The 55,923-nt window shown below is 71.0% G+C and carries 51 protein-coding genes, 4 tRNA genes and 2 pseudogenes (1 of these 57 only partly in view); 32 read left to right on the forward strand and 25 right to left on the reverse strand.

Annotated features, from left to right (window positions below; translation table 11 throughout):
- The first annotated feature begins 90 nt into the window (after positions 1-90).
- From J5X75_RS19340 to J5X75_RS19355, 4 genes are all read left to right on the forward strand, one after another.
- Positions 91-1,761 carry an EAL domain-containing protein gene (locus J5X75_RS19340; RefSeq protein WP_208468805.1) on the forward strand — a complete coding sequence of 557 codons (1,671 nt, stop codon included), beginning with the start codon at positions 91-93 and terminating at the stop codon, positions 1,759-1,761.
- An 18-nt stretch (positions 1,762-1,779) separates the two neighbouring features.
- The gene (locus J5X75_RS19345) at positions 1,780-2,169 is read left to right on the forward strand and encodes a cupin domain-containing protein (RefSeq protein ID WP_208468806.1); all 390 of its coding nucleotides are present in this window, start codon (positions 1,780-1,782) and stop codon (positions 2,167-2,169) included.
- A 206-nt stretch (positions 2,170-2,375) separates the two neighbouring features.
- Entirely contained in the window at positions 2,376-2,855 is a 480-nt protein-coding gene (locus J5X75_RS19350; RefSeq protein ID WP_208468807.1) for a MarR family winged helix-turn-helix transcriptional regulator, read from the forward strand.
- A 55-nt stretch (positions 2,856-2,910) separates the two neighbouring features.
- Positions 2,911-3,996 carry an S-(hydroxymethyl)mycothiol dehydrogenase gene (locus J5X75_RS19355; protein ID WP_208468808.1) on the forward strand — a complete coding sequence of 362 codons (1,086 nt, stop codon included), beginning with the start codon at positions 2,911-2,913 and terminating at the stop codon, positions 3,994-3,996.
- On the opposite strand, the gene J5X75_RS19360 is transcribed toward J5X75_RS19355, so the two are convergent.
- Together J5X75_RS19360 and J5X75_RS19365 are read right to left on the reverse strand one after the other, a co-directional pair.
- Positions 3,993-5,369, reverse strand: coding sequence for an MGH1-like glycoside hydrolase domain-containing protein (locus J5X75_RS19360; RefSeq protein WP_238488531.1), 1,377 nt, complete (start codon positions 5,367-5,369; stop codon positions 3,993-3,995). The genes J5X75_RS19355 and J5X75_RS19360 overlap by 4 nt on opposite strands.
- 111 nt (positions 5,370-5,480) lie before the next feature.
- Positions 5,481-6,548 carry a DNA polymerase ligase N-terminal domain-containing protein gene (locus tag J5X75_RS19365; RefSeq protein WP_208468810.1) on the reverse strand — a complete coding sequence of 356 codons (1,068 nt, stop codon included), beginning with the start codon at positions 6,546-6,548 and terminating at the stop codon, positions 5,481-5,483.
- Between the two features lie 360 nt (positions 6,549-6,908).
- Here J5X75_RS19365 and J5X75_RS19370 point away from each other — a divergent pair, with 360 nt between their 5' ends.
- From J5X75_RS19370 to J5X75_RS19380, 3 genes and pseudogenes are all read left to right on the forward strand, one after another.
- Positions 6,909-8,015, forward strand: coding sequence for an FAD-dependent monooxygenase (locus J5X75_RS19370; protein WP_208468811.1), 1,107 nt, complete (start codon positions 6,909-6,911; stop codon positions 8,013-8,015).
- 134 nt (positions 8,016-8,149) lie between these two features.
- Positions 8,150-9,904 carry an aa3-type cytochrome oxidase subunit I gene (gene ctaD, locus J5X75_RS19375; protein WP_208468812.1) on the forward strand — a complete coding sequence of 585 codons (1,755 nt, stop codon included), beginning with the start codon at positions 8,150-8,152 and terminating at the stop codon, positions 9,902-9,904.
- Between the two features lie 154 nt (positions 9,905-10,058).
- Positions 10,059-11,267, forward strand: a pseudogene (locus J5X75_RS19380) (MFS transporter); the annotation flags it as partial.
- Between the two features lie 1,685 nt (positions 11,268-12,952).
- On the opposite strand, the gene J5X75_RS19385 reads toward J5X75_RS19380, so the two are convergent.
- Genes J5X75_RS19385 through J5X75_RS19395 form a run of 3 tightly spaced genes read right to left on the reverse strand, consistent with a single transcriptional unit; the run spans position 12,953 to position 15,316 of the window.
- The gene (locus J5X75_RS19385; RefSeq protein ID WP_208468814.1) at positions 12,953-13,453 is read right to left on the reverse strand and encodes a GNAT family N-acetyltransferase; all 501 of its coding nucleotides are present in this window, start codon (positions 13,451-13,453) and stop codon (positions 12,953-12,955) included.
- A complete protein-coding gene (locus J5X75_RS19390; RefSeq protein ID WP_208468815.1) occupies positions 13,443-14,021 on the reverse strand; it encodes a nicotinamidase in 579 nt (192 codons plus the stop codon). The genes J5X75_RS19385 and J5X75_RS19390 overlap by 11 nt, the downstream gene beginning before the upstream one ends.
- Before the next feature lie 8 nt (positions 14,022-14,029).
- Complete coding sequence (locus J5X75_RS19395; protein ID WP_208468816.1) at positions 14,030-15,316, reverse strand: nicotinate phosphoribosyltransferase; 1,287 nt, start codon at positions 15,314-15,316, stop codon at positions 14,030-14,032.
- Positions 15,317-15,436: 120 nt separating this feature from the next.
- On the opposite strand from J5X75_RS19395, the gene clpS reads away from it, so the two are divergent.
- The 5 genes and pseudogenes from clpS (at position 15,437) to J5X75_RS19420 (ending at position 18,161) form a co-directional block, all read left to right on the forward strand.
- A complete protein-coding gene (clpS, locus tag J5X75_RS19400) occupies positions 15,437-15,727 on the forward strand; it encodes an ATP-dependent Clp protease adapter ClpS (RefSeq protein WP_208468986.1) in 291 nt (96 codons plus the stop codon).
- Positions 15,728-15,763: 36 nt separating this feature from the next.
- Positions 15,764-16,264 carry a DUF2017 domain-containing protein gene (locus J5X75_RS19405; protein WP_208468817.1) on the forward strand — a complete coding sequence of 167 codons (501 nt, stop codon included), beginning with the start codon at positions 15,764-15,766 and terminating at the stop codon, positions 16,262-16,264.
- Positions 16,265-16,316: 52 nt separating this feature from the next.
- A pseudogene (locus tag J5X75_RS19410) lies at positions 16,317-16,813 on the forward strand (M67 family metallopeptidase).
- A gap of 51 nt (positions 16,814-16,864) precedes the next feature.
- Positions 16,865-17,179 (forward strand): MoaD family protein, encoded by a 315-nt coding sequence (locus J5X75_RS19415; protein ID WP_208468818.1) that lies wholly within the window; start codon positions 16,865-16,867, stop codon positions 17,177-17,179.
- Between the two features lie 16 nt (positions 17,180-17,195).
- A complete protein-coding gene (locus tag J5X75_RS19420) occupies positions 17,196-18,161 on the forward strand; it encodes a PLP-dependent cysteine synthase family protein (RefSeq protein ID WP_208468819.1) in 966 nt (321 codons plus the stop codon).
- A gap of 4 nt (positions 18,162-18,165) precedes the next feature.
- Here J5X75_RS19420 and J5X75_RS19425 read toward each other — a convergent pair whose 3' ends face one another.
- Positions 18,166-18,537 (reverse strand): hypothetical protein, encoded by a 372-nt coding sequence (locus J5X75_RS19425; protein WP_208468820.1) that lies wholly within the window; start codon positions 18,535-18,537, stop codon positions 18,166-18,168.
- A gap of 249 nt (positions 18,538-18,786) precedes the next feature.
- On the opposite strand from J5X75_RS19425, the gene J5X75_RS19430 reads away from it, so the two are divergent.
- From J5X75_RS19430 to rdgB, 4 genes are read left to right on the forward strand one after another with little or no spacing between them, the layout of a single operon-like run.
- Positions 18,787-19,533, forward strand: a complete 747-nt coding sequence (locus J5X75_RS19430; RefSeq protein WP_208468821.1) for an MBL fold metallo-hydrolase — start codon at positions 18,787-18,789, stop codon at positions 19,531-19,533.
- A gap of 49 nt (positions 19,534-19,582) precedes the next feature.
- Entirely contained in the window at positions 19,583-20,812 is a 1,230-nt protein-coding gene (locus tag J5X75_RS19435; RefSeq protein WP_208468822.1) for a glycosyltransferase, read from the forward strand.
- Positions 20,813-20,822: 10 nt separating this feature from the next.
- The gene (rph, locus tag J5X75_RS19440; protein WP_204297272.1) at positions 20,823-21,551 is read left to right on the forward strand and encodes a ribonuclease PH; all 729 of its coding nucleotides are present in this window, start codon (positions 20,823-20,825) and stop codon (positions 21,549-21,551) included.
- Positions 21,548-22,162, forward strand: coding sequence for an RdgB/HAM1 family non-canonical purine NTP pyrophosphatase (gene rdgB, locus J5X75_RS19445; RefSeq protein WP_208468823.1), 615 nt, complete (start codon positions 21,548-21,550; stop codon positions 22,160-22,162). Before rph ends, rdgB begins: the two co-directional genes overlap by 4 nt.
- Here rdgB and J5X75_RS19450 read toward each other — a convergent pair whose 3' ends face one another.
- The gene (locus J5X75_RS19450) at positions 22,163-23,407 is read right to left on the reverse strand and encodes an alpha/beta fold hydrolase (RefSeq protein WP_307798161.1); all 1,245 of its coding nucleotides are present in this window, start codon (positions 23,405-23,407) and stop codon (positions 22,163-22,165) included.
- Positions 23,408-23,567: 160 nt separating this feature from the next.
- Here J5X75_RS19450 and J5X75_RS19455 point away from each other — a divergent pair, with 160 nt between their 5' ends.
- Positions 23,568-24,815, forward strand: a complete 1,248-nt coding sequence (locus J5X75_RS19455; RefSeq protein ID WP_208468824.1) for an ATP-binding protein — start codon at positions 23,568-23,570, stop codon at positions 24,813-24,815.
- On the opposite strand, the gene hutH is transcribed toward J5X75_RS19455, so the two are convergent.
- The 7 genes from hutH to J5X75_RS19490 all read right to left on the reverse strand — a co-directional run bounded on the left by hutH (position 24,808) and on the right by J5X75_RS19490 (position 32,738).
- Entirely contained in the window at positions 24,808-26,343 is a 1,536-nt protein-coding gene (gene hutH, locus J5X75_RS19460) for a histidine ammonia-lyase (protein WP_208468825.1), read from the reverse strand. The two genes, J5X75_RS19455 and hutH, sit on opposite strands and share 8 nt — an antisense overlap.
- Positions 26,340-27,488 (reverse strand): imidazolonepropionase, encoded by a 1,149-nt coding sequence (gene hutI / locus J5X75_RS19465; RefSeq protein WP_208468826.1) that lies wholly within the window; start codon positions 27,486-27,488, stop codon positions 26,340-26,342. Before hutI ends, hutH begins: the two co-directional genes overlap by 4 nt.
- A complete protein-coding gene (locus J5X75_RS19470) occupies positions 27,485-28,762 on the reverse strand; it encodes a formimidoylglutamate deiminase (protein WP_208468827.1) in 1,278 nt (425 codons plus the stop codon). The genes hutI and J5X75_RS19470 overlap by 4 nt, the downstream gene beginning before the upstream one ends.
- On the reverse strand, positions 28,759-29,913 hold the full coding sequence (locus tag J5X75_RS19475) for an allantoate amidohydrolase (protein ID WP_208468828.1): 1,155 nt from the start codon (positions 29,911-29,913) through the stop codon (positions 28,759-28,761). The genes J5X75_RS19470 and J5X75_RS19475 overlap by 4 nt, the downstream gene beginning before the upstream one ends.
- A complete protein-coding gene (gene hutU / locus J5X75_RS19480; protein ID WP_208468829.1) occupies positions 29,910-31,541 on the reverse strand; it encodes a urocanate hydratase in 1,632 nt (543 codons plus the stop codon). The genes J5X75_RS19475 and hutU overlap by 4 nt, the downstream gene beginning before the upstream one ends.
- A gap of 14 nt (positions 31,542-31,555) precedes the next feature.
- Positions 31,556-32,398: a MurR/RpiR family transcriptional regulator gene (locus J5X75_RS19485; RefSeq protein ID WP_208468830.1), complete on the reverse strand. Its 843-nt coding sequence runs from the start codon at positions 32,396-32,398 to the stop codon at positions 31,556-31,558.
- Positions 32,399-32,522: 124 nt separating this feature from the next.
- The gene (locus J5X75_RS19490; protein ID WP_208468831.1) at positions 32,523-32,738 is read right to left on the reverse strand and encodes a TM2 domain-containing protein; all 216 of its coding nucleotides are present in this window, start codon (positions 32,736-32,738) and stop codon (positions 32,523-32,525) included.
- A 130-nt stretch (positions 32,739-32,868) separates the two neighbouring features.
- On the opposite strand from J5X75_RS19490, the gene J5X75_RS19495 reads away from it, so the two are divergent.
- A complete protein-coding gene (locus tag J5X75_RS19495; RefSeq protein WP_208468832.1) occupies positions 32,869-33,690 on the forward strand; it encodes an MOSC domain-containing protein in 822 nt (273 codons plus the stop codon).
- A 43-nt stretch (positions 33,691-33,733) separates the two neighbouring features.
- Positions 33,734-34,660, forward strand: a complete 927-nt coding sequence (locus J5X75_RS19500) for an expansin EXLX1 family cellulose-binding protein (RefSeq protein ID WP_307798162.1) — start codon at positions 33,734-33,736, stop codon at positions 34,658-34,660.
- Between the two features lie 55 nt (positions 34,661-34,715).
- Here J5X75_RS19500 and J5X75_RS19505 read toward each other — a convergent pair.
- The 4 genes from J5X75_RS19505 to J5X75_RS19520 all read right to left on the reverse strand — a co-directional run bounded on the left by J5X75_RS19505 (position 34,716) and on the right by J5X75_RS19520 (position 36,717).
- Positions 34,716-34,799: transfer RNA gene (locus J5X75_RS19505), tRNA-Leu, on the reverse strand.
- Between the two features lie 12 nt (positions 34,800-34,811).
- On the reverse strand, positions 34,812-35,588 hold the full coding sequence (locus tag J5X75_RS19510; RefSeq protein ID WP_208468833.1) for an HNH endonuclease signature motif containing protein: 777 nt from the start codon (positions 35,586-35,588) through the stop codon (positions 34,812-34,814).
- Positions 35,589-35,798: 210 nt separating this feature from the next.
- Complete coding sequence (gene bcp, locus J5X75_RS19515; RefSeq protein ID WP_208468834.1) at positions 35,799-36,275, reverse strand: thioredoxin-dependent thiol peroxidase; 477 nt, start codon at positions 36,273-36,275, stop codon at positions 35,799-35,801.
- Between the two features lie 19 nt (positions 36,276-36,294).
- Complete coding sequence (locus J5X75_RS19520; protein WP_208468835.1) at positions 36,295-36,717, reverse strand: S-adenosylmethionine decarboxylase; 423 nt, start codon at positions 36,715-36,717, stop codon at positions 36,295-36,297.
- 235 nt (positions 36,718-36,952) lie between these two features.
- Between J5X75_RS19520 and J5X75_RS19525 the strand changes: the two genes are divergently transcribed.
- Positions 36,953-37,324, forward strand: coding sequence for an Asp23/Gls24 family envelope stress response protein (locus tag J5X75_RS19525; RefSeq protein WP_208468836.1), 372 nt, complete (start codon positions 36,953-36,955; stop codon positions 37,322-37,324).
- Here J5X75_RS19525 and J5X75_RS19530 read toward each other — a convergent pair whose 3' ends face one another.
- From J5X75_RS19530 to J5X75_RS19545, 4 genes are all read right to left on the reverse strand, one after another.
- A complete protein-coding gene (locus J5X75_RS19530) occupies positions 37,325-38,293 on the reverse strand; it encodes a hypothetical protein (protein ID WP_208468837.1) in 969 nt (322 codons plus the stop codon).
- Positions 38,290-39,030, reverse strand: coding sequence for a DsbA family protein (locus J5X75_RS19535; RefSeq protein ID WP_208468838.1), 741 nt, complete (start codon positions 39,028-39,030; stop codon positions 38,290-38,292). The genes J5X75_RS19530 and J5X75_RS19535 overlap by 4 nt, the downstream gene beginning before the upstream one ends.
- Complete coding sequence (locus J5X75_RS19540; protein WP_208468839.1) at positions 39,027-39,518, reverse strand: MauE/DoxX family redox-associated membrane protein; 492 nt, start codon at positions 39,516-39,518, stop codon at positions 39,027-39,029. The genes J5X75_RS19535 and J5X75_RS19540 overlap by 4 nt, the downstream gene beginning before the upstream one ends.
- A 79-nt stretch (positions 39,519-39,597) precedes the next feature.
- Positions 39,598-40,146: a sigma-70 family RNA polymerase sigma factor gene (locus J5X75_RS19545; RefSeq protein ID WP_208468840.1), complete on the reverse strand. Its 549-nt coding sequence runs from the start codon at positions 40,144-40,146 to the stop codon at positions 39,598-39,600.
- Positions 40,147-40,202: 56 nt separating this feature from the next.
- Here J5X75_RS19545 and J5X75_RS19550 point away from each other — a divergent pair, with 56 nt between their 5' ends.
- From J5X75_RS19550 to J5X75_RS19585, 8 genes are all read left to right on the forward strand, one after another.
- On the forward strand, positions 40,203-41,867 hold the full coding sequence (locus J5X75_RS19550; RefSeq protein ID WP_208468841.1) for a copper resistance CopC/CopD family protein: 1,665 nt from the start codon (positions 40,203-40,205) through the stop codon (positions 41,865-41,867).
- Positions 41,868-42,008: 141 nt separating this feature from the next.
- Positions 42,009-44,819, forward strand: coding sequence for a hypothetical protein (locus J5X75_RS19555; protein WP_208468842.1), 2,811 nt, complete (start codon positions 42,009-42,011; stop codon positions 44,817-44,819).
- Between the two features lie 85 nt (positions 44,820-44,904).
- Positions 44,905-45,969: a winged helix DNA-binding domain-containing protein gene (locus J5X75_RS19560; protein WP_208468843.1), complete on the forward strand. Its 1,065-nt coding sequence runs from the start codon at positions 44,905-44,907 to the stop codon at positions 45,967-45,969.
- Positions 45,970-46,165: 196 nt separating this feature from the next.
- Complete coding sequence (gene orn / locus J5X75_RS19565; RefSeq protein ID WP_208468844.1) at positions 46,166-46,756, forward strand: oligoribonuclease; 591 nt, start codon at positions 46,166-46,168, stop codon at positions 46,754-46,756.
- Between the two features lie 73 nt (positions 46,757-46,829).
- Positions 46,830-46,905, forward strand: a tRNA-His gene (locus tag J5X75_RS19570).
- A gap of 358 nt (positions 46,906-47,263) precedes the next feature.
- Positions 47,264-48,172 carry a hypothetical protein gene (locus J5X75_RS19575; RefSeq protein ID WP_238488534.1) on the forward strand — a complete coding sequence of 303 codons (909 nt, stop codon included), beginning with the start codon at positions 47,264-47,266 and terminating at the stop codon, positions 48,170-48,172.
- A 448-nt stretch (positions 48,173-48,620) separates the two neighbouring features.
- Entirely contained in the window at positions 48,621-49,139 is a 519-nt protein-coding gene (locus tag J5X75_RS19580) for a SigE family RNA polymerase sigma factor (RefSeq protein WP_274383588.1), read from the forward strand.
- Complete coding sequence (locus J5X75_RS19585; RefSeq protein WP_208468847.1) at positions 49,132-49,917, forward strand: hypothetical protein; 786 nt, start codon at positions 49,132-49,134, stop codon at positions 49,915-49,917. The genes J5X75_RS19580 and J5X75_RS19585 overlap by 8 nt, the downstream gene beginning before the upstream one ends.
- A 60-nt stretch (positions 49,918-49,977) precedes the next feature.
- Here J5X75_RS19585 and J5X75_RS19590 read toward each other — a convergent pair whose 3' ends face one another.
- Positions 49,978-51,228 (reverse strand): L,D-transpeptidase, encoded by a 1,251-nt coding sequence (locus tag J5X75_RS19590; RefSeq protein WP_208468848.1) that lies wholly within the window; start codon positions 51,226-51,228, stop codon positions 49,978-49,980.
- Between the two features lie 144 nt (positions 51,229-51,372).
- Complete coding sequence (locus J5X75_RS19595) at positions 51,373-52,596, reverse strand: L,D-transpeptidase (protein ID WP_208468849.1); 1,224 nt, start codon at positions 52,594-52,596, stop codon at positions 51,373-51,375.
- 138 nt (positions 52,597-52,734) lie between these two features.
- Between J5X75_RS19595 and J5X75_RS19600 the strand changes: the two genes are divergently transcribed.
- The 4 genes from J5X75_RS19600 (at position 52,735) to J5X75_RS19615 (ending at position 54,959) form a co-directional block, all read left to right on the forward strand.
- A tRNA-Lys gene (locus J5X75_RS19600) sits at positions 52,735-52,807 on the forward strand.
- Positions 52,808-53,056: 249 nt separating this feature from the next.
- Complete coding sequence (locus J5X75_RS19605) at positions 53,057-54,046, forward strand: polysaccharide deacetylase family protein (RefSeq protein ID WP_208468850.1); 990 nt, start codon at positions 53,057-53,059, stop codon at positions 54,044-54,046.
- A 62-nt stretch (positions 54,047-54,108) separates the two neighbouring features.
- Positions 54,109-54,181 (forward strand) — tRNA-Lys (locus tag J5X75_RS19610).
- Positions 54,182-54,326: 145 nt separating this feature from the next.
- Entirely contained in the window at positions 54,327-54,959 is a 633-nt protein-coding gene (locus J5X75_RS19615) for an NADPH-dependent FMN reductase (protein ID WP_208468851.1), read from the forward strand.
- Here J5X75_RS19615 and J5X75_RS19620 read toward each other — a convergent pair.
- Positions 54,952-55,923, reverse strand: partial view of a sulfatase family protein gene (locus J5X75_RS19620; RefSeq protein ID WP_238488536.1) — the 3' portion only. Its footprint extends 570 nt past the window's final position; 972 of the gene's 1,542 nt are visible here — the last part of the coding sequence; the start codon falls outside the window, past its right edge; its stop codon occupies positions 54,952-54,954. The two genes, J5X75_RS19615 and J5X75_RS19620, sit on opposite strands and share 8 nt — an antisense overlap.

The following is a 55,923-nucleotide window of genomic DNA, read 5'->3' on the forward strand; positions in this document are numbered from 1 at the left end:
ACTGTTACTACGGCCCGGTGACAGGTCGTAATAGGTGAGGGTCTTGGTGGCTGCGGGAACAGCCGTGCACAAGGGGGGAGGTGGCGGCATATGACGGTGCCCGAAGAACGGGAGCTCTGGACTCCCGCGCCGCCGCACACCCTGCCGGAGCCACGGCAGCCCGCCGACGACCGGGCCGCGTGGTTCACGTACACCGCCGCCGGTGACCAGATCGTCTGGTCCGCGGCGCTCTCCGCGATGGTCGGCCGCGCCCCCAACGAGACCGGGATGACCCGGCAGATCCTCGCCCGCCACGTCCACCGCGACGACCACGCCAAGGCTCTGGGCGCCATCACCGAAGCCTGGACCAGCCAGAACACCGTGCTCATCACGGTCCGGCTGATGCGTGCCGACGGCGGCTGGTTCGACGTCGACTGCACCCTCGAACCGATGGCCGGGCCGGACGGCACGGTGCGCGGCATCCGCGGCACGATCCGCGACGTCTCGGCCCGCGAGCGGGCCCGCCGCGAGTCGGCCCGCCTCACCCGGCGCGGCGAGACCGTCCAGGCCTCGCTCGTCGAGCCGGATCCGGCCACCGGCCTGCTCACCCGGGCGCGGTTCGCCGACGAGGTCGACCGCGCTCTGCGCGGAGCCGGGGGCGCGCTCCTGGTGCTCCGGGTCCAGGCCGGAGAAACCGACGGGGTACGACCGGAGCACAACGCCGATCTTCTGCACCGCACCGCCCGGCTGCTCGAGGACCAGGTCCGCCCGGAGCACCTGCTCGGACGGGTCGGCCCCAACGAGATCGCCGTGCTGTTCGCCCGGACCACCTGGCGGGCCGCCCGTGAGCAGGCCCGGGTGCTGATCGAGGCGCTGCGCGAGCAGGCGTGCGTCTGGGGTGGCCTGGTCCGGTTCGAGCAGGACGCCGAGGCCGGCAGCCACGGCCTGCTGATCGATGCCGAACAGGCCTGGCGGCAGTCCCGGGAGGCGGACCGCCCGCTGACCCTGGTGGCACACCCGGTCCCGGTCCGCGACCGGCAGGGCTCCTACCGCTCCCGGGTCGCCGACGCGCTCGGCACCGACCGGTTCACCCTCTACGCGCAGCCGATCCTGGAGTTGCAGACCAACCGGGTGACCCGGCACGAGCTGCTGCTACGGGTGATCGACGAGAGCGACGGCCCGCAGTCGCCGATCCAGGTGCTGGACGCCGCCGAGCGGCTCGACGCGGTCTTCGACATCGACCTCTGGGTGGTGGAGCGGGCCATGCGGCTCGCCGCCGAGCAGCCCGGCCTGTGCCTGCAGGTCAACCTGTCCGGCCGGTCGGTCGGCGATCCGCGGCTGACCAACGAGGTGGAGAAGCTGCTGGACCGCTACCGGGTGGATCCGGCGCAGCTCACCTTCGAGATCACCGAGACGGCGCTGATCGGCAACCTGAGCGAGGCCCGCCGGTTCGCCGACCGGGTCCGCGACCTGGGCTGCGGTCTGGCGCTGGACGACTTCGGCTCCGGCTACGCCTCGTTCCGCTACCTGCGGCTCTTCCCGATCGACCTGGTCAAGATCGACGGGGAGTACGTGGTCGACCTGGTCGACAACCCGCAGGATCAGGTGCTGGTCCGGGCGCTGGTGCAGGTCTGCCAGGCGTACGGCATCCACACCGTCGCCGAGTTCGTGCAGGACGAGGCCACCCTGCGGATGCTGCGGGAGCTCGGCGTGGACTACGTGCAGGGCTATCTCATCGGCCGTCCGGCGCCGGTTCAGCCGGGCCGATTGCGGAGGGCCTGACCCGGGTAACGTCCGGACATGGAGCACTTCACGATTGCCACTGTCGCTGAGCAGAGCCCCGATTTCCGCCGTGTGCTCTGGACCGGGAAGCACACCCAGCTCGTGATCATGACGGTCCCGCCGGGCGGCGAGATCGGCGAGGAGATCCACGAGGTGGACCAGATCCTGACCTTCGTGAGCGGGATCGGCAAGGCCGTCGTCGGCGGCCAGACCCGCAAGGTCGAGCAGGGGGACCTGGTGGTCGTGCCCGCCGGCAAGAAGCACAACTTCCTCAATGAGGGGCCGAACCCGCTGGTCCTCTACACGGTCTACGGCCCGCCGGAGCACGCCGACGGCGCGGTGCACAAGACCAAGGAGGAGGCCGACGCGGCCGAGGAGGCGGGCAAGGACGAGCCGCCCACCGAATAGAAGGACCCTTAGGCACACGGCGCCGGAACCGGCCGAGGCCCCCCAGCCAGCCGGTTCCGGCGCCGTGTCGGGGTGAAAGTCCCCGGACAGCGTACCCGGCCAGGTTCACGTAAGTCGATCGAATCCAGGGCTGATCCGTTACGCCATCTGTGGATCTCGGCTGTCCGGCCACTACCGCGGCCGTCGATCGCCACTAACCTGCCAGCATGGAAGAGCCTCGCTGGTTGACCGATGAGCAGCAGCAAGCCTGGCGGCAGGTGATCGAAGTGCTCATCCGGGTGCCGGCGGCGCTCGAAGCCCAGCTCCAGCGGGACGCCGGCCTGACCCACATGGGCTACCTCGTCCTGATGACCCTCTCCGAGCGGTCCGACCGCCGCCTGTCGATGAGCCGGCTGGCGAAACGGGCCAGCGCCTCGCTGTCCCGGCTCTCCCACGTGGTGGCCCGGCTGGAGGAGAAGGGCTGGGTCCGGCGGGAACGCGACGCCGCGGACGGCCGGGTCCAGATCGCCGTGCTCACCGAAGCCGGCTGGGAGAAGGTGGTGGAGACGGCGCCCGGGCACGCGGAGGCCGTACAGCAACTGATCTTCGACCGGATCACCCCGGCGCAGGCCCGCCAGCTCGCCAAGGTCGCCGAGGCGCTGCTGGAGACGCCACTGGAGGTTCGTTCCCGTCCCGTTTCCCGGTGAGATCTGCGAGGCTGTCCTGATCGGACCAGCCACCGGTGAAGGGTCGTGGACGAGCATGAGTCAGCGGGTGCGGGGCGTGATCGCCCGGGAGAAGGGCAAGCCGGTCGAGGTGGCCACCATCGTGGTGCCCGACCCAGGGCCGGGCGAGGCGGTGGTGCGCATCCAGGCCTGCGGGGTCTGCCACACCGACCTGCACTATCGCGAGGGCGGGATCAACGACGAGTTCCCGTTCCTCCTCGGCCACGAGGCGGCCGGGGTGGTCGAGGCGGTCGGCGCCGGGGTCACCGACGTGGCGCCGGGCGACTTCGTGGTGCTCAACTGGCGGGCCGTCTGCGGCAACTGCCGGGCCTGTCACAAGGGCAAGCCGTGGTATTGCTTCGCCACCCACAACGCGGCGCAGCGGATGACGCTGGAGGACGGCACCGAGCTCTCCCCGGCCCTGGGCATCGGCGCGTTCGTGGAGAAGACGCTGGTGCACGCCGGCCAGTGCACGAAGGTCGACCCGTCGGCCCGGGCCGCGGCGGTCGGCCTGCTCGGCTGCGGCGTGATGGCCGGCATCGGCGCGGCCATCAACACCGGCGGCGTCACCCGCGGCGACTCGGTCGCGGTCATCGGCTGCGGCGGGGTCGGCGACGGCGCGGTGGCCGGGGCGGCCCTGGCCGGAGCGACCACGATCATCGCGATCGACACCGACGACCGGAAACTGGAGTGGGCCCGCGGGTTCGGGGCCACCCACACGGTCAACGCGCGCGAGCACGACGTGGTGGAGAGGGTGCGCGAGCTGACCGGCGGGTTCGGCGCCGACGTGGTGGTCGAGGCGGTGGGCCGGCCGGAGACGTACCGGCAGGCCTTCTACGCCCGCGACCTGGCCGGGACCGTGGTGCTGGTCGGCGTGCCCACCCCGGAGATGACCATCGAGCTGCCGCTGCTCGACGTCTTCGGCCGGGGCGGCGCCCTCAAGTCCAGCTGGTACGGCGACTGCCTGCCCACCCGCGACTTCCCACTGCTCACCGAGCTCTACCGGCAGGGCCGGCTCGACCTGGACGCCTTCGTGACCGAGGAGATCGCGCTGGACGAGGTCGAGCAGGCCTTCGCGAAGATGCACACCGGCGACGTGCTCCGCTCGGTGGTGATCTTCTAGGCGGCCCGGGCGTAGGCCGGGGCGGACCGGTCGGCCAGCAGATCCAGGCAGAGGGCGGCGGTCCAGCTGAACGCGGACGTGCCGAGGCCACCGCCCTCCTCCGGATGGAAGTACTCGAAGTGGCCGTTGCGGTGCACCAACCGGACCAGGCGGCGGCGCAACTCCTCCGCCTCGTCCCGCCGGCCGTGCACCAGCAGACCCCGGCGCAGCAGCCAGTTCACGTTGATCCAGACCGGGCCGCGCGAGTAGCGGTGGGTGTCGAACTCACGCGCGGTGCGGTCGTGGCTGGGCGCCGGCAGCCCGAACCGTTCCGACCGCAGCTCGGCCAGGATCCCGTCGACCTGGTCCGGCTCTAGGTCCGGCAGCATCAGCGGCAGCAGACCGGAGACGCAGTGCGCCGGGCTGAGCCGCCCGGTCCGTACGTCACGTGCGTGGAAGGTGCGGGTCTCCGGGTTCCACAGCCGCCGCCCGATGGCCGCCGTGACGTCGCGCGCCCGCTCCCGGTGCCGGCGCGCCTCGGACGGGCGGCCCAGCACCCCGGCGATCTGCGCGAGAGCCAGTTCGGCGGTGGCCAGCACAGCGTTGAAGCCGGGACATTCGACGACGAAGGCGTGCCGTTCGGCGAGCCCGGTGTCGGAGTACTCCCCGGCCTGGTAATCCAGAACGAGACCGACGTACCGGGCATGATCCGTGTCGGTCGGGCGGTGAGCCGCGTCGGAGAGCGCGAGGTCCCGCCGGGGATGGCGGTCCAGCAGCCCGGGGTCCGCCGGCACGGCGGCCAGCGCCTCGTCCCAGGCCGGGCTGTCGTCCAGGCCGGACTCCCACGGATGCACGATCGACGCCAGCCCGCCGCCGCCCGCGTCCCGCCGGTCGCCGAGGTACTCCTGCTGCGCCACCAGCCGGGGATAGAGCCGGTCGAGTTCGATCCGGGCCTGCTGGACGGCGTCCGCGCCGTGCGCCGCGGCGTGCCGGTAGACCTCCCACGCGGCGAGCGCGTGCAGCGGCGGCTGGACCAGGCCGGTGCTGCTGCGGGCGGGCCGGCCGGCGTAGGCGGGCACGTTCCAGAACCGGGGCCCGGGGAAGTAGGCCTCCTCCGGAGTGTCCGGGTCGAAGGCGATGTGCGGCACCCGGCCGTCCGGCCACTGGGCCGCGAAGAGGCTGCGCAGATCCCGCCAGGCGCGCGGCTGGTTCACGTAGGCCAGCCCGATCGCCGTGAACGCGGTGTCCCAGCTCCACTGATGCGGGTAGAGCGTGCGCGACGGCACCGTGTGGTCACCCACCCAGTTGGCGTCGAGCACCCGGGCCGCGGAGGCCCACAGTTCCGCGCACACCTCCGGGATCACCGGCAGGGTCGGGGACAGGTCGGGATGCATCTGACGATCAACCTTCCGCTGGGCCGCCCGGTGAGACCCACTCATCGGCGGTCGGCGACCGGCCTGCAGGGAAATGGGCGCACGCATTCTGGCGGGGGCGACCCTTGTCGATCAAGCGTCGATCGTCCGCCACAGACGGCTGCGATGGCCGGGCAGATAGGGGGAGTCCAGGCGTTTCGCGACGATTCCCGGCAGGCCCTGATCGCGCGCCGCCTCGAGGGCGAACTCGCCGCCACCCGCGAAACAGGGCGGCGTCTGCCAGTGGTCACCGGCCAGGGACAGGCCCTCCAGCAGCTCACGGCGTTCGGCGTACCGGACCACCTCGATCGTCGCGTGCCCCTCCAGCCACAACAGGTCGTAGATCAGCAGGTGCGCGGGCGTGCGCTCGGCCGCCCGCCGCGCCGCCGCGGCGTCCTTCGGCGCCTCCCGGCGGGCGAGCAGCCCGGGATCGGGCCGGGCGCCGTCGAACGTGACGATCTCCCCGTCCAGCACGGCCTCGACCGGCGCGAGCGCCGGGCCCAACGGCCGAATCTCCGGAAACCACCAGGTCACATCGTCGCCGCCGGCATCGGTGAGGCGCACTCTTCCCCCGGAGACGTACGCGAGGACGCGCCGCCCGCCCCACGCCATCTCATAGCCCCAGTCCGGGTCGTCGGCGGGGAGCCCGGCGGCCGGGGTGGTCAGCATCGGTCGCAGCGCCTCGGGCATCGGCTCCCAGCCCGGCTCGGCGGGATCCATCCGGCGTACCATCCAGTCCCGGTCGCCGGTCCGGAAGAAGACGTAACGTCCGCTCGTGCGCTCCCCGTGGAAGGTGACGCCGATCTCGTCGTCACGCCACTTGTCGGCCTCGTAGGTGCCCCGATCGAAGATCGTCATCCGGCCGCCGCCGTACTGGCCGGCCGGGATCTCACCGGCGAAGTCCAGGTATTCCAACGGGTGGTCCTCGGTGTGCTTGGCCAGGTTGTTGCGGGCCCGGTCGCGGGGCAGACCGCGCGGCACGGCGAACGACACCAGCACGCCGTCCCGCTCCAGCCGGACGTCCCAGTGCAGGCTGCGGGCGTGGTGCTGCTGGATGACGAACCGGCGCCGGCCGCTCGGCCCGGGCCGGGAAGCGGGCACCGGCTCGGGAGTGCGCCGGGCGTCGCGCTTGCGGCGGTACTCGTCCAGGCGGTCCGTCATACCCGGATTCTCTGCCCCTACCCGGAGCGGATTACACCGGTGTAACTCGATCGGCGGGCGAGAATGTCGTACCCCGGTGGTTGGCTCTGGTCATGCACACCGCACTGCACCGCCTCCGCAGGCACCGCCGGGCCGTCGCCCTGGCCCGTGCGGGACGCGCGTTCGCCGTTCTGGCCGCAATGGACGGTCCAGACCGGACGGACAGTGCGGACTGTCCAAGTAGCTCGACTCTGCTTGGCGGGTGGCCGCCGCTGCCGTACAAATCGGACCAGACGCTGACCGAGGGTGTTCCCCGCGCCGGTCGCCGCCGGTAGTGTTCTGGCTCCGACGCGTATCCATCGACAAGAAGGCGCTGGTGCGATGACCTTGCGCATCCTCGTGGTGGGCGCCGGCATCGCCGGCCTGGCCGCAGCCCGTGGGCTGCGAGTCGCCGGCTTCCGTCCGGAGGTGGTGGAGGCCCTGCCCGCCACCGTCGTCCCGGGCGCCGGCATCTACCTTCCGGGCAACGCCTCCCGTGCGTTGCGCCTGCTCGGGCTCGACGTTCCGTTACGCCCGCTCGGTGATCTCATCTTCCGGCAGGTCTTCCTCGACCAGCGTGGCCGCCAGCTGTTCGAGATGGACGTCGCGGGCCTCTGGGCCGGGGTCGGCGAGTCCCGCGCGCTCTCCCGCGCCGACCTCCAGCAGGTCCTGCTCACCGGGGTCGGTGGCGAGGTGCGGTTCGAGACCGAGGTGCGCGATCTGCAGGTCGTCGACGGCGCCGCCAAGGTCGAGTTCGCCAGCGGCGGCATCTCGGAGTACGACCTGGTCGTCGGCGCCGACGGCCGGCGGTCGATGATCCGGGACCGGGTGGGCCTGGGCGGCCCGGCCGTGCCGACCGGCCAGATCGTCTACCGCGCCGTGGTCAGCGGCGGCCCACCGCTCACCGACTGGACGGCGGTGCTCGGCCGGCGGTCGCAGTTCGTGGCCATGCCGATGGGCGGGCGGCGGCTCTACTGCTACGCCGACGAGACCGCGCCGGACACCCCCAACCCGGAGGACCCCCGGGCTCGCCTGCGTGAGCTCTTCCAGGGGTACGCCGGCCCCGTCCCGGCCATCCTCGACAAGATCGAGAAGGTGCAGGTCGCCCGGACCGACGAGGTGGTCCTGCCGGCCTGGTCCAAGGGACCGGTCGTGCTGGTCGGCGACGCGGCGCACGCCACCGCGCCGACCCTGGCCCAGGGCGCCGCGATGTCCTTCGAGGACGGTTGGGTGCTCGGACAGGAGCTGCGGTCGGCCGGGGGCGACATCCCCAAGGCCCTCCGAGCGTACGAGGATCGTCGCCGCCCGCGCTGTGCCGAGGTGCGCGAGCGGACCCGCGAGCGGGACCGGACCCGGGACGTGCCACCCGCTCTGCGCGACCCGATGTTGCGCCGTCGCGGAGTCCGCATCTTCACCGATCACTGCCGGGCGCTGGTGGCGCCGGTCTGACCGGGCGGCGCGGCCGCCGTGCCCTTTGGTCACCCCGCTAAGGCCGAAAGTAGGTGGGGGACTATTCTGCCACCGGAGTACGCCCGATCATCGGGATATCCCGAGAGGGACGAACGAGACAACGGAGGCAATTCGTGACGACCGTTGCGCCGTCGCCGATCGCGACCCGACCATATCCGGTGCGGCGGCAGGTCAAGGGCTCGGCGTTTGCTCGGATCCTGCGCACGACGGACGCGAAGCAGATCGGGATCATGTACATGATCACGGCCTTCGTGTTCTTCCTGGTGGGTGGCCTGATGGCCCTTCTGATGCGAGCCGAACTCGCCCGGCCGGGCATGCAGGTGCTCTCGCCGGAGCAGTTCAACCAGCTCTTCACCATGCACGGCACGATCATGCTGCTGTTCTTCGCGACGCCGATCGTGTTCGCGTTCGGCAACTACGTCGTGCCCATCCAGATCGGCGCGCCGGACGTGTCGTTCCCGCGGCTGAACGCCTTCGCCTACTGGCTGTACCTGTTCGGCGGTCTGATCACCATCGGCGGGTTCCTCACGCCGGGTGGCGCCGCCGACTTCGGCTGGTTCGCGTACACGCCGCTGAGCAACTCGCTGCACTCGCCGGGTGTCGGCGGCAACATGTGGGTGGTCGGCCTGGCCATCTCGGGTCTGGGCACCATCCTCGGCTCGGTGAACCTGATCACCACCATCCTGACCCTGCGCGCCCCGGGCATGACCATGTTCCGGATGCCGATCATGACGTGGAACATGCTGGTCACCGCGCTCCTCGCGGTCATGGTGTTCCCGTTCCTGGCGGCCGCGCTCTTCGCCCTCGCCGCCGACCGCGTGCTCGGCGCCCACGTCTTCGACGTGGAGACCGGCGGGCCGATGCTCTGGCAGCACCTCTTCTGGTTCTTCGGCCACCCCGAGGTGTACATCATCGCGCTGCCGTTCTTCGGCATCATCACCGAAGTCATCCCGGTGTTCAGCCGCAAGCCGGTCTTCGGCTACAAGGGCCTCGTCTCGGCGACCCTGCTGATCGGCGCGCTGTCGATGTCGGTGTGGGCGCACCACATGTTCGCCACCGGCCAGGTGCTGCTGCCGTTCTTCTCGTTCCTGAGCTTCCTGATCGCGGTCCCGACCGGCATGAAGTTCTTCGTCTGGATCGGCACCATGTGGCGCGGCCAGATCAGCTTCGAATCGCCGATGCTCTTCGCGGTCGGCTTCATGGTGACGTTCCTCTTCGGTGGCCTGTCCGGCGTCCTGCTCGCCTCGCCGCCGATCGACTTCCACGTCTCCGACTCGTACTTCGTGATCGCCCACTTCCACTACGTGCTCTTCGGCACGATCGTGTTCGCCGTCTTCTCGGGCATCTATTTCTGGTTCCCGAAGATGTTCGGCCGGATGCTGGACGAGAAGCTCGCCCGGATCCACTTCTGGCTCACGATGATCGGCTTCCACGGCACGTTCCTGGTGCAGCACTGGCTCGGCACCCAGGGCATGCCCCGGCGGTACGCCGACTACCTGCCGGACGACGGGTTCACCTTCCTGAACACGTTCTCCACGATCGGCTCGTTCATCCTCGGCCTGTCGACCCTGCCGTTCATCTACAACGTGTGGAAGTCGTACAAGGTCGGCAAGCTCGTGACGGCCGACGACCCGTGGGGCCACGGCAACTCGCTCGAGTGGGCCACCAGCACCCCGCCGCCGCTGCGTAACTTCGACCGCATGCCGCGGATCCGCTCCGAGCGGCCCGCCTTCGACCTGAAGTTCCCGGAGCTGGCCGCCGGTCACTCCCTCGCCGGCCCGCCGGAGGGTGGCGCCCGGCCGCTCACCGCCGAGTCCGACGGTGGCGCGACCTACCAGGAAGACGTGAGCAGCAGCCGCGATCACTGATCGCCCGGCGTTCCCCGAACGGCCCGCACTCCCCGGAGTGCGGGCCGTTCGGCGTTTCTGCGGCGCTCGTCACAGCGCCCGCTGGGGCGCCGGCAACCCGTTGGATTTGTGTCGTACCCCCACGGCAGGATGGGCGGGGAGGTCAGGATCCGACATGTTGCTCACGCCTTACCGCGAAACACTCGCGCTGCCGAAGATCACGTCTCTGTTGATCGTCGCCACGCTGGCCCGCGTGCCGATCGCGGCCGGCACGGTCGTGCTCACCCTGCACGTCGTCCAGGGCCTCGGCATGAAATATGTGGCGGCCGGCCTGGTCGGTGCGGCGTCGACGATCGGCGGCTCGATCGGCGCGCCGGTGATCGGGCGGCTCATCGACCGCTGGGGCCTGCGGCCGCTCCTGCTCCTGACGACGGTCGCCGAGGTGGTCTTCTGGATCGTCGCGCCGACCCTGCCCTATGCGGCGCTGCTGCCGGTCGCCGCGGTCGGCGGATTCCTGGCCCTTCCCGCCTTCTCGGTGGCCCGGCAGGCGATCGCGGCGCTCAGCCCCGAGTCGCACCGCCTGCCCGCGTTCGCGCTCGACTCGATGACCACCGAACTGTCCTTCATGGCCGGTCCCGCGCTCGGCGTGCTGATCGTGACGACCGCCGGCTCGCATGCCGCGATGATCGCCCTGGCCGTCGGCATCCTGCTGGCCGGCGCCGGCCTGTGGCTGCTGAACCCACCGGTCCGGGCCGCCCACGAGGCCCCGGTGTCGAGCGGCGAGCGGCCACCACGGCGCAGCTGGCTCAAGCCCCGGTTCGTCGCCGTCCTGGCCGTCACGATGGCGGCCACCCTGGTGCTCTCCGGCACCGACGTGGCGGTGGTCGCCACGCTCCGGGCCTCCGGCGAGGTGGAGTGGGCGGGCCTGGTGCTCTCCCTGTGGGCCTTCTTCTCCCTGGTGGGCGGCTTCCTCTACGGCACCGTCCGGCGCGGCCTGCCCACCCTGGTGATCTTCGCCCCGATGGCCGTGCTGACCATCCCGGTCGGCCTCGGCGGCGACCACTGGTGGCTGCTGGCCCTCCTCCTGATCCCGGCGGGCGCCCTCTGCGCCCCGACCATCACGGCGAGCTCCGACGCCATCAGCCGGATGATCCCGGCCGCGGCACGCGGCGAGGCCATGGGCATGCACAACTCGGCCCTGACCGTCGGCGTCGCCCTCGGCGCCCCACTGGCCGGCCTGGCCATCGACCACCGCGGCCCGGCCTGGGGCTTCGCCGCCGTCGGCGCGGTCGGCGTCCTGGTCGCCCTCCTGGTCCTACCCGCCGAATTCCGCCGCCGCCCCTCCACCGACCCGATGTCGTCCGAGGCCCACCCGCCTTCCACCGACCCGATGTCGTCCGAGGCTCACTCGCCTTCCACCGACCCGGTGTGGTCCGAGGCCCACCCCTCTTCCACCGACCTGGTGTCGTTCGAGGCTTCCGGGGATCGCTCGCCTTGCGGGGACTTGGTGTCGTTCGAGGCTCCCGCGGATCGCCCGCCTTCCGCCGACCCGGTGTCGTCTGGGGTTTCCGGGGATCGCCCACCTGCCGCCGACCCGACGGGCTCGATGGCCCCCGCGGACCCCGCTTCCTCCTCCGGCTCCGCGCCAGTCTCCGGGTCCGTGCCTGTCCCCGGTGGCCTGTCAGCCGGGTCCGCGTAGCGAGTCGGAGTGGCCGTATTCAGGGCCACGTTTGTCTCCGATGGCCTGCCAGCCGGTTCTAGCCTCATCGTCGGGCCCCGGGCTGGAGGACCAGGGACCTTTGCGGTTCGGCTGAATGCTGCCCGCCTCCTGTACCCACCCGATCCCGCGTTTTCGGACGCTTTGCCACCGAAGACGGTGGTAAAGCGTCCAAGATCGTCGTCTTGACGGGTGCGGTGGCGCCGCCGCCTCCTGACCGCGAAACCGGTGGATGGGTCTGTCCAGAAAACGTACGGGCCCGTGTGGACATCTTTCGCGGTCCGAGGCGGCCTGCGTCCTGCGTTCCAGACAACGCGATCTTGAGCGTTTTGCCCCCGAGGGCGGTGGTGCATCGTTCAAGATCGCGCTCGCTTGGATTCCCTTCTGGCTCGCGCTTGAGTGGCTCGAGAAGGACTGCGCGATCTTGGGGGCTTTGCCACCGCGGGCGGTGGTGATTCGTCCAAGATTTGCGTCTGGCGTCTGGCATCTGGCGTTTGGCCGGTGCGGTGCGGTGCGGTGCGGTGCGGTGCGGTGCGGTGCGGTGCGGTGCGGTGCGGTGCGGTGCGGTGCGGTGCGGTGCGGTGCGGTGCGGTGCGGTGCGGTGCGGTTCGGGCTGCCGCCAGCAGTGTGGAGATCTTTCGCGGTCGGGGGAGCGGTGCGCGTCATGCGTTCCGCGCTGCGCGATCTTGGGCGTTTTGCCACCGAGAGCGGTGGTGGATCGTTCAAGATCGCGCTCACTCGGATCCCTTATGGCTCGCGCCTGAGTGGTTCGAGAAGGGCTGCGCGATCTTGGGTGCGTTGCCACCGGGGGCGGTGGTGAATCGTCCAAGATCGGCGCCTTGGCGGGTGCAGGTGGTGCGATCCGGGCTGCCGCCAGCGGTGTGAAGACCTTTTGCGGTCAGGGGGCGCCGCGCGTTTCGCGTGCCGCGTGGTCAGGGGGCGGCGTGCGTCCTGCGTACCGGGCTGCGCGATCTTGGACGTTTTGCCGCCGAGGGCGGTGGTGAATCGTTCAAGATCAACGCTTGATTGGGTCACCTTCTGGCTCGTGCTTGAGTGGCTTGAGAAGGGCTGCGCGATCTTGGGTGTGTTGCCACCGGGGGCGGTGGTGAATCGTCCAAGATTGGCGTTCGGCGCCTGACGCCTGACGCCTGCCGCCTGACGCCTGACGCCTGGCGCTTGACGCCTGGCGCTTGACGCCTGGCGCTTGGCGGGTGCGGGTGGCGCCTGGCAGGTGCGGGTGCGGGTGCGGGTGCGGTGGCGCGTGGCGGGTGCCGGTGCGGGGGTGGTGGTGGGGTGGGCGTTGTTGGGGTGGGCAACGGGGCTGTCAGGGTGGGGGGTGGTGGAGGGGCGCGTCAGGGGTGGGTGAATTCCTGGTGCATGACGTGCAGGCCGACCGGGCCGTGGGCCGGGTGCCGGAAGGACCGGGGGACGGTGCCGATGATCTGGAAGCCCTCCCGCTGGTACAGGGCGACGGCGGCCGTGTTGGTCTCGACGACGGCGTTGAACTGCATGCTCGCGAACCCCTGCCGGCGAGCCCAGTCGAGGGCGTACCGGCACAGTGCCGTCCCGGCTCCACGTCCGCGGGCGGCGGCCGCGACCATGAAGCTGGCGGTGGCCACGTGTGATCCCGGGCCGGGGCGGTTGGCGCCCATCTTGGCGGTGCCCACGACTCGGCCGTCGAGCAGGGCCACGACGGTCAGGCCCGGCGGTCGTTCCACCCACATGTCGCGGGACACCGTCTCGGTCATGGCCGGGTCGTAGGGGAACGTCTCCTCGGCCCGGATCACGTCCTGGATGATCGCCCACACGGCGGGCCAGTCGGCGCCGGTGAACGGCCGGATCTCAGGCGTCAACGACGGGCTCGCCGGTCATGGCGATCGAGGCGGCACGGAACTGTTCCAGGGCGGCGTCGGTGGTGCCGCGGGCCACGCCGGCGGTGAGTTCCAGCAGCACGGTGGTGGCGAAGCCTTCCGCCGCGGCGTCCAGCGCGGTCGCGCGTACGCAATGGTCTGTCGCTATGCCCACGACCTCGACCTCGGTGACTCCCCGGCCCCGCAGCCAGCCGGCGAGGGTTTCGCCGGCCTCGGTCGTGCCTTCGAAGCCGGAGTAGGCCGCCTGGTGGGCGCCCTTGTGGAAGATCGCCTCGATCCGGTCGGTGACCAGTTCGGGGTGGAACTCGGACCCGCTGGTGCCGACCACGCAGTGCGCCGGCCAGGTGTCCACGTAGTCGGGGTGCTCGCTGAAGTGCGCTCCCGGGTCGACGTGGTAGTCCTTGGTGGCGACCACGTGCTCCCAGCGGTCACCGGCCCGGTCGAGCACCAGCGAGATGCCTTTGGCGACCGCGGCGCCGCCGCCGACCGGGAGTGAGCCGCCCTCGCAGAAGTCGTTCTGCACGTCCACGATGATCAATGCGCGTGACATGGTGCCCCCTAGGCGGTGGGAACGATGACGACGGGGATCGCGGGGTCACCCGCGGAGAGTTTGAGGCCCTCCCACGGGATCGAGATCAGATTCTGCCGCAGGTGTTCGCGGGACTCCTGGAGGCTCGGTGTGTGGACTACTTCGCCGTCGGCGATCCAGGTGCGCTGGAGCAGCCGGTCGTTGGTCTGGTGGTCGGGCACGCCCTGGGAGAAGATGATCTCCTCGGTGGCGGTGCCGGTGGGCTTGTGCCGGCGGATCGCGATCTTGCGGCCGCCGACGGTCGCCTTGTTCTCCGAGCGCTTGACGACCGGGCGGCCCTCGACCTCGACGAGTTTGTAGACGAGGCCGGCGGTGGGCGCGCCGGAGCCGGTGACCACGGCGGTGCCGGCGCCGTACATGTCGACGGGTTCGGCGGCGAGGGTGGCGATCGAGTACTCGTCCATGTCGCCGGAGACGATGATCTTGGTTTCGGTGGCGCCGAGAGAGTCCAGCAGCTCCCGGGACTGCTGGGCCAGAACGGACAGGTCGCCCGAGTCGATGCGGATGGCCCGCAGGTCCGGCCCGCCGATCGCGATGGCGTTGCGGATGCCCTGGCTGATGTCGTACGTGTCGACCAGCAGCGTCGTGTTCTTGCCCAGGGCGGCCACCTGCGACCCGAACGCGGCCGGCTCGTCGTCGTGCAGCAGCGTGAACGCGTGCGCCGACGTGCCGGTGGTGGGTATGCCGTACGCCCGCCCGGCCGCGAGGTTGGACGTGGACGCGAACCCGGCCAGGTAGGCGGCCCGGGCGGCGGCGACCGCGGCCTGCTCGTGGGTGCGCCGGGACCCCATCTCGATGATCGGGCGCCCACGGGCGGCGGTGACCATGCGGGCGGCGGCGGCCGCGATGGCGCTGTCGTGGTTGAGCACCGAGAGGATGAGCGTCTCCAGCACCACGCATTCGGCGAAGGTGCCGGAAACGGTCAGGATCGGTGAGCCGGGGAAGAACAGCTCGCCCTCCGCGTACCCCTCGATCTCGCCGGTGAAGCGATAGTCCGAGAGCCATTTGGCGCAGGTCTCGTCGACGATCCCGGACGAGCGCAGGAACTCGACCTCGCCCGGGGTGAAGCGGAAGTCGCGGATCATCTCGATCAGGCGACCGGTGCCCGCGACCACGCCGTAGCGGCGTCCGGTGGGCAGGCGCCGGGCGAACACCTCGAAGACGCAGTGGCGGTCGGCGGTGCCGTCCCGCAGCGCGGCGCTGACCATGGTCAGCTCGTACTGATCGGTCATCAGGGCCGGCGTGATGGTGTCCACGGGCAACACCCTATTGCGCGTACGGCCGGAGCGTCGCCCGTGGGGCTCGACGCGACTGTTGACCTGCGGTTCGATGCTCCGGTTCACCGGTTCGCCGAATCCGGTGGCAACATGGGGGGCATGGCGTTGCCTCAGGTTGCTCCCGTCGAGACGCCGGAGATCGAGGAAGTACCGGCCGGGGACCGGCCGTGGGTGACCATCGTCTGGGACGACCCGGTCAACCTCATGTCATATGTGACCTGGGTCTTCCAGAAGCTCTTCGGATACAGCAAGGAAAAGGCCGAGAGGCTGATGATGGACGTGCACACGAAGGGCAAGGCGGTGGTCTCGACAGGTGCGCGTGAGCGCATGGAGATGGACGCCAACCAACTGCACGGATACGGTCTCTGGGCCACGGTCGACCGGAGTTGACCGTCCGGCGGTCCCGACAAGCGGGTGGGGAAGAAGATGTTCCGACGCAGCGGTGGCCAGTGTGTCGCCACGTTCGCGCACGATGAGGTGCGGGTCCTGCGGAAGGTGGCCGCTGAGGTGGTCGGCCTGCTGACCGACGGGATGGATCACACCGATCCGGTGGTGTCCCGCCTCTTCCCGGACATCTATCCCGACCGCCCGGAGGACTCCCAGGAGTTCCGCCTCTACACCGAGGGCGATCTCAAGACCAGCAAGATCGACCAGGCCGGCGCGATCCTCGCGGCCCTGCCCGACGAGGGCGAGGGCGAGGTCCGGCTGGACGGTGAGGCGGCCGAGGCCTGGCTGCGGGCGATCAACGACGCCCGGCTGGCCATGGGCACCCGGCTGGAGATCCAGGCCGATACCGACCTGGGTGAGGAGCTGGACAACGCGGTCCTGGAGGACCCGGGTTCGAGCCGGGTGTTCCAGCTGTCGGTCTACGCCTATCTCGGCTATCTCCAGGAGTCGCTGCTCAACGCGCTTCCTGAGATCCGGTAGGTGTGTGAACCGCCACGGTGGGGGCCGGGAAATCTCACGGTAATGTGAACGCGTGCTGACCATCGACCGAGCGATCATCGACGCGATCGTCGCCCACGCCCGCCGGGACCACCCGGACGAGGCCTGTGGCGTCGTGGCCGGAGCGATCGGCAGTGACGTGCCCCGCCGGCACATCCCGATGGACAATGCCGCGCGTTCGATGACGTTCTACGAGTTCGACTCGATGGAGCACCTGCGGGTGTGGCGCGAGATGGACGACCTCGACGAGGAGCCGGTGGTCATCTACCACTCGCACACCGCGACCGAGGCCTACCCCTCACGGACCGACATCTCGTTCGCCGGCGAGCCGAATGCGCATTATCTCCTGGTCTCCACCCGCGAGCCGGACTCCGAAGAGATCCGGTCGTTCCGTATCGTGGACGGTGTGGTGACCGAGGAAGAGGTCAACATCGTGGATGCGACGGTGAAGGCGTGATTTCCACAGCTGTGCAGTCGTACATGTTCGGGCAGAGCCCGGCATCGGTCTTCTACGAGTGTCGCTGCCGGTAAAGCGACCAGGTAAAAGCCCGTCACGTTCGACTTCTCTAGGAGATTCCAGCCATGGCTATCGAAGTTCGCGTCCCCACCATCCTGCGCAGCTACACCGGCGGCGCCAAGATCGTCGAGGGTGCCGGTGACACCCTCATCGAGCTCATCGACGACCTGGACGCCAAGCACAACGGCCTCAAGAGCCGGCTGATCACCGCCGAGGGCGGCCTGCACCGGTTCGTGAACATCTACGTCAACGACGAGGACGTCCGCTTCCTCGGCGCGCTCGACGCCAAGCTCAAGGACGGCGACTCGATCACCATCCTCCCGGCCGTGGCCGGTGGCGCGCTTGGCTTCGCCGCCGCCGCCGCCCTCATGGGCAAGTAACGGGAGCCCAGCGAAGATGGCTCGTTACGAGAGCCTGCTGGACGCGTGCGGGGGCACGCCGCTCGTCGGCCTGCCCCGCCTCTCACCGGCGGTGCCCGAGGGGGCGCCGCCGGTGCGGCTCTGGGCCAAGCTGGAGGACCGCAACCCGACCGGCAGCATCAAGGATCGCGCCGCCCTGTTCATGGTGCGGGCGGCCGAGGAGTCCGGGCATCTGCGCCCGGGTGACACCATCCTGGAGCCGACCAGCGGCAACACCGGCATCGCCCTGGCCATGGTGGCCAAGCTGCGGGGCTACCGGCTGGTCTGCGTGATGCCGGAGAACGTGTCGGCCGAGCGGACCCAGCTGCTGCGGATGTACGGCGCGGAGATCATCTTCTCGCCGGCGGCCGGGGGCTCCAACCAGGCCGTGGCGACCGCCAAGCAGATCGCCGCCGAGCACCCGGACTGGAAGATGCTGTTCCAGTACGGCAACCCGGCGAACGCCCGCGCCCACTACGAGACCACCGGTCCCGAGCTGCTGCACGACCTGCCCACGATCACGCACTTCGTGGCCGGGCTGGGCACCACCGGCACGCTGATGGGCACCGGCCGGTTCCTCAAGGAGAAGATCGAGGGCATCCAGATCATCGCCGCCGAGCCACGGTACGGCGAACTGGTCTACGGCCTGCGCAACATCGACGAGGGCTACGTCCCCGAGCTGTACGACGCCTCGGTGCTGACCCGGCGCTTCTCGGTCGGCACCCGGGACGCGGTCCTGCGTACCCGGCAGCTGATCGAGGTGGAGGGCATCTTCGCGGGCTTCTCCACCGGCGCGGTGCTGCACGCGGCGCTGGCTGTGGCGCACGAGGCGGTCCGTGCCGGCAATCGGGCCGACGTCGCCTTCGTGGTGCCCGACGCCGGCTGGAAGTACCTGTCGACCGGAGCGTACGGCGGCACGCTGAACGAGGCCGAGGAGGCTCTCGAGGGTCAGCTGTGGGCGTGAGCCCTCAGTAGGCCAGCGCCACCATCACGTCGGCCACCATCGGCGGGGCGGCGGCGAGCAGCAGGAACCAGGGCAGGATGCGCTGGTGGATGGCGAGGACGGCGGCCACCACCGGCGCCACGCTCAGCATGGTGAGCGCGGCCAGGGCGGGCAGATACCAGGCCGGCGCTCCACCGAAGACGGCGATCACGGCGTAGAGGCCGACGCCGACTCCGCAGATCCCGAGCACGGTGCCGTAGAGGGCGACCGCCAGCACCCGGCCGGCGCCGGGCGGCGGATCCTCCGGTGTGGGGAAGCGGAAGATCGCCGGTTCCTCCGGCAGCCGCTGCGGCGGCACCACGGCGTGGGTGGTACGGGCGTGCTTCAGAGCGGTCATGCCGCCTCCGTCCGACGACCTTCTTCGAGGTTCACCCAGAGCAACGCGGATAGATCACCGGACGTGACGGTGCAAAGGTGATGAGCTGGTCGAAGGTGCTGTGACGTGCGTTGTCGATTTAGCGACAAATCGATCAGTTGTTAACGCGAGACACTGGTCGGGGCGTACGCTTCGCACCGTGATTGACCGGTCGGTGGGGGCGTGGACGGCGATTCCGAAGCCGACCCAGTGTGAGCCAGAGGGACCCGGATGCGACTAACCGTTCTCGGTTGTGCCGGCAGTTTTCCCGGCCCCGAGTCGGCGTGTTCGGCCTATCTCGTGGAGGCCGACGGGTTCCGGCTTCTGATCGACTTCGGTTCCGGGGCGCTCTCCGCCCTCCAGCGGTACTCGGACATGCGTGGCATCGACGCCATCCTCCTCACCCACCTGCACTGCGATCACATGCTCGACGCGTGCACCTATGTGGTGGTCCGCCGCTACGACCCGGCCGGGCCGCTGCCGCCGGTGCCGGTCTACGCCCCGATGGGCGCCGCCGAGCGGATCGCCGCCGCCTACAGCACCGAGGGCGAGCCGGTCGACGACGTTTACACCTTTTACGGCCTCCAGCCGGGGACGTTCCCGATCGGGCCGCTGACGATCACCGTGGACCGGGTCAATCACCCCATCGAGACGTACGGCGTACGCGTCGAACACAACGGCCGGGTGCTGACCTACTCGGCGGACACCGCGCCGTGCGAGTCGCTGCTGCGCCTGGCGGCCGGCGCCGACCTGTTCCTCTGCGAGGCCAGCTATCAGGACGGTGTGGTCAATCCGCCCGACCTGCACCTGACCGGTGGAGAGGCGGGCGAGGCGGCCACCAAGGCGGATGTCGGAAAGCTGCTGTTGACCCATCTCGTCCCGGCGTGGGCCAGTGAGGCATCTATTGTGGAAGCGGCCACCGCCGCCTATGCGGGGCCGGTCGAAGTCGTCCGCCCAGGCGCCAGATACGATCTCTGAGCCGGACGGGGGGTAGGGACCGGGTAGTACGTGACCTTGGAGTTGTTGCATGCGTATCGTTCGCCTGGCCAACTTCGTCACGGTTCACACCGGTGGCCTGCGTACGGCACTGCGCCAGCTCGGCCGCGGCTACCAGGCCGCCGGTCACGAGGCGGTGCTCGTCATCCCCGGCCGCCGCTTCTCCGACAAGATGACCAAGCAGGGCCGCGTCATCACGCTGCCCAGCGCCCCGCTGCCCCGTACCGGCGGCTACCGGGTCCTGGCCGGCCGCCGTGAGCTGGTCAAACTGCTGGACAGCCTGGAGCCGGACCGGATCGAGGTCTCCGACCGCACCACTCTGCGCTGGACCGGCAACTGGGCCCGGCAGCGCGGCGTCCGGTCGATGATGGTGTCCCACGAGAGCCTGGCCGGCCTGCTCGGCGTCTGGGGCATGCCGAAACGCGACGCCCTCGCCGACCGGTTCAACCGGCGCACCGCCGAGGCCTTCGACACGATCGTCTGCACCACCTCGTTCGCCGCCGCCGAGTTCCGCCGGCTGGACGTGCCGAACCTGGTGGAGGTGCCGCTCGGAGTCGACCTCAAACTGTTCCACCCGAGCAAGATGGACGTCGCGGTGCGGTCCCGCTACGCCCGACCCGATGAGCTGCTGATGGTCTACTGCAGCCGGCTGTCCGCCGCGAAACGCCCCGAGCTGGCCGTCGACACGGTGGCCTCGCTGCGCAACGGCAAGGTGCCGGCGGTGCTGGTGATGGCCGGCGACGGGACCCGGCGGACCGCCCTGGCGTACCGGGCGGCCCGGCTGCCGGTCCGCTTCGCCGGGCACATCTCCGACCGCTCGGCCGTGGCCGCTCTGCTGGCCAGCGCCGACGTGGCGCTCTCGCCCGGTCCGGTGGAGACGTTCGGCCTGGCGGCGCTGGAGGCGATGGCCTGCGGCACGCCGGTGGTGGTGAACGAGCAGAGTGCCCTTCCCGAGGTGGTCGGCGGCGGCGGGATCGCGGCGGCCGGCACCGCCGAGGCGTTCTCCGACGCGGTCAGCCGGCTCATGGAACGACCCCGGGTGGAGCGCCGGGGCGCCGCCCGTGAACAGGCCGAACAGTACGGCTGGCCGAAGGCGGTCGCCGGGTTCCTCCAGGCGCACGAGGCGGTGCCCGAGCCGGCGACCGCGCCCGCGCTGATCCGTCCCGCGGTGCCGTCCCGGCCGTACCTCCCGTCGCCGCGGCGCACCGCACCCGCCCGGGAGGCCGGGGCGGACGAAGCCGGTGCGGCCCGCTACGCATAGGGTTGGGGGCATGGCGCGACCCGACGGCCGAGCGGCCGACCAGCTGCGGCCGGTGACCCTGTCCCGGCGATGGAGCATCCACCCCGAAGGTTCGGTGCTGGTGGAGTTCGGCAACACCCGGGTGCTGTGCACCGCGAGCGTCACCGAGGGGGTGCCGCGCTGGCGCAAGGGCTCCGGGCTCGGCTGGGTGACCGCGGAGTACGCGATGTTGCCCCGGGCCACGAACACCCGCGGCGACCGGGAGAGCGTCAAGGGCAAGGTCGGCGGGCGTACCCAGGAGATCTCCCGCCTGATCGGCCGCAGCCTGCGCGCCTGCATCGACCTGAAGGCGCTGGGGGAGAACTCGATCGTTCTCGACTGCGACGTGCTCCAGGCCGACGGCGGCACCCGGACAGCGGCGATCACCGGGGCCTATGTGGCGTTGCACGACGCCGTCACCTGGCTGGCCGAGCGCAAGGCGCTGGCCGGGAAGATCGAGAAGGTGCTGCACACCTCCATCCAGGCGGTCAGCGTCGGCATCATCGACGGCGAGGCCCGGCTGGATCTGATGTACGACGAGGACGTGACCGCCGAGGTCGACATGAACGTGGTCTGCACCGGCGCGGGCGACTTCGTCGAGGTGCAGGGGACGGGGGAGAACGGCGTGTTCCGCAGGGCCCAGTTGGACGCGATGCTCGACCTCGGCGTGCTCGGGTGCGCCGAACTGGCCGCCGCGCAGCAGAAGGCGCTCGCCGCGTGAGCGCCCGGCTGCTGCTCGCCACCGCCAACAAGAAGAAGCTCGTCGAGTTGCAGCGCATCCTCGACGCGGCGCTCGGCGTGGCGCAGATCGAGCTGGTCGGCCTCGGTGACTTCCCGAACTACCCGGACGTGCCGGAGACCGGCCTGACGTTCGGGGAGAACGCGCTGATCAAGGCCCGGGAGGGCGCGAAGCGTACCGGCCTCGCGACCGTCGCCGACGACTCCGGCCTGGCGGTGAACGCGCTCAACGGCATGCCCGGCGTGTTCAGCGCCCGCTGGTCCGGCGGGCACGGCGACGACCAGGCCAACCTGGACCTGGTGCTGGCCCAGGTCAGCGACCTGCCGGACGAGCACCGGGGCGCCGCGTTCGTGTGCGCCGCCGCTCTGGTCCTGCCGAACGGGCGCGAGCACCTGGTCGAGGGCCGCCAGACCGGCCGGCTGCTGCGGTCCGGCCGCGGCGACGGCGGTTTCGGCTACGACCCGATCTTCGTGGGCGACGGCCAGGACCGGACCAACGCCGAGCTCAGCGCGAGCGAGAAGGACGCCATCAGCCACCGCGGGAAGGCCTTCCGCGAGCTGTCCAAGGTGATCGCCAAGGAACTGCCCCGCTAGCTACTCGCGGACCATGGTCAGGAGCCGGTCCAGGACGCGTTCCTCCCGGCCCAGACCGTCGTGGGCGTACTCGTTGGTGATCCACGGTCGCAGGTTCCCGATCGCGGCCGCGGTGGCCAGCGACATGTCCCGGTCCACGTACATGTCGTCGTGGTAGATCGCGGCCGCCACCGGGACCTCGTTGGCGGCCAGCCGCTCCGGGTCGTAGAGGGCCGGCCAGTCGGCCTTCTCGGCGATCCGGTTCGCCGGCCCGGCGAGCGGCGCCAGGGCCGGATCCTCGGTGAAGTGCCAGGGATAGATCATCTCCCCGGTGAACCGCACCGGGGTGTCCCGGTCCAGGTCGAACGCCGCGAACTCGGCCCGCACCCGGTGCGCCGCCCACCCGGTCGCCGCGCCCTGACCGTAGATCGCCTCGTGCAGTACGGCGTAGAGCGGGTCCTCGGCGAAGGACACCACGGCGTCGACCCGGCGCAGGAACACCTCGGACAGGTCGGGCCCGGCGAACGCCTCCTCCAGCAGGTGGTGCAGCTGGTCGAAACGGGCCGCCGAACCCAGGCCGATGCCGAGCGTCTGGAACCGGTGCGGGGTGAGCCGGTCCCCGCCCGGCAGCCGCGCGTCCTGGTCCCGCAGCGCGTCCACCACCCGGCGGGCGATCGCCTCGTCCTCCGGATAGCGGGCGAAGTAGCGCTCGTTGCGCGCCAGCACCCGCGGGTAGGCGGCCCGGTACACGTCCTCCGCGGTCGCGGTCAGCCCCGGCAACCCACCCGTGATGACCACCTCGCGCAGCCCCTCCGGCGCGAAACTGAGGTAGGTGACGGCACAGAACCCGCCGAAGCTCTGCCCCAGCACACTCCACGGCCGGTCGCCGGCCAGATGCCGCCGGAGCAGTTCGGCGTCGGCGACGATGGCATCCGCCCGGAACCGGGCGAGGTGGGCGGCCGGGTCGGCGATCCGCGCCAGCGTCTGCCGGGTGAGCGGCGTGCTGCGCCCGGTGCCACGCTGGTCGAGCAGGACCACCCGGTAGTCGCGGGCCGCCCGGCGCAGCCACACCGGCAGCTCCCGGGGCGCCCGGTGTCCCGGCCCACCCTGGAGGAAGAGCAGGAACGGCCGGCCTTCGGCCGCCGGATCGGCCTCCCGCACCTCGCGCGCGAAGATCTCGATGCGCGGTCCGTCCGGGTCCCCATGAATCAGGGGTACGGCCAGCGTGTGCTCGGCGAAGACCAGCCCCGAATGACGATGGATCACTCCCCGATCCTGCCGTATCCGCGGCCCTCATCAGCGACAGGTGGCCGATCATCTCGTCGCGAAACGAAAGGCCGTTCCTCGCGAATCGAAAGAGCAAGGTCCCGCAAATTGAAAGGTTCAGGCTCGCGAAGCGAAAGTTGAGGAGCGTAAGGTGGGCGTTGTGAGCGCTCCTGACCTGCTGCCACGCCATGCCGAGCGACTCATCAGCGCCGCCCTGCAGGACACCCGTGTCGTTCTCGTCAGCGGCGCTCGGCAGTCCGGCAAGAGCACACTCGTACGCCTGCTGGCCGGTGACCGTGCGGCGGAACGCCGTGATCTCGACCGTGAGCAGGACCGGGCCGCTGCCCTGGCCGATCCGAGTGGATTCGTCGCCTTCGACGAGCTGATGGTGATCGACGAGATCCAGCGGGTCCCGGAATTGCTACTGGCGATCAAGGTTTCGGTGGATGAGGACCCGCGTCCGGGCCGATTCCTCTTGACCGGCTCGTCCAGCTTGTTCGGCCTGCGAAGCGCGCCGGACGCCCTGCCGGGCCGGATGGAGACCGTGGAGTTGTGGCCGTTCTCGCAAGGCGAGATCGACGGCATGCCGGACCGTTTCATCGACACGGTCTTCCGGCGCGGCCCCGAGATCCGTCACGAGTCGACGGTGAGCCGTGCTGACTATGCGAGCCGCATCGTCCGGGGCGGTCTTCCGGAGGCGGTCGCCCGGACGGATGTGCGCCGCCGTGGCCGATTCCTGGACAGCTATGTCCAGGCGTTGATCGACCGGGACGTGCGGGAGCTGGCGAGGATCGAGCAGGCGCCGCAACTCCGTACGCTGATTCGTCTCCTGGCGGCCCGGTCGGCCTCCCTCATCGTGCCCGGAGCGCTGGAGTCCGGCCTCGGGTTGAGTCGCCCCACCATCGCCCGCTACATGCAGCTGCTGGAAGAGGTCCACCTCATCAAGCGCATTCCCGGCTGGTCACGCAACCTCGGCAGCCGGGTCACGCATGCGCCGAAGCTGGTCTTCGTCGACTCCGGCATCGCCGCCCAGCAACTCGCGGTCGACCCGCACGCCCTGCTGCGCCCAGGGCAGCCGTTCGGGCCCCTGCTGGAGGGATTCGTCGTCTCCGAACTCGCCCGCCAGAGCACATGGTCCGACGAGCTGGTCGATCTGTACCACTACCGCGACCAGAACAAGGTGGAGGTCGACGTCATCCTGGAGAACCGGCAGCGGCAGGTGGTCGCCATCGAGGTCAAAGCCGCGTCCACGGTTCGCTCCGACGACTTCACCGGGTTGCGCAAGATCGCCGGCCGGCTCGGTGACGACCTGATCGCCGGGATCGTCCTCTACACCGGGACCAGCACGCTGCCGTTCGGTGATCGGATGCGCGCGGTCCCGGTGAGTGCCCTCTGGGAGGTCAGCTGAGCGGGCCGACCGCCGTCTCGATCGCGGTGCGCAGGGCCGGGCCGGCGACCACGGCGCGGGCCTGTTCCAGGACCGGGGCCAGGAAGAGGTCCGGGCCCGGGGCCCCGGCGAACGGCTCGACGGCGGCCAGCGCCGCCCGCCCGGCCGGGGAGGCGGTGAGCGGGGCGCGCAGTTGCAGGCCACGGACGGCGGAGAGCAGTTCCACGGCGAGCAGGCTGGTCAGGTTGTCCAGGACGGTCCGCAGCTTCTTGGCCGCCGCCCAGCCCATCGACACGTGGTCCTCCTGCATGCCGCTGGTCGGCAGCGAGTCCACCGAGGCCGGCGACGCGAGCCGGCGGTTCTCGGCGACGATCCCGGCCGCCGTGTACTGGGCGATCATCAGGCCCGAGTTGACGCCCGCGTCCGGTGACAGGAACGGCGGCAGGTCGCGGGAGCGGGTCACGTCGAGCAGCCGGTCCACCCGGCGTTCGGCGATCGCGCCCACCTCGGCGGCCGCGATGGCCAGGAAGTCGGCGGCGAACCCGAGCGGCGCCCCGTGGAAGTTGCCGGTCGACTCGACCCGCCCGTCCGGCAGCACCACCGGGTTGTCCACCACCGACACCAGCTCGCGGGAGCTGATCAGCAGCGCGAAGTCGAGGGTGTCGCGGGCCGCGCCGGCCACCTGCGGGGCGCACCGCATCGAGTAGGCGTCCTGCACGGCGTGCGCGAGGTCGTCGCGGTGCGAGTCCATGATCGCCGAGCCCTGGAGCAGCCGGTGGATGTTCGCGGCCGACGCCGCCTGCCCCGGATGCGGCCGGATCTCGTGCAGTTCGGGAAGGAACGGCCGGTCCGAGCCGAGCATCGCCTCGATGGCGAGCGCGCCCGTCACGTCGGCCATGGTGAACAGGTGCCGGGCGTCGGTGATCGCCAGCAGCAGCATGCCGAGCATGCCGTCGGTGCCGTTGATCAGCGCGAGGCCCTCCTTCGCGGCCAGGTCGAGCGGCCGCAGCCCGGCGGCGCGCAGCGCCTCCGCCCCGGCGATCCGGGAGCCGTCCTTGCCGACCACCCAGCCTTCGCCGAGCAGCACCAGCGCGCAGTGCGCGAGTGGCGCCAGGTCACCGGAGGCGCCGAGCGAGCCGTGCTCCGGCACCCACGGCGTGATGTCGTGGTTGAGCAGGTCCACCAGGCCCTGGGCGAGCACCGGGCGCACCCCGGAACGGCCCAGCGCCAGCGACCGGACCCGCAGCAGCATCATGGCCCGCACCACCTCGCGGGGCATCGGCGCGCCGATCCCGGCGGCGTGCGAACGGATCAGCGCGTGCTGGAGCTCGGCCCGCCGGGACGGGTCGATCGACGTGCTGGCGAGCGCGCCGAATCCGGTGGACACGCCGTAGACGGGCCGCCCGGACGCCTCGATGCCGTCGACGATGGCCCGGCTCGCGGCCATCGCCTCGACGGCGGCGGGAGAGATCTCGACGTGCGCGTCGGTGCGGGCCACGGCGACGACGTCGGCGGCGGACACACCGGTGGACTGAACGGTGACGATCATTGCGGCACTCCGTGGTGCAGAACGGTTCGGATCAGGGGGACACCCGGCCGGTAGGCCAGGTGCAGGTGCGAGGGCGCGTCCAGGACGATGAGGTCGGCTCGGGCGCCGATCGAGACGCGGCCCAGGTCGGTGCGGCGCAGGGCGGTCGCGCCACCCACGGTCGCCGCCGCGACCGCTTCGCTCGGTGTCAACCGCATCTCCCGTACGGCGAGAGCGATGCAGAACGGCATCGACGACGTGTACGACGACCCCGGATTGCAGTCGGTGGCCAGCGCGACGGTGACGCCCGCGTCCAGCAGCCGCCGCCCGTCCGGGTAGGGCGACCGGGTGGAGAACTCGGCGCCCGGCAGCAGCGTGGCCACCGTGTCCGAGGAGGCGAGCGCGTCCACGTCTGCGTCGTCCAGGTGGGTGCAGTGGTCGGCGCTGGCCGCCCCCAGCTCCACGGCCAGCCGCACGCCCGGCCCGGGGCCCAGCTGGTTGGCGTGCAGCCGCAGGCCCAGCCCGTGCTTCGCGCCGGCCACCAGGACGGCGCGGGCCTGATCGGCGTCGAAGGCGCCACGTTCACAGAACACGTCGACCCATCTCGCGTACGGCGCGACAGCCTCCACCATCTCCCCGCACACCAGGTCCACATAGTCGCCCGGGCGGCCCGCGTACTCGGCCGGCACCACGTGCGCCCCGAGGAACGTGGTCTCCTCGACGATCTCGGCGGCCACCCGCAGGGACCGCTGCTCGTCGGCGACGCTCAGGCCGTACCCCGATTTGATCTCGATCGTGGTGGTGCCCTGCCGCAGCGCCTCGCCCACCAGGCGGCGCGCGTTGCGGCGCAGCTCGTCGTCGGACGCGGCGCGGGTGGCGGCGACCGTGGTCCGGATGCCGCCGCCGGTGTAGGCCTCCCCGGCCATCCGCGCCCCGAACTCGGCCGCCCGGTCGCCCGCGAAGACCAGGTGCGCGTGGCTGTCCACGAAGCCGGGCAGCACGGCGGCGCCGTCCGCGTCCAGGACCGAGTCGGCGGCCGGAGCCGACGACATCGGCCCGATCCAGGCGATCCGGTCGTCCTCCACCACGACCGCGACGTCGTGCACGATCCCCAGCCCGGGGTCGTTGGTGAACAGCTCACCGATATTGGCGACGAGAAGACTCATAGCAAAACCTTCGCCAGTTCGCGCGGCACGTCGACCAGGGTGTGCCGGCCTTCGGAGACGATCCGCCGCCCACCGGAGATCACGTGGGTGACGTCGGCCGCGGTGGCCGCGAAGATCACCTGATCGGGCCGGGCGCCCACGGTCCGGACACTGTCCAGGCGCACCGCGACCAGGTCGGCGCGCTGACCGGGCCCGATCGTCCCGGCGTCGTCCCAGCCCAGGGCCGCGTGCCGGGCCGCCGCCGCGACCAGGTCGGCGGCCGGGAAGTGGCCGCGGCTCTCGGTGGCCAGCCGCTCGTCCATCTCCAGCCCGCGGATCTCCTCGAACGGGTCGATCACCGCGTTGCTGTCGCTGCCCAGGCTCAACGGCACGCCCGCGTCGGCGAGCCGCCGGGCCGGGCCGATGCCGTCGGCCAGGTCACGTTCGGTGGTGGGGCACAGGCACACCCCGGCGCCGCTGCCGCCGAGCAGCTTCACGTCACCGTCGGTCAGGTGGGTGGCGTGCACCGCCGTGGTTCCCGGCCCGAGGACGCCGTGCCGGTCCAGCAGCTCGGTCGGCGTGCAGCCGTGCACCGCCCGGCACTGCTCGTTCTCGGCCCGCTGCTCGGAGAGGTGCACGTGCAGGGGTGCCCGCCCGGCCAGTACGGCCAGCTGCTCGGCGGGCACCGCCCGTACCGAATGCAGGGCCGCCCCGATCCGGGCGTGCGGCCCGGCGGTCAGCGCGCCCACCCGCTCGGCCCAGCGTTCCGCGTCGCCGTCACCGAACCGTTTCTGCACCCCCTCCAGCGGCGCCCCGTCGACCCGCGACGTCAGGTAGAGCGTGTCCAGCAGGGTGATCCGGATCCCGGCCTCGTCGGCGGCCCGCATCAGCGCCGCGCCCATCGCGTTCGGGTCGTCGTAGCGAGCCCCGCCGGGCGCGTGATGCAGGTAGTGGAACTCGCCCACGCAGGTGATCCCGGCCAGCGCCATCTCGGCGTAGACGGCCCGCGCCAGCGCCAGGTAGCCGTCCGGGTCGAGGGCGCCGGCGACCGCGTACATCTGCTCCCGCCACGTCCAGAAGCTGCCCGCGCCGGTGTGCGTACGCCCGCGCAGCACCCGGTGGAAGGCGTGCGAGTGGGCGTTGGCCAGGCCGGGCAGCACCAGACCGGGCAGACGTTCGCCCACGGCCGGGGCGCCCGGGACGACCGCGGTGAACCGGCCGTCCGCCACCTCGATCCGGACGTCCTCGGCCACCCGGTCACCCAGCCAGGCGTACCGGGCGTGATAGACGCTCATGTCAGCGCCTCCAGCACCCGGGCCAGCGCCTCGACGCCCGCCTCGCAGTCGGCGTCGGAGGCGTGCTCGGCGGGGGAGTGCGACACCCCGGTCGGGTTGCGGACGAACAGCATGGCGGTCGGCACGTGCGCGGACAGCACCCCGGCGTCGTGGCCGGCACCGGTCGGCAGGATCGGCGCGCCGCCCAGCAGCTCACTCAACCGCACGGCCAGCGCGTTGTCGAAGGCCACCTCCCCGGTCACCGACTCGGCGGTCACCTCGACCTCGGTGCCGTCCCGGCTGGCCCGCTCGGTCGCCTCCCGCACCACCGACCCGACCAGCCGATCGAGGGTGCCGGTGTCCGCGGCCCGGGCGTCCAGCCAGCCCCGCACCAGCGACGGGATGGCGTTCGTGGCGTTCGGCTCGACCTGCACCCGGCCCATCGTGGCGTGCGCGCCGGCCAGCCGGGCCTCCCGGTCGGCGACCAGCACGGTGAAGGCGAACGTCTGCATCGGATCACGCCGGTCGCTCATCAGCGTCGTGCCGGCATGGTCGCCGACGCCGCTGAAATCCATCCGCCAGCGGCCGTGCGGCCAGATGGCGCTGGCCACCCCGACCGGGACGGTCAGCGCCCGCCCCTGCTCGATGTGCAGCTCCACCACCGCCGACAGGTTCCGCACGCGCGGATCGGCGCCGGCCGGCTGCCGCCCGAGCGCCTCCGCGAAGGTGACCCCGTCGCGATCGGTCAGCGCGGCGGCCTTCTCCGGCGCGATCGCGCCGGTCAGCAGACGAGACCCCAGACACGGTACGCCGAAGCGCCCACCCTCCTCCTCGGCGAACGCCGCGACCACCACCTTCCGGTCCCGCGGGAGCTCGTCGACGGCGAGGAAGGCGCTCACGATCCCGAGCGGCCCGTCGTAGCCACCGCCGTGCGGCACGGAGTCGAAATGGGAACCGGTCAGCACGGTCCCCGGCGCCCACGGCTCGGCCCGCCACGCGAAGAGGTTCCCGTTGCCGTCCTCGGTGACCGTCATGTCCCGCTGGGCGGCCTGCCCGCGGAACCAGTCGCGCAGGGTCAGCTCGGGTGCGGTCAGCGCGTACCTCAGATAGCCGCCGCCGGCCGCCCGCCCGACCGGCGCGATCTCCGCCCAGACCTTGGCGAACTCGCTCATGACCGCATCGGGATCCGCACGTCGTCCGCGCATCCGGACTCGTAGCCGGCGTCGACGTGCCGCAGCACCCCCATCGCCGGGTCGTTGGTCAGCACCCGCTCGATCTTCTGCCCGGCCAGCGCCGTCCCGTCGGCCACGCACACCTGCCCGGCGTGGATGCTGCGCCCGATGCCCACCCCGCCACCGTGGTGGATCGACACCCAGCTCGCCCCGGACGCCGTGTTGACCAGCGCGTTCAGCAGCGGCCAGTCGGCGATCGCATCGGAGCCGTCGAGCATCGCCTCGGTCTCCCTATACGGCGACGCCACCGACCCGGAGTCCAGATGGTCCCGCCCGATCACGATCGGCGCGCTGACCTCCCCACGCGCCACCATGTCGTTGAACCGCATGCCCGCCCGGTCGCGTTCGCCGTACCCGAGCCAGCAGATCCGCGCCGGCAGCCCCTGGAAGGCGACCCGTTCCCCGGCCATCCGGATCCACCGCGCGAGCGGCTCGTTCTCCGGGAACAGGTCCAGGACGGCGCGGTCGGTGGCGGCGATGTCGGCCGGGTCCCCGGACAGCGCGGCCCACCGGAACGGCCCCTTGCCCTCGGCGAACAGCGGCCGGATGTACGCCGGAACGAACCCGGGGAAGTCGAAGGCCCGCTCGTACCCGGCCAGTTTCGCCTCGCCGCGGATCGAGTTGCCGTAGTCGAACACCTCGGCCCCCGCGTCCTGGAACCCGACCATGGCCTCGACGTGCTTGGCCATGCTGTCCCGGGAGCGGTCGGTGAACTCGTCCGGCTTCGTCCGCGCGTACTCGGCCATGTCGTCCAGCTCGACGCCGAGCGGCAGATAGCTGAGCGGATCGTGGGCGCTGGTCTGGTCGGTGACGATGTCGATCGCGACGCCGTTGCGCAACAGCGTCGGGAAGACCTCGGCCGCGTTGCCGACCACGCCGACCGACAGCGCCTTGCGGTCCGCCTTCGCCTGGAGCGCGATCGACACCGCCTCGTCCAGACTTCCGGCGATGACATCCAGGTAGCGGGTGTCGACCCGCCGCTGCAGACGGGTGCGGTCCACGTCGACGATCAGGCAGACACCGCCGTTCATCGTCACGGCCAGCGGCTGCGCGCCGCCCATGCCGCCGCAGCCGCCGGTCAGCGTCAACGTCCCGGCCAGATCACCGGCGAACCTCTTCGCGGCCACCGCGGCGAACGTCTCGTACGTGCCCTGGAGGATGCCCTGCGTCCCGATGTAGATCCACGAACCGGCGGTCATCTGCCCGTACATGGTCAGGCCCAGCTGCTCCAGGCGCCGGAACTCCGGCCAGGTCGCCCAGTCGCCGACCAGGTTCGAGTTCGCGATCAGCACCCGCGGCGCCCACTCGTGGGTGCGCAGCACACCGACCGGCTTACCGGACTGCACCAGCAGCGTCTCGTCGCCGCGCAGCGTGTCCAGCTCCCGCACGATCGCGTGGAACGACGGCCAGTCCCGCGCGGCCCGGCCGGTGCCCCCGTAGACCACGAGATCCTGTGGCCGTTCGGCCACCTCCGGGTCCAGGTTGTTCATCAACATGCGCTTGGCGGCCTCTTGCGGCCAACCCATGGCGGTGTACGCCGTACCGCGCGGCGCCCGGATCTCGGACATCGAAGTCTCCTCCCTCAGGCCAGGAAAACGTGCCGGCGAGCGGCTGTCGCCTCGAACTCCTCGAGACGGCGCTGCACCGGCTCGGGGGCCGCGTCACACATCGCCTGCAACAGCACCATGGCCATCGCCATCGGGCCGGTGTGCAGGTCGAAGACGAGTTGCGTGCCCACCGCGGCGGGCAGTACGACGTCGGCGTGCTCGGCCACCGGGCTGATCGCCGAGTCGGTGATCGCGACCACCGCGAGGCCGGCCGCCCTCGCCTCGCGGACGGCCTCCACCGACTCGCGCGGATAGCGGGGAAGCACCATGGCCAGCATGGCACCGGCGCCGTCCGCGCGGGCCTGATCCAGCCGGTCCAGCAGGCTCGTCCCGCCCTCGTCCAGCACCCGCACGCCGGGGAACACCTTCGCCGCGAAGTACCCGAAATACGCCGCCAGCGGCGCCGCGGCCCGCAGGCCCAGCACCGGAAGCGGGCGGCTGCCGATCAGCAGGGCGGCCGCACGGCGGACCTCGTCGAGGTCGTGCAACTGCTCGCCGAGCCGCCGCAGATGCTCGGTCTCCGCGTGCACCGCCCGCTGCATCGGGTTCTGCTCGGCCGGCAGGCCGGGCTCGTCCACGGTCAGCTCCCGCAGCTCCCGCCGCAACGCCGGATAACCCGAGTAGCCCAGCGCCATCGCGAACCGGGTCACCGACGGCTGGCTCACCCCGGCCAGATCGGCCACCTCGGAGGCGGACAGATACGCCGCCTTCGCCGCGTGCTCCACCAGGCAGTGTGCGATCCGCCGCTGGGTGGGCGTCAGGCGCGCGCCCTGGAACAGGCCCAGCAAGCCCGCCGATTTGATCGCCCCGTCATTCACAACGGCAGCTTATGCATAAAATCTTTCAGAAAGCCAGGGCCGTCACCCGATGCAACACCCCGAAGCCCCGAAACGAGACGGGCCGGACCCCCGAGGGGATCCGGCCCGTCCGGGCTGACCGGCGTCAGGCGACGCCGTTCGCCTTCCGCACCTGGCCCGGCAGCGTGAACAGGTCGTACAGCAGACCGAAGCCCAGGAAGCCCAGGGTGAAGATGTAGGCGATGCCCAGGCCGGTCTTGCCCAGGTAGAACTTGTGCGCGCCGATCGCGCCGAAGAAGAACCAGAACAGGTACGCGATGCCGACCTGCTTCTGGGCCGGAGCCGCAGTCGCCTGAGTCATGAGAATCTCCCGTGAAAAGTGATGTCGAGCCCGACAGGGCTGAAATCGATCAGTTGAAGGCGCGAGCTTAATCGATCAAGGCAGGTTCGGAAACCCCGTTCCCACGGGTCGTTGTGGCAGGCTGGGCGGCATGCGGATCGCCTCGCTCCACACGTACCCCGTCAAGGGTTGCCACCGGCTCGACCACGACGAAGCGCGAGTTGAACCGTGGGGCCTCGGCGGCGACCGGCGATGGATGATCGTGGACGCCGAAGGCGTCGGCATCACCCAGCGCGACGCGCCGCTGCTGACCCGGCTGACCGCCCGGCCGCGGCCCGGCGGCCTCCACCTCAGCGCACCCGGTCTGTCCGATATCGACATCTCCGAACCCGGCGCGGCCGCCACCGTCAAGGTCCGCATCTTCCGCAACAAGACACCCATTCCGGCCCGCGTCGCCGACACCACCTGGGTCTCCACCCTCCTCGGCCGCGACGCCCGCCTGGTCTGGCAGGCCGACCCCACCACCCGCGCCCTGACCGATTCCGTCCTCCCCGGCGACAGCGTCAACCTCGCCGACGGCTACCCCGTCCTCCTCGCCAGCGCCGCCTCCCACGATGCCCTCAACGACTGGCTCCTGGAGAACGGCGACGAACCCGTCCCCATCCACCGCTTCCGGCCCAACATCGTCATCGCCGGCGCCCCCGCCTGGGCCGAGGACGACTGGCACGGCCGCCGCCTGCACATCGGCGACCTCACCTTCCGCGTCGCCGGAGGCTGCGCCCGCTGCCTCGTCACCACCATCGACCAGGAGACCGGCGAAACCGGCCGGCAGCCGCTGCACATCCTCGGCCGCCACCGGCGCTTCGGCACCGAACTCCTCTTCGCCGTCAACCTCATCCCCGACCGGCCCGGCGTCATCCGCGTCGGCGACCCCGTCACCCCGCCGGGCGACCCCGCCTTAGAAGAGTCTTAGAAGAATTGCCCCCGCCCCTCCGGGGCGACCAGGATGCCTGGTCGTGAGTGCTCATCGACCGAAGTTCACCGCCCGATGGCTCGCCGCCGGTGGCGCCACCGTCCTCGCCGGCATCCTCGGCGTCGCCATGCTGCTGACCAACGGCGGATCCGCGTGCGCCGCGCCACCGAGCACCACGACCAAGACCGGCAAGGCCACCTTCTACGACCTCGCCGGCACCAGCGGAAACTGCTCCTTCGAAGTCCCGGCCGACGACCTCTACGTCGCGCTCGGTCCTGACCAGTACGCCGACGGCGCGTCCTGCGGCGCCTACCTCGACGTCACCGGCCCCAAGGGCAAGGTCCGCGTCAAGGTCTTCGACTCCTGCCCCGAATGCCCGGCCGGGCACCTCGACCTGAGCCGCACCGCGTTCCAGAAGATCGGCGCCGAGATCGACGGCATCATCCCGATCAAGTACAAGCTGGTCACCAACCCGTCCACCCCGGCGCCGATCAGCGTGCGCATCAAGGAGGGCGCGTCGCGGTACTGGTTCGCGGCCCGCATCGACAACCACGCGAACCTGCTCTCCACGGTCAAGGTCGCGAGCGGCGGCGGCAGCTTCAAGACCGCCCACCGCACCGACTACAACTACTGGCTCGTCGACGGGGGCGCGGGCCCCGGCCCCTACAAGATCAAAATCACCGATGTGTACGGCAACACCGCCACCCTCACCGGCATCAGGATGAGCCCCGGCACCGTCCAGAAGACCGGCGTCCGCCTCACCGGCGGCTCCACCACGGTGACCTCGAAGACCACCGCCCCCACTCCCACGGCGAAGGCCACCACGCCCCCCGCCACCGCGAAGAAGCCCGCCGCCACCACCCCGTCCCCGTCGGCCTCCGTCGCGGTCAACCCGCTCCTCGAGTCGGCGGCAGCCGAGCCCGACCCCAGCCGGCCGCTCGACCTGGCCGCCGCACCCAGCACCTGCTGACGGCGTCCCCCACGGAAAACGGCCCGGTCCACTGGACCGGGCCGTTCCGTTTCGGTGCGGAAGGGGGGACTCGAACCCCCACGCCCTTTCGGGCACGGGCACCTAAAACCCGCGCGGCTGCCGATTTCGCCACTCCCGCCCGATTTGCCCCTCAAGGCAAAGCGTTGTGAAGAGTGTAATCGGTCGGGCCTGACCGTGGCGTCTCGCTCACCGCCGATCGATCCTCGATCGCGGCCCGCGGCTGGTCGGGGGTGGTGGGTTTGCCGCGAAGCGGCTCCAGCGTTCCACGGGTCTCCCAACGGCGCATCAGCGCGTACACCTGACGGCGCTCGCACCCCAATTGCCGGGCGGCGTCGGCGACGGTCATCTCCTTGCGCCGCACCTTCTGGAGCACTTCCGCCCTTTCCTCGTCGGTGGTCGCGCATCGCACGGGCTGCTCCACCGGGCTCCCCAGGTCGTCCACCCGGACCACCGGCACCCGGCGCCGGGGCCGGTTGCGCCCCGCGTAGTTGGCTGTCTGGCTGTGGCAGTTCGGGCAGAGGAACCGGAGGTTCTCCGCCCGGCAGTTCCAGAACCGCCCGTCGATGTGATCGACCTGGAGGGTGAGGGGCCGCCCGTTCCAGGAGCCGTCGATGCCGCACTCGGTGCAGCGATAGGGACGGTCCAGATCCTCCAGTGCCCGGCGAAGCACGGTGGGCGCCTGCCGCTTGGCGTCAAGCGGGCGCTCGATCAGGATCTGGTCGGGGCCGCGGCGGCGCGGATTGCGCGTCCCCGGCACGTGCACGCGGCCGACGAAGTGCGACGTGTCGATCCCGAGCTGCGTGATCCGGCGGCGCAAGTGTGCATGGGATCCGCCGCTCACGCGTAGATCCAGGTGGCGAAGCACTCCGGACATCGAGGTGGAGGCGGCGACCGCCTCGGTCAGCATCTCCCGGGTGTACTTGACGTATGCCATGTTGTCTAGCGTACACCCCTGACGGGTGGGCCGGGAAGCACGCACGGCGGCCGCCTTGCGGGTTGGTACCGCATGACGACCGCCGTGAGACCCGGACCGCCGCGCCGTGCCGGCGATTGCACTCCTCTTCGGCGGAGGTGGCCCGGACCTGTAGGTTTTCGCCCGGCCTTTCGGTGGCTGGGGTCAGTCGAGGCCCAGGTCGCGGCGGAGCTTGGCGACGTGGCCGGTGGCCTTGACGTTGTAGAGGGCGTGCTCGATGACACCGTTCTCGTCGATGACGAAGGTGGATCGGATGACGCCGGTGACGGTCTTGCCGTAGAGCTGCTTCTCGCCGTACGCCCCGTAGGCGGTGAGGGTGCTCTTGTCCTCGTCGGCGACGAGCGGGAACGTGATGGCGTCGTGCTCGCGGAACTTGGCGAGCTTGGCCGGCTTGTCGGGGGAGATGCCGACGACCTCGTACCCGGCGGCCTGGAGCGAGGCCAGGGAGTCGCGGAAGTCGCACGCCTGCTTGGTGCAGCCGGGCGTCATCGCGGCCGGGTAGGCGTACAGCACGACCTTGCGCCCGCGCAGGTCCTTGAGGGAGAGGCTGTCGCCGGTGTCGGTGGGGAGGGTGAAGTCGGGCGCGGCGTCGCCGGCGCTGAGACGCACGTTTTCAGTCATGGTTCCGACGATAGTGCGATCAGCCGGGCACCCGTTGGTCACTCCAGAGCCGGCGTGCGGCGGTGAGGTCGCGGGGCCATTCCTCGCCGCGGCGGGTGAGGGAGTGTTCGGTGATCCGGAAGTCGCCGACGAGTCGGTGGAATTCGTCGATCACGTCGTTTTCGTGGAACGGTTTGCACGAGAAGACGTTGATGAGGATCTCGCGCAGATACGGGTAGGTGTGGATGGCGGCGTGCGATTCGGCGAGGATCACGACCGCGGATTTGCCGGCTTTCTCGGGTGTGCCGGTCTCGGTGGCGACCAGGGGGCCGGCGATGACTGTCATGCCGATGCGATCGACCAGGTCGCGCATGAACCGGGTGAGGGCCGCGTCGTCGTCGAGGGCGCTCGTGTCGGCGATGCCGGAGAGCCGGAGGGTGAGTTCGTCGCCGTAGTGGGACATAACCGTAAGTTAGCAATGTTAAACGGTGCGTGACAATCGACGGGCATGCCAACTCGAACGGCCCCGGGAATCCGTTTCCGGAGCCATTCCGGTCGCGGTTTTCCGGTGCCGTGCGCATATCGGGAGAACGGAAACAACGGCGGTCGGCAGCGTGTTCTGCGCATCGAGTATCAGCCTCGCGTCACCCGGAAGGGTACGCTCCCGGCATCGACGTCGAGAGTGGAGATCAGGGCAGATGAGCGAGGCTACGGACGGCACCACGCAGGCGGGCACCACCACCGTATCCAGCGAGGTCGTCGAGAAGATCACGGTCGCGGCCGTCAAGGCCGTGCCGGGTGTCGCGGACCTGGGTGGTGACGTGGCCCGGTTCTTCAACAACGTGCTGGACCGGGTGGGCCTGGACCAGGTCGGCGACGCGAGCCGGGGTGTCTCGGCGAAGGTCAGCGGCAGCGACGTGACGGTGACCGTGGTGCTGGTCCTGGAGGCCGGCCGGGTGGTGGCCGAGGTGACCACGGCCGTCCAGGAGGCGGTGACCGCGGCGCTGCGGGGCTACGGCCTCAACGTTCTGGCCGTGAACGTGAACGTGGACGACATCGCCGGAGTCTGATCAGACGGTCGTGGGCGCGGGGACCGCGGCGCGGAGCCGGAGCACACCGGTGAGCGCCAGCCCGGTGCCCGCGCCGATGGCGATCGCCACGGCGGCCCGGGCCGTCCAGCCCGGTCCGGCGGCGGGGACGACCGCGGCGAAGAAGACGTCGGCGCTGCCGAAACCGGCGAAGGCGGCCAGGATGAAACCGGAGAGCGCCAGGTAGAACGGCGGGTGACGGTAGGCGGCCGCGCAGGCCAGCAGGCCCGCGACGATCGGTACGCCGGACCAGCCCCCGCCGTCCAGAGTGCGCGCTATCGCGTACCCCAGGGTGGGAAGCCCCGCGACGAGGGCGAGGGCCCGCACCGAGCCGGACCACCGCCGGGCGATGAGGGTGACGGCGAGGCCGATGAGGGCCGCGCCGGCCCACCAGGCCCAGGCGGCCGGGGGTGGCTCGTAGTCGAGGGTGCCCTGGATGTCGAAGGTCCGCACCTGGTCGCGCAGCGGGACCACCCACTCGCGGAGCCGGTGCGGCTGATCGGCCGGTATCCCGGCGGGCAGGGCCGGCTCGGTCCACTGGGTGCGCTGGTCGTGCCAGCGGACCGTGGTGTCGCTGGAGATCTTGCGCCAGGTGGGCGCCGCGGTGGGGTCGGCGGCGGGTGGGAGGGCGGTGCCGCCGGCGCGGGTCTCGTTGAGGTACGTGGCCGGCGAGCCGGTGTTCTGATAGGTCCCGTCCGGCCGGACCTCCAGGTAGGGCTCGCCGGAGTAGCCGAGGATCTCGATGGCCCGCCCGGTGTCGTTGCTGAGTTCGAGGCGGGCGCCGCCCTCGACGGCCCGGACCCGGAGGCCGTCCATCGGATTGCTGAGCCCGGTGACGGTGACCCGGTAGGAGCTGACCTCGCTGGTGTCGCCGGTGTGGGCGGACGCCGGAGTGGCCGGCGCGAGGACCGCGACGGCCACGGCCAGGACGAGACCGGCGAACCGTCTCATCCGGCGGCCTTCTCGACGGTCTCGGTGATCAGTTCGGCGCTGGGCACGGTGTTGTTCTCCCCGGTGAGGGTCTTGCCGTCGACGACGATCGTCGGGGTGCCGGTGTGGTCGCGCCCGAGGAACGTCTCGGTGGCCCGGGTGGCCCACGCCTTGTACGTTCCCTCGTTCACCGCGTTCTTGAAAGTGTCGCTGGTGAGGCCGACCGTGGCGGCCAGCTCGATCATCCTGGCGTCGCTGAGGCCGTCGGTGTTCTCCGCCGGCTGGTTGGCGTAGAGCGCGTCGTGGAACTCGGTGAACTTGCCCTCCTCCGCGGCGGCGGCGGACGCGGCGGCGGAGCGGGTCGAGTACTCGGTGCCGTTGGAGAAGCGGTCCAGGATGGCGACCGGGTGGAACCGGAGGGTGATCTTGCCGTCGGTGGCCAGTCGCTTCAGTGTGGGCCCGGTGGCCGCCTCGAAGTTGCCGCAGGACGGGCACATGAAGTCCTCGTAGACGTCGACGGTCACCGGCCCGGAGCCGGTGGCGAAGGCGGTGCCCTCGTCGACGGCCGTGCCGGGGGTGGTGACCTTGCCCTCGTCCTGCCCGGACAGGACGGTGTAGCCGATCAGGCCGGCCACGAAGAGGACCACGACCACGGCGACCGAGGTCCACAGCGTCACGGTGCGGCGCCGCTCGGCGGCCTTCTGTTCGGCGACGATCTGCCGCGCCTTGACCGCCCGGTCCCTGCTGCCCTTGCTCATCGTTCCCCCATGAAGACGCCGTCGAGTGAGAACCGGGTGCGGGGACGCCACACCAGGATCCCGGAGAGTGCCAGGAACGCCAGGTCACGCAGGATGTCGACGCCGTACCCGGTGCTTTCGCCGGCGGCCAGGTCGCCGCCGGTGCTGAAGCAGCCGCAGTCGATGCGCAGGCCCTGCGCCCAGGCCCAGACGATGCCGGCGATGAAGATCGTGATCAGCGCCGCGGAGATCGCCGCGGTGAACCGGGTGGCGAGGCCGATCAGCAGGAGCAGTCCGAGGGCGATCTCCAGGAACGGTTGCACCGCGCCGGCGATCTTGGCGGTGTCGTACGACATGAGCTGGTAGGCGTGGACCGCGCGGGCCGAGGCGGCGAGGTCGCCGATCTTGAGCGAGCCGGCGACGAGCCAGACGGCGGCCAGGCCCAGCCGGGCCGCCGTGGAGATCCACGGCCAGGCCGCGGCCATCCGGATCTGCCGTGTGGTTTCCATGGTCACATCCGGTTAGTCGGACTTCGTGAGGCTTCGGTTCCCCGAGATCACGATCCGCAGCATGTTCACAGGAAGCCGGCTAGCTGGCCCGGGCCCGCGCCACCGCGGTGATCAACTCGTCGCGCGCGCGGGCCACCCGGGAGCGGATGGTGCCGACCGGGACCGACTCGACCTCGGCCGCCTCCGCGTACGACAGGCCGAGCACCTGGGTGAGCAGGAAGGCGGTCCGGCGTTCCTCGCTGAGGCGGCTGAGCAGGTCGGCGCTGGTGAGCCGGTGCGCCGGGTCGGGCGCCGGCAGATCGGTGACCGCCTGCGCGGCGAGCCGGGCGTCGAGGCGGCGGCGGCGGACCACCGACCGCAGATGGTCGGCACAGGTGCGCCGGGCGATGCCGAGCAGCCAGGTGCGGACGCTGGACCGGCCGGCGAAGGTGTCCAGCGCGCGGAAGGCCCGCAGGAACGTCTCCTGGGTCAGGTCGTCGGCCACACCCGAGTCGACCAGGGCGGCGGTGAAACGCCAGACCTCGGTCTGGGTGGCGCGCACGAACGCGGCCTGCGCCGCCCGGTCGCCGTCGCGGGCGGCCAGGGCCAGCGCGGTCGTCTCATCCGTCTCGGCGTCACCAACCGTCACGAGGCGTCATGGTACGCGCTCCGACGTTTCCGATGCGGATCTGGAACCATGCACTCATGCCAGTCAAGACCATTGACCGACGCCGGGTACTCGCCGTGCTGGCCGGGCTACTCATCGGATTGTTCGGGCCGCTGCTGGCCGCGACGCCGGCGAGTGCGCACGCCGCTCTGGTCGGCAGCGATCCAGCGAACGGCTCGGTGGTCCCGGACGCGCCGAACCGGGTGGTGCTCACGTTCAGCGAGTCGGTGCAGCTCATCGACGACAGGATCCAGGTGCTGGCGCCGGACGGCTCCCGCGCCGACCAGGGTGAGCCGACGGTCAGCGGCTCCCAGGTGACGATCCCGCTGCGCTCCGGCGGCGGCCGCGGCACGTACCTGGTCAGCTACCGGGTCACCTCGGCGGACAGCCACCCGGTCGCCGGCACGGTCACCTATTCGGTGGGCGCGGCCTCGACCCCGCCGTCGGGGACCCAGGAGGCCGACGTCGAGGTCGATCCGGTGGTCGGCGCGCTCATTCCGATCGGCAAATATCTGGGGTACGCCGGACTGGTCCTCCTGGTGGGCCCGGTCCTCGTGCTCGCCCTGCTGTGGCCGCACCGGCTGGACCGGCGCGGACCGGGCCGGCTGGTCTGGACCGGCATCGGGCTGGTCGCCGGCAGCACCCTGCTCGGACTGTGGCTCCAGGCGCCGTACACGCTGGGCACCGGCCTGTTCGAGGTGACCGTCGACGACCTGCGTGACGTGCTGGGCAGTACGTTCGGTGCGGTCATGCTGGTCCGGCTGGGCGTGGTCGTGGCCGCCGCGTTCCTGCTGCGGCCGCTGCTGACCGGCCCGGCCGGCGGCGAGTCCCGGCTCGACCTGGCCCTGCTCGGCGTCCTCGGGGTGACGGCGCTGGCCACCTGGCCGCTGACCGGGCACCCGACCGCCTCGCCGGTGCCCGGGGTGTCGGTGGTGATCGACGCGCTGCACCTGGGCGCCATGGCGGTCTGGCTGGGCGGCCTGGTGATGCTCTTCGCCTTCCTGCTGCCCCGGGCCGACGCCCGCGAACTGGGCGCCATCCTGCCGATCTGGTCCCGTTGGGCCGCCGCCGCCGTCGGCGCGCTGATCTTCGCCGGGGTGGTGCAGGCGCTCATCGAGGTGTCGACCCTGGACGGGCTGATCAACAGCACGTACGGCCGGATGATCCTGGCCAAGGTCGGGCTCGCCGCGGCGGTGCTGGCGGTCGCCGCCTTCTCCCGCCGGATGGTCAAGTCGCGGGCCGCCGCCGAGACGCCCGGCCCGCTGCGCCGCATCGTGCTGGCCGAACTGGCGATCACCGCGGTGGTGCTCGGCGTCACGTCGCTGCTGGTGCAGGAGCCGCCGCCGCGGACCGCCCAGGCCGTCGAGTCGGGCCCGGTCAGCACCACGGTGGACCAGACGCTGACGTCCGAGAAGATGTCGCTCCAGGTGTCCATCTTCCCGGCCCAGGCCGGCAACAACTCGATCCATCTGTACGCGTACACGCCGGACAGCAAGCCCCTTCCGGTCGTCGAGTGGAAGGCGACCGCGTCGCTGCCGGCCAAGAACCTGGAGGGCATCGAGGTCCCGCTGCTGCGGATCACCGACTTCCACGCCATCGGGGACGTCAACCTGCCGTTCCCGGGGGACTGGAAGTTCACCTTCACCGCCCGTACCACGGAGATCGATCAGACCACCCTGACCATGACCGCCAAGATCTCCTGACTCCGGCTCGTTCGCGAGGCCCGGCCCGATGGGCCGGGCCTCGTTGCGTATCTATCGGGGATTAGCATCCTGTTCGACCACTTTGGGGTTATTTGTATCTGTATGGTCCTCGCAGTACGGCCCAGGAAGGGGGAGAGACAGATGCGGGTGTTCCGCACGATCCTCGGCATGCTGTTACTGACCATCGGACTGCCCGCGCTGCTGGCCGGCGGCGGACTCTGGGCCGTCATGCAGCACCGAGATCCGGGAGGCGCCTTCACCGGCGAACTCCAACGGCTCACCGTGCCGGGGTACGCGGTCGTCGTCCCCGACATCGACCGGCTGCTGCGCGACGACGCCCCGTTCGCCCGGATGAGCGGCACCGAGGTACGGCTCTCCGCGGTCACCGCCGACGGCCCGGCCTTCCTCGGGATCGCCCCGTCCGGCGCGGTCGCCCGGTACCTCGCCGGAGTCCCGTACCACCGGGTCGACGCCGTCGGCCTCGGCACCGGCGTCCTCCCGGTCACCACCGTCCGCTCCGCCGGCCGCCGGGAACCCGACGGCGAACCCGCCCGGCAGCCGTTCTGGACCGCGCGCGGATTCGGGCAGCTCGCCTTCACCCCCGCTGACCTGGGTGGCCATCCGCAGAGCCTGGTCCTCATGAACCCCGGCGGCGCACCCGTCGCCCGGCTCGCCTCGGTCGCCGAGATCCGCCCCGGCCGGCTCGACGCCGCCACCTGGGCCCTGCTCACCCTCGGCACCCTGCTCGTGATGGCCGGTGTGATCGTCCTGACCTGGCCGGGCCGCCGCCGCGAGGTCGTCTACGTCGTCGAACCCAGCCAGGTCCCGGAGCTCATGCACGCCATCGGCGCGCCGCTGCCCCTGCCCGGCGGGCTCGCCTACCACTCCGGGCCGCGCGGTGGGGCACACCGTCCGCGTACGCTCGCCGACCTCCGCTCCAGCCGTCCGCCCGCGCTGCCCCAGTTCGCCTGGCCCCCGAACCGGCCGGCCGGCCCGTTCCCGCCGACCTTCACCGCGCCCGCCGACGAGCCCGAACCCGCCTCCGGCTCGCTCCTCACCGACGACCCGGACTCTCCCGCCCCGGTGCCGGGCGACCGGACCCCGGCGCCCGGCCAGCCGCTGAGCCTGCTCGGCGACACACCAGCCCCGGCCGGATCACAGCCCGGCACGGTTCCGGCCCGCCGCGGCGACCGCCGCCGCTCACCGTCCGGCCCGGACGGACCCGAGTTCCAGGCCACCGCGGTCGGTGCCTGGGTGGCCGCCACCGCCCCGGAACGAGCCCGCAAGACCGAGGCGCGCGCCGCCGCCCGGATGGCCGAAGTGGCCCGCAACGCCGGAAAGTTCACTCCGGCCGCCCCGGGCAAGACCAACATGCCGGGGGCGACGATCCCGATCGCCCCCCGCCGCGGCGAACCGGCGTCCACCACCGACACCCCGGACGTCACCGAGGAGCCGGCCGGCCGGACACCGGACGCCGCCGACGAGCACGCTGACGGCGCGGATCGCCCCACCACGCCGCCGAAGACCCCCACCCAGCGTCCGGAGACGGCGGCAAACCCGGATCCGGTACGCCCGGACGGCGCCCCGGCAACCGCGGACGAACCAGCCCCGGGCCCCGCTGTCACGGGCGAACCGCGAGCCACCACCGCCCGGGTCGCCCTCCGCACCGGACCGGCCGCCACCGACTGGACCGCGACCGGCCTGACCCGCCTGGAGCCGCGCCGCGCCCCGGAACCCGGGCCGGAGACCGCACCCGTCACCGGCGAGGCGGCCGACCGTCCCGCGCAGACCGGCGCCGTGGCATCGGACGAGCCGGCCGCCGACCTCACCGTGAAGCCCGGCACACACGACAGCGTCCCGCCCGCCGACCTCACCGTGAAGCCCGGCACGCACGACAGCGTCCCGCCCGTCACCGAGCCGGAGCCGACCACCACGGACGAGGAGGAATCCGGGAAGCGCCCGATCATCCCGTTCCCGACCCGTCCGGCGCCGGACAGCTCGCCCGGCGATGACCGCGGGGAACCGGCCCCGGCCGGCGGCGAACAGCGCGCCTCGATCCATGCCGTCGAGGCCGGAATCCCGGCTCTCGAGCAGGCCACGGCCCCGGAGACGGTGACGAACGACGGCGAGGCCGGCCGTCCCGAGCCGGAGCAGCCGCCCACCCGGCCGGGCCGGTCCAAGCGGGCATCGATGCACGCGGTGGAGGCCGGTGGGCTGACGCTCGGCAAGAAGCCGGCGCCCGTGCCGACCCAGGGCCTCGCGACCCCGTTGCGGCCCGCCTCCGAAAGCCCCGCCTCCGAAAGTCCCGCTTCCGAAAATGCGGCCTCGGGAAGCGAAGGTCCCGCCTCGGGAAGCGTGGCCTCTGAAAGCCCCACCTTCGAAAGCGCGGCCTCGGGAAGCGCGGCCTCGGAAAGTGCGGCCGCTGAAAGCGTGACCGAGCCGGCTGCCGAGAAGGCGGCTGACGCCTCCTCGGGACCGGTGAAGAGCACAGCGAAAGCGAGCGGCACCGCGAAGGCCGGATCCGGCGCCACCAGGGAAACGGCCGAGGGCACGAAGACCCCGAGGGCGAGGAGCGACCGGGCCCGGGCCACCGAGTCCGGTGAGGACAACCCGCTGGCGAGGGCCCGCAACCGGACCACCGGGACCAAGCCGGCCACGCCCCGCCCGGCTCCGGCCGCACGGCGGACACCGGCTTCCTGGGTTCGGGCGGCCGAGTCGGTGGAGGCCCGCACGGGGGCGCAGGCGCCGGACGGGACGGCTCAGCCCGTACCCCCGAAGAGCCGGACGGCCGAGACCCCGACCGCCGGAGATCCGAAGCCGAAGGCGGCCGGGAACCGGCCGTTGAGCTACCGCGAGGAAGCCGCCGAGCTGCTGGCCGGAGGTTCCGACCAGCGTCGTCGGCGGAGCACCGCCGGCCGGGCTCGCGCCAAGGACGGCGACGAGAAGAGCTGACGACGTCGGCGGGCCGCCCCGGACGGGGTGGCCCGCCCGTCATTGCGGACAGAACCTGACCGCATGAGGACCTAACGTCGTACGCATGCGAGTTCTCCCCACGCGCGTGCTGAACCGGACCTACCTGCGGCGCCAGATGCTGGCCGAGCGGCTGCCCCGGGCCGCCGCCGACATCGTCCGGCATCTCGTGGCCGTGCAGGGCCAGGAGCCGGACTCGCCCTACCTGGGGTTGTGGGCGCGGTCGTCGGCCTTCCAGCGGGAGGACCTGACCGCCCTGCTGCACGACCGGACCGTGGTGCGCGGGGCCATGCTGCGCGGGACCCAGCATCTGAGCACCGGCGACGACTTCGGCTGGCTGCGCCCGACGTTGCAGCCGATGCTGGACCGCCTGGCCGGGAGGCTGAGCCGGGTCGATGATCCGGTGGCGTTCACCGCGGCGGCGCGGGAGATCCTGGCGGCGGGCCCGCTGACCCGGCCGGAGATCGCCCGGCGGCTGACGGCCCGGTTCCCGGAGGTGGACCTGAGCGGGTTGACGCTGGGGGCGCATCTGCGGCTGGCGCTGCTGCATCCGCCGCCGTCCGGCACCTGGGGGCATCGCGGCCGGGTGACCTGTGTGCTGGCGGACGACTATCTGGGCCGTCCGCTGGCCGATGGCGCGGCCATGGAGACGCTGGTGTGGCGTTATCTGGCCGCGTTCGGCCCGGCGTCGGCCAAGGATCTGCGGGTGTGGTCGGGTCTGACCCGGCTGGCCGGGGTGCTCGCCGAGTTGCGGCCCCGCCTGCGGGTGTTCCGGGACGAGACGGGGACCGACCTGTACGACCTGCCGGACGCTCCGATCGCCGACCCGGACGAGCCGGCCCCGGTGGTGTTCCTGCCGGAGTTCGACAACGCGGTGCTGGGCCATGCCGACCGGGCTCGCATCATCCATCCGGGTGACCGGCCGCTGGTGACGCCGGGGTGGTCGATCGTCCGCCCGACCGTGCTGGTCGACGGTTTCGTGGCGGCGATCTGGTCCCGCCGGGGTGGGACGCTGACCGTCGAGCCGTTCCGCCCGCTCACGCCGGGGGACCGGGCGGCGGTGGAGGCGGGGGCGGCGCGCCTTCTCGCGTTCGCCGCGCCGGATGAGGCGCACGAGGTGTGCTGGGCATGAAAGGGCCCTCCGTGCTGCCGACACGGAGGGCCCTTTACCGGGGGGAACGGAGTAACCGAAGGGGGGCTTCGTCCGTTAAGTTCACTTTACCCGGCAACCGGCCAAGTGGGAAGTCCAGGCAGCAAACCGGACAAACAACCCGTACATGGGGGTCCGGGGCCGAACGGCGGCTCGACGCCCGGCGTAGGCTGTCGACGTGGCGGATCTTCTGGTGTGGATCGACTGTGAGATGACCGGTCTCGACCTGGGCAAGGACAAGCTCATCGAGGTGGCGGCGCTGGTCACCGATCCGGAGCTGAACGTGTTGGGCGAGGGCGTCGACCTGGTCATCCACGCCGACGAGGCGGCGCTCGACGCGATGCCTCCCGTGGTGCGCGACATGCACGCCAAGTCGGGGCTCACCGACGAGGTCCGCCGTTCGGCCATCACCATGGCCGAGGCGGAGGAGGCGGTGCTGGCATACATCAAGGAGTACGTGCCGAACCCCCGGACCGCCCCGCTCTGCGGCAACTCGATCGCCACCGACCGCGGCTTCCTGGCCCGCGACATGCCGGCGCTCGACGCCCACCTGCACTACCGGATGATCGACGTCTCCTCGATCAAGGAGCTGTGCCGCCGGTGGTACCCCCGGGTGTATTTCGGTCAGCCGGCCAAGGGCCTGTCCCACCGGGCGCTCGCCGACATCCGGGAGAGCATCCGCGAGCTGGAGTACTACCGCCGGACCATCTTCGTCCCGCAGCCCGGCCCGGACGTGGAGGCGGCCAGGGCGGTCGCCGCCGAGCTGTAGGTAACCCGCTCGACGGCCTCCCCGGGCGTGTGGCTATGATTGTCCAGCGCCGCCGGTAAACACGGCGGCCATGGTGGTCGTAGCTCAGTCGGTAGAGCACCGGGTTGTGGTCCCGGGTGTCGCGGGTTCGAATCCCGTCGATCACCCCATAGAAAGTCCAGGTCAGAGCGCCTGATCGCGAAAGCGGTCAGGCGCTCTGCCGTTTACCTGTCCAAATCCGGGAGCGGTTGGGAAGCAGAGCCCGCCGGCCGCGGTGGGCGTTGCGCTCGGTGAGCTGCCCGAGGACGCCGAGGTGGGCGACAGGGCGGCCCGCGCCCGCAGAGGCGATCCAGCGGGCTTGGAGCGCCTCGCGAACCTCGGCCGGCATCCGATCCATGACGTGGCCGCACGCCCCGGAGATCTCTTTAAAGAAGCTTTAAGGATCGCTTGCTCAACGTCATGAACTGCTGCCACATCATCGCTCGTACATCTCGGCACAAGCAGTACCGAAACGGAGAGGAGCCGTGCATGTATCGACGCGGAGTCAGCAGCCGGACGCGCAAGCTGGTGATTGGAGGTGCCGCCGCAGCGCTGCTCGGCTCGGCGCTCGCGGTCGGCACGGGGATGGGCCAGGCCGCTGTCCAACCCGGGGGCAACGCCGGAGCCAGCTCCGGTGACATCAACGCTCTGGTGCCGGCGCTGGGTTTCAGCCCGGGCGATCCGAACGCGACGGCCGACCGCGTGGGCCCTACCGGGGTGAATGTTCCCGGTCGCTGCCCGCCCACTCAAGCCCAGGTGAACGCGCAGGTGGCGCTCAAGAATGCGAGCCTTCCGAGTGGAACGGATCTCGAGAGCCGTATCCAGCGTTTTGAGAAGACCTTGTCGGCGATTCAAGACTTGAAATGCCCCGCATCTTCCACGACTTTGCTGGGCCGGTTGAATTCCTTGACCGCGCTGCGCGCGAACGCGAACCGCGACAACATCCTGCGTGGTTTGGGTTTGAACGAAACGCCGGCGGATAGAGCCGCCGCAGGATCCGGTGACGGGGCCGCGGGTGGAGCGACGGGGAACGCCGGAGCCAACTCCGGCAACATTGACGCTTTGGTGCCGGCGCTGGGTTTCAGCCCGGGCGATCCGAACGCGACGGCCGACCGGGTGGGTCCTACCGGGGTGAATGTTCCCGGTCGCTGCCCGCCCACTCAAGCCCAGGTGAACGCGCAGGTGGCGCTCAAGAATGTGAGCCTTCCGAGTGGAACGGATCTGGAGAGCCGCATCCAACGTTTTGAGAAGACCTTGTCGGCGATTCAAGACTTGAAATGCCCCGCATCTTCCACGACTTTGCTGGGCCGGTTGAATTCTTTGACCGCGCTGCGCGCGAACGCGAACCGCGACAACATCCTGCGTGGTTTGGGTTTGAACGAAACGCCAGCGGGATAAAGCCGCGGGGAATGCGGCGCCGTAAAACGCGCCAGTGAAACAAGCGGCTCGCAGTGCGGCGCCGCGGACAACGGCAACCTGATCCTTCGCGGAACTAGATCCACCGCACGGAACCACCTCGCCGGAGGCCCTCGAACCACGGGGGTCTCCGGCGCGTCCGTGTCTGGGCCATGCACGCGGTGATCTTCGGCTACTTTGGCACGCTGGCCGACCCCGGCGTCTGCCGGCCACGGTTCTAAGAGGCGCCGGCCGAGAGCTTCGGCGAGCGCAGGTGAAAGGCCCGTCGCGAGACGGGGCCTTCTTCGTTTCCCGCTCTTCGGAACACCGGAAGATTTCTCGTGGGATGGGGCAACCTTTTCGGCCCGGCGGACCACAGGGGTGTGGATCATTCGTCGCCCCAGGAGTTCCCCCTCATGCCCCGTATCCCGTGACGGACAGGACCAGACACTTGTCCGATCTTGGTACCGAATACGCCTTCCGGCGGTTCTTCGACGAGCATCACGCCGACATGTCCCGGCTCGCCTACCTGGTGACCGGCGACTCGCAGGCCGCCGACGACCTGGCGGCCGACGCGTTCGTGGAGGTGTGGCGGCACTGGGAGCGCGTACAGGGGGCGGACAGCCCGGTGGCGTACGCGCGCGGCATCGTGACCAATCTGGCCCGCCAGTGGATCAAGAAGCAGAGCCGGGAGCGGTCCGGGCTGCTGCGGCTCGGCCTGCTGCGCCGCGACCGGGCGGAGAGCGACACCCCCGCGGTCCTCGACGTGCGAGCGGCGCTGCAGCGCCTTCCGCAGCGGCGTCGCGAGTGCGTCATCCTCCGGTACGCGTTCGACGTGCCGGAACGTGAGGTCGCCACCATCCTGGGCATCTCGGTCGGCGCCGTGAAGAGCCACACGTCGCGGGGCGCCGCCCAGTTGAGCGAGTTCCTGCGCGAGATGCCGCTGGTGACGGGACGCCACCATGGCTGAGCCGTACCGGCCCGAGTTGGGTGCGGCGCTGCGCCGGGAGGCCGAGCGGCACACGCCGGACCGGGTCGCGATGCTCACCCGGATCGCGCGGCGCCGTGCCGAGCCGGCCCGCGGCCGGTGGGCGTTCTCGTTGCGCCCGGTGGCCGCCGCGGCGTCGGTGGCCGCCACCATCGTGGTGGGTTTCACCGGGATCCGGCCGACCGGTGACGAGCCGGGCCCGGATCCCGCGCCGGCCGCCACCGGCTCACCGGCGCCGTCGGAGTCCGGCGTCCCGTCGCCGCAGCACGGCCGTACCTCGAAGGCGAAGCCCGTGGAGACCGGCCGCCGTCCGGACCGGGGCGCCGCCACCACCCCGGGCACGACGCCGGTGGTTCCGGTGTGGAAGCCGGCCGACGGCTTCCTGAGTTCCCGAGCCGTCCTCGACGAACACTCGGCCGGCACCTGGGCGCAGGGCAACGTCACCCTGACCACCACCGAACCGGTGACCGCATTGGACGTGGTGATCGGCGTGGCCCGGGCCGGGGGCGTTCAGGAGGCCGGGAAGTGGACGTCGATCCCGGCGGCGAGGATCTCCATGGCCGTGACCGCGGAGAAGGACGTGCTGTACTACCGCTTCACCCTCGAGCCGGGCGCCCCCCTGGCGCCGGGCAGCTACGTCTTCGCGGCGCAGTACACGCACGCCGACGTCGACCGGGATCCCAGCGGCGACAACTACGGCGCGGTCGCCATCGCCGGCCCGAGGAAGGCCGCGGTGACCGGCGCGTTCCCGGCCGCCTGAGCCGAGACGAACGTGGGCCCCGGTGCGATCCGCACCGGGGCCCACGCCGTCGTCGCGGGCCTAGAGGTAGCTGCCCTTCTTGTACTCCGCGTAGCTCATGTTCCAGTCGGTCCAGCCGTTGCCGTTCTTCAGCTTGTCCTCGGTGCCGGAGACGGTGATCACATCACCCATCATGGTGCGCTGGAACAGCCACTCGCCGAGCGCCTCGGAGACGTTGACGCAGCCGTGCGAGACGTTGCGCTTGCCCTGCACGCCCTCGGACCACGGGGCGGCGTGGATGAACTGGCCGCTGTAGGTGATCCGCTGAGCCCAGTCGATCGGGGTCTTGTAGCCGTTCACCGGGTCCTCGTCGGTGGTGTCGAAGACGGTGTGCGCCGCCTTCTCCATGATCACCATGGTGCCGCTGGAGGAGGGGGTGCTCGGCTTGCCCAGGCTCACCGGGATCGTCTTGATGACCTTGCCGTCCTGCTTGACGGTCATCTTCTTGGTCTTGTTGGAGACGGTGAGGATCATCTCGCGGCCGATCTTCAGGTCCACGGTGAGGTCGGACCGGCCGTACCACCCGTCGCCGAGCTGCACGCCCTTGAGCTTCACGTCGTAGAAGACCTTGGAGCCGGCCTTCCAGTAGCTCTGCGGCCGGAAGTGCACCTCGGTGGGGCTGATCCAGCGCCAGGTGCCCTCCTGCGCGGGCGTGGCGGTGACCACCATCCGGCGCTCGACCTCGCCCCGGTACTTCTCCGGGATGGCCCGCCCGAACTTCATGATCAGCGGCATGCCGACGCCGACGGTCTGCCCGTCGCCCAGGAAGCTGGTCACCCGCACCAGGTTGGACGGCTGCTTCATCGTCGTGAACGAGCTGGTGGCGGTGTTGTTCTTGCCCTCGGCCGCCGGGGTGGTGACGGTCACTGTGTACTTCGTGCCCCAGGCCAGCGACTCGGAGGGACGCCAGAGATTCCGGTCCTTGTCGAGGGTGCCCTCGACCTCCTTGCCCTTGGCATCGGTGACCTTGACCTCGGTGTTGTCCGCGTCCTCGCTGTCGAACTTCACCTCGGACCAGAGCTCGACGCTCTTCGCGTCCGCCGCGGGGGAGGTCACCGCGACGGTGCTCAGCGTGGGCGCGGCGGAGGGCGCCGACGACGCTCCGGCGGCCTTGTCACCGCCACCCTCCCAGGAGGGCTCGTCCTTGCCGCCGCTGCACGCGGCGGTCAGCAGCAGGGTGCCCGTGAGCATCGCGGCCAGGGTCAGGCGCCACCGGCTCCGGCCACTTCGGGCGGCCGGACCGGCCCGCTCCGCCGACCGAATTCCATCCATCTCCATGGTCTCCTCACGGCGTTCGTTCTCCCCGGCGCCCAATAGTGCCCCGCGAAACGGCGTCGCACCAATACCGGTTTCGTGCCGTGACCGGTGCAACGCCATCGATGTACCCCACCGGGTTGAAAGAACCACGCCGGGTGATCAGAGAGCGCTGCCCTCCTTGAACTTCTCCCAGCTCACGTCCCACGGCGTCCAGCCGTTGCCGTAATCCAGCTCGTCACCGGTGCCCTTCACGGTGACCGGGTCGCCGATCAGGGTCTTGCCGAACAGCCACCGGGCGTTCGAGGGGGACACGTTGACACAGCCGTGTGACACGTTCGTGCGTCCCTGTGCGCCGGTGGACCACGGTGCCGAGTGGATGTACTGGCCGCTCCAGGTGAGTCGCTGCGCGTACTCGATGTCGGTGCGGTAGCCGGCGCTGCCGTCGGTGTCGGTGGTGTCGAAGACGGTCGCCGCCTTTTTCTCCATGACCACCATGTGGCCGCTGGACGACGGCGTGCTCTTCTTGCCGAGGCTCACCGGGATGGTCTTGACGACCTTGCCCTCCTGGAGCACGGTCATCTTCTTCGAGGCGTTGTCGACCTTCATCTCGAACTTGCGGCCGATCTTGACCTTGGCCGAGCGGTCCTGGTCGCCGTAACGGCCGCCGCCGGTGGGCAGCCCGCCGACCGCGATCCGGACGGTCATCTCGGTGCCGGTCTGCCAGTAGTCGGGCGCCCGGTAGTAGGCCTGGGTGCCACTCGACGTCCACGACCAGGTGCCCGGCTGCGACGGCGAGGTCTCGACGAACATCCGCTTCTGTACGGCGGCGCGATCCGCCTTCTTGATGCCCGGGTTGAACTCGACGACCACCGGCATCGCCACCCCGTACGTGTTGCCGTCGAAGAGGTAGAGCCCGGTGCCCGTCTCCCGGGCCGGGGCGCCCATCGTGGTGAAGGAGGTGCTCGCCGTCGTGGTCTGTCCGTCACTTCCGGTGGCGACGACCTTGGCGGCGTACGTCTGCTTGGTCTTGAGGGGTTTGGCCGGCACCCAGGCCGAGCCGTCCTCGCGGAGCTCGCCCGCGACGGCCTTGCCCTTGGCGTCGGTCAGGGTGACGGAGGTGACCGTGCCGCCGCTCACCTTGAGCCCGATCTCCGCGCTCACCGGCACGTTCTTCTTGTCGGCGGTGGGTGTGATGCTCAGCGCGACCGGGCCGGCCGCGGACGTGCTCTCGGTCACCGGCGCGTTCGAGGCGCCGGGGGTGGTGCTCGCGGTCGCGGCCGGGTCGGCGAAAGCGGGTTTGGTGTCGTCGTCGCCGCAGGCAGCGAGGGGTGCGATCAGGCCAAGCGCCATGATCGCCGCCAGGGAGCGGCGGAGGTGAACCATCGTCGGGCCCCGTTCTGGAGTTCTCAGCGCTGACATCCTGACGCATGGACGCAAGCCGTGCCTCCCCCTTCGGGTGACCGGCGGCCGGTTTCAAGGATCTTCCGAGGTCGTGCTAACGTTTTCCCCGTTGTACGGCGAGCGTCGCTAGCTCAACTGGCAGAGCAGCGGACTCTTAATCCGCGGGTTGTAGGTTCGAGTCCTACGCGACGCACTCTCCAAGCACACGAAACCCCAGCCCTCCGGCTGGGGTTTTTTCGTGCCCTTCACCGGTGTTTCCGGGATCGCCTCGATAGTTGCGGCCAGCCAAAGCGTGTTGCCCCGCCTAACTACTGCTCCCCAGCTCCGAAAGTTTCGAAAATTTACCGGCATTTAACGGTTGACGCGGTCCCGGCGGCTCCGAACAATGAATCAGCGACGGCCGTCGATCCCTTCCCGTTCCCCGACACGAAGGTGGATCCCCATGCGCAAGCTCAGAGCCGTGCTCTGCGGAGTGGCCGGCGCGCTGGCCGCGTCCGGCGCCGTCCTGGTTCCCCTCACCCAGACGGCCACCGCGGCCCCCGCCGCCTGTAGCAGTGGTTACGTCGGTCTCACCTACGACGACGGGCCGAACGCCGGCAACACCACCAACCTGCTCAACGCGCTGCGGCAGAACGGGCTGCGCGCCACCATGTTCAACACCGGCCAGAACGCGGCGGCCAACCCCGGCCTGGTCCGGGCGCAGGTGGACGCCGGGATGTGGGTCGCCAACCACAGCTACACCCACCCGCACATGCTGAACCTGTCCTCGGCGCAGATGAGCTCGGAGCTGTCCCGCACGCAGAGCGCCATCCAGGCCGGCGGCGGGGGCACCCCGGTGCTCTTCCGGCCGCCCTACGGGGAGACGAACGCCACCCTCCAGTCCGCCGCGTCGGCCCTGGGCATGCGCACGATCATTTGGGACGTCGACTCCCAGGACTGGAACGGCGCCAGCACGGCCCAGATCGTGCAGCGGGCCGGCACGCTCACCAACGGCCAGATCATCCTGATGCACGACCAGTACGCCACCACCGTCGCCGCCATCCCGCAGATCGCCGCCGACCTGCGCAACCGGGGCCTGTGCGCCGGCATGATCTCGGCCACCACCGGCCGGGCCGTGGCGCCGGGCGGCGGAACCAACCCCACGACGCCGCCGCCGACCGGTGGCTCCTGCACGGCCACCTACTCCGAGGGTCAGAAGTGGAGCGACCGCTTCAACGGCCAGGTGGCGGTCACCGGGACGAACAACTGGACGGTCACCGTCACTCTGCGTGCCCCGCAGAAGGTCATCGCGAGCTGGAACGCCACGATCAGCTGGGACGCCACCGGCTACGTGATGACCGCCCGGCCCAACGGCAACGGCAACACCTTCGGCTTCACCGTTCAGCACGGCGGCAACTGGACCTGGCCGTCGCTGACCTGCACCGCGACCTGACCCGTTCCCCACGGCCGACAACCGGGGCCGGGGCGGTGTGTTAGTCTTCCTCCCGTCGAAAGGCGCTGCTAGCTCAACTGGCAGAGCAGCGGACTCTTAATCCGCGGGTTGTAGGTTCGAGTCCTACGCGGCGCACGACCGACCGAGGGCCCCACCTGATTCAGGTGGGGCCCTCGGTGCTTTTGTGACTCGCTGTGAACCCGAGCGAAGACCTACCGCCGGGGCCGGATCATCCCTTCGGGCGTCCGGAGCGGGGCCCCGCGCGCCGTATCGTCGCGGCATGACCCGTGTCCTGCTGATCTCGGGAAGCACCCGGGAGGGTTCCCTGCACACCGCCGCCCTGCGGACCGCGGCCCGGTTCGCGCCACCGGAGATCGCCACCACGCGGTACGAGGACCTGCGCCACCTGCCCGCCTTCGTCCCCGGCGAGCTGCCGATGGGCCCGGTCGCCGAGCTGCGCTCCCTGGTCGACGCCGCCGACGCCGTGCTGTTCAGCACCCCGGAGTACGCCGGCTCGCTGCCCGGCAGCCTGAAGAACCTGCTCGACTGGCTGGTCGACGGCGGCGACCTGGGCGGCAAACCGGTCGCCTGGCTGTCCGTGGTGCGGCCCGGCCTGGACGACGGCGCCCGGGCCGCCCTGGAGTCGGTGCTCGACCACGCGGGCGCCCGGCTGCTGCGGAGCGCGTGCGTCCGGATCCCGCTGGAGATGGCGTCGATCGACGGCGCCGGCATCGTCACCGACGACCGCCTGCACATGGCCCTCCAGGACATGCTGCAAGCGCTCGCCCGGACCCTCGCCGACTCCCGGCCCCGACCGCAGCCGTCCTGGCAGGCGCACTCCAGCGTCTACCCGATCGTGCCGGACCAGGGCCCGACCGGGCGGCCGGTGATCTGGCCGGACGGGTTCAGCTGACCGCCCGGGAGGCCTTCCCGCAGGCGTCCGCGCCGACGCAGGTGGCCAGCCCGTGCAGCGCGGTGGTCAGCTCGGCGAGCCGTTCCGGCGCCAGCGTGCCGACCAGGTTGGTCAGCATGTACGGGTCGGTCTTGCGGTCGAAGTACTCCCGGGTCCCGTCCACGTACTCGATGAAGGTGAACCGCTCGGTGCGCAGCGCGTCGTACGACGGCGGGATGTTCTTGCTGTCGTATTGGAAGTCCGGGTCCTTCGGGTCGGTGGCCGGATCGTGGTGCTCGATCAGCGTCGCGTGCCGCCAGCCGGCCGGCGCGTCGCCGCTGAGCAGCGCCTTGAAGCTGCGGCCGTCGCACTCCGGTGACGGCGGCGCTCCGGCCAGGTCGGTGAAGGTGGGCCGCAGGTCGATGTTCGCCACCACCGAGCTGACGCTGCGCCCGGCGCCCACCCCGTGCCCGGCGACGATCAGCGGGACGTTGACGTCGGTGTCGAAGGCGGTCTGCTTGCCGGAGGGCAGCGCGTACTCGCCCATGTGGTAGCCGTTGTCCGAGCTGAAGACGACCACGGTGTCGTCGGCCACCCCGGACTTGGCCAGGGTGTCGCGCAGCATGCCGACCATGCGGTCCACCGACTGCACCGACTGCACCCGCTTGCGGAACTCCTCGTCCAGCCGCTGCACCTGGTCCTTGGTGAGCTTGAGCTTCGGGGGCAGCCACGCCGAGCCGGCGGGCACCTTGTCGTAGGCCGCGGTGCGCGGCGCCTTCAGCCCGGGGAAGGACTGCTCGTCCCGCGGCGCCGGAGTGTACGGGCTGTGCGGGGTGTAGGTGGAGACCTCGACCATGAACGGCTGCCCGGTCGCCGCGGTGGTGGTGATGAAGTTCGCCGCCTTGCCCGCGATCACGTCGGTGAGGTAGTCCTGCGGCTTGTTGCCGTACCTCTTGACCTGGCCGTTCTCGTTGAGGTCGTAGTT

The sequence above is a fragment of the Actinoplanes flavus genome (genome assembly GCF_017592555.1).
GTDB lineage: Bacteria > Actinomycetota > Actinomycetes > Mycobacteriales > Micromonosporaceae > Actinoplanes > Actinoplanes flavus.

Bases quoted from the DNA above. Each gene is read 5' to 3' on its own strand.
- J5X75_RS19340 (WP_208468805.1), top strand. From the start codon at position 91: ATGACGGTGCCCGAAGAACGGGAGCTCTGGACTCCCGCGCCGCCGCAC.
- J5X75_RS19345 (WP_208468806.1), top strand. From the start codon at position 1,780: ATGGAGCACTTCACGATTGCCACTGTCGCTGAGCAGAGCCCCGATTTC.
- J5X75_RS19350 (WP_208468807.1), top strand. From the start codon at position 2,376: ATGGAAGAGCCTCGCTGGTTGACCGATGAGCAGCAGCAAGCCTGGCGG.
- J5X75_RS19355 (WP_208468808.1), top strand. From the start codon at position 2,911: ATGAGTCAGCGGGTGCGGGGCGTGATCGCCCGGGAGAAGGGCAAGCCG.
- J5X75_RS19360 (WP_238488531.1), bottom strand. From the start codon at position 5,369: ATGCATCCCGACCTGTCCCCGACCCTGCCGGTGATCCCGGAGGTGTGC.
- J5X75_RS19365 (WP_208468810.1), bottom strand. From the start codon at position 6,548: ATGACGGACCGCCTGGACGAGTACCGCCGCAAGCGCGACGCCCGGCGC.
- J5X75_RS19370 (WP_208468811.1), top strand. From the start codon at position 6,909: ATGACCTTGCGCATCCTCGTGGTGGGCGCCGGCATCGCCGGCCTGGCC.
- J5X75_RS19390 (WP_208468815.1), bottom strand. From the start codon at position 14,021: ATGTCACGCGCATTGATCATCGTGGACGTGCAGAACGACTTCTGCGAG.
- clpS (WP_208468986.1), top strand. From the start codon at position 15,437: ATGGCGTTGCCTCAGGTTGCTCCCGTCGAGACGCCGGAGATCGAGGAA.
- J5X75_RS19405 (WP_208468817.1), top strand. From the start codon at position 15,764: ATGTTCCGACGCAGCGGTGGCCAGTGTGTCGCCACGTTCGCGCACGAT.
- J5X75_RS19415 (WP_208468818.1), top strand. From the start codon at position 16,865: ATGGCTATCGAAGTTCGCGTCCCCACCATCCTGCGCAGCTACACCGGC.
- J5X75_RS19420 (WP_208468819.1), top strand. From the start codon at position 17,196: ATGGCTCGTTACGAGAGCCTGCTGGACGCGTGCGGGGGCACGCCGCTC.
- J5X75_RS19425 (WP_208468820.1), bottom strand. From the start codon at position 18,537: ATGACCGCTCTGAAGCACGCCCGTACCACCCACGCCGTGGTGCCGCCG.
- J5X75_RS19430 (WP_208468821.1), top strand. From the start codon at position 18,787: ATGCGACTAACCGTTCTCGGTTGTGCCGGCAGTTTTCCCGGCCCCGAG.
- J5X75_RS19435 (WP_208468822.1), top strand. From the start codon at position 19,583: ATGCGTATCGTTCGCCTGGCCAACTTCGTCACGGTTCACACCGGTGGC.
- rph (WP_204297272.1), top strand. From the start codon at position 20,823: ATGGCGCGACCCGACGGCCGAGCGGCCGACCAGCTGCGGCCGGTGACC.
- hutH (WP_208468825.1), bottom strand. From the start codon at position 26,343: ATGATCGTCACCGTTCAGTCCACCGGTGTGTCCGCCGCCGACGTCGTC.
- hutI (WP_208468826.1), bottom strand. From the start codon at position 27,488: ATGAGTCTTCTCGTCGCCAATATCGGTGAGCTGTTCACCAACGACCCC.
- J5X75_RS19470 (WP_208468827.1), bottom strand. From the start codon at position 28,762: ATGAGCGTCTATCACGCCCGGTACGCCTGGCTGGGTGACCGGGTGGCC.
- J5X75_RS19475 (WP_208468828.1), bottom strand. From the start codon at position 29,913: ATGAGCGAGTTCGCCAAGGTCTGGGCGGAGATCGCGCCGGTCGGGCGG.
- hutU (WP_208468829.1), bottom strand. From the start codon at position 31,541: ATGTCCGAGATCCGGGCGCCGCGCGGTACGGCGTACACCGCCATGGGT.
- J5X75_RS19490 (WP_208468831.1), bottom strand. From the start codon at position 32,738: ATGACTCAGGCGACTGCGGCTCCGGCCCAGAAGCAGGTCGGCATCGCG.
- J5X75_RS19495 (WP_208468832.1), top strand. From the start codon at position 32,869: ATGCGGATCGCCTCGCTCCACACGTACCCCGTCAAGGGTTGCCACCGG.
- J5X75_RS19510 (WP_208468833.1), bottom strand. From the start codon at position 35,588: ATGCTGACCGAGGCGGTCGCCGCCTCCACCTCGATGTCCGGAGTGCTT.
- bcp (WP_208468834.1), bottom strand. From the start codon at position 36,275: ATGACTGAAAACGTGCGTCTCAGCGCCGGCGACGCCGCGCCCGACTTC.
- J5X75_RS19520 (WP_208468835.1), bottom strand. From the start codon at position 36,717: ATGTCCCACTACGGCGACGAACTCACCCTCCGGCTCTCCGGCATCGCC.
- J5X75_RS19525 (WP_208468836.1), top strand. From the start codon at position 36,953: ATGAGCGAGGCTACGGACGGCACCACGCAGGCGGGCACCACCACCGTA.
- J5X75_RS19530 (WP_208468837.1), bottom strand. From the start codon at position 38,293: ATGAGACGGTTCGCCGGTCTCGTCCTGGCCGTGGCCGTCGCGGTCCTC.
- J5X75_RS19535 (WP_208468838.1), bottom strand. From the start codon at position 39,030: ATGAGCAAGGGCAGCAGGGACCGGGCGGTCAAGGCGCGGCAGATCGTC.
- J5X75_RS19540 (WP_208468839.1), bottom strand. From the start codon at position 39,518: ATGGAAACCACACGGCAGATCCGGATGGCCGCGGCCTGGCCGTGGATC.
- J5X75_RS19550 (WP_208468841.1), top strand. From the start codon at position 40,203: ATGCCAGTCAAGACCATTGACCGACGCCGGGTACTCGCCGTGCTGGCC.
- J5X75_RS19555 (WP_208468842.1), top strand. From the start codon at position 42,009: ATGCGGGTGTTCCGCACGATCCTCGGCATGCTGTTACTGACCATCGGA.
- J5X75_RS19560 (WP_208468843.1), top strand. From the start codon at position 44,905: ATGCGAGTTCTCCCCACGCGCGTGCTGAACCGGACCTACCTGCGGCGC.
- J5X75_RS19575 (WP_238488534.1), top strand. From the start codon at position 47,264: ATGTATCGACGCGGAGTCAGCAGCCGGACGCGCAAGCTGGTGATTGGA.
- J5X75_RS19585 (WP_208468847.1), top strand. From the start codon at position 49,132: ATGGCTGAGCCGTACCGGCCCGAGTTGGGTGCGGCGCTGCGCCGGGAG.
- J5X75_RS19590 (WP_208468848.1), bottom strand. From the start codon at position 51,228: ATGGATGGAATTCGGTCGGCGGAGCGGGCCGGTCCGGCCGCCCGAAGT.
- J5X75_RS19595 (WP_208468849.1), bottom strand. From the start codon at position 52,596: ATGGTTCACCTCCGCCGCTCCCTGGCGGCGATCATGGCGCTTGGCCTG.
- J5X75_RS19605 (WP_208468850.1), top strand. From the start codon at position 53,057: ATGCGCAAGCTCAGAGCCGTGCTCTGCGGAGTGGCCGGCGCGCTGGCC.
- J5X75_RS19615 (WP_208468851.1), top strand. From the start codon at position 54,327: ATGACCCGTGTCCTGCTGATCTCGGGAAGCACCCGGGAGGGTTCCCTG.